Source organism: Flintibacter sp. P01028, from assembly GCF_041925235.1.
Lineage (GTDB): Bacteria > Bacillota > Clostridia > Oscillospirales > Oscillospiraceae > Lawsonibacter > Lawsonibacter aceti.
In genome coordinates this window covers 169,235-226,295 of sequence record NZ_JBHEVC010000003.1, presented here as the reverse complement: position 1 = coordinate 226,295, position 57,061 = coordinate 169,235, and the positions used below count along the sequence as shown (strand labels likewise).

General features: G+C 58.3%; 52 protein-coding genes, 1 tRNA gene and 2 riboswitches (1 of these 55 only partly in view). Of the genes, 28 read left to right on the top strand and 25 right to left on the bottom strand.

Translation table 11 applies throughout. From position 1 onward, the window contains the following. Positions 1-2,589 carry the 5' portion of an S-layer homology domain-containing protein gene (locus ACEVJK_RS07880; RefSeq protein ID WP_374740334.1) on the bottom strand. It extends 2,127 nt beyond the left edge of the window, so 2,589 of the gene's 4,716 nt are visible here — the first part of the coding sequence; the start codon lies at positions 2,587-2,589; the stop codon falls past the left edge of the window. A gap of 318 nt (positions 2,590-2,907) precedes the next feature. Between ACEVJK_RS07880 and ACEVJK_RS07875 the strand changes: the two genes are divergently transcribed. The 3 genes from ACEVJK_RS07875 (at position 2,908) to ACEVJK_RS07865 (ending at position 5,021) form a co-directional block, all read left to right on the top strand. Continuing rightward, on the top strand, positions 2,908-3,264 hold the full coding sequence (locus tag ACEVJK_RS07875; RefSeq protein WP_240288382.1) for a TSUP family transporter: 357 nt from the start codon (positions 2,908-2,910) through the stop codon (positions 3,262-3,264). Further along, positions 3,261-3,626, top strand: a complete 366-nt coding sequence (locus tag ACEVJK_RS07870) for a sulfite exporter TauE/SafE family protein (protein WP_147571675.1) — start codon at positions 3,261-3,263, stop codon at positions 3,624-3,626. Before ACEVJK_RS07875 ends, ACEVJK_RS07870 begins: the two co-directional genes overlap by 4 nt. Positions 3,627-3,707: 81 nt before the next feature. Further along, complete coding sequence (locus ACEVJK_RS07865; protein ID WP_240288381.1) at positions 3,708-5,021, top strand: alpha-amylase family glycosyl hydrolase; 1,314 nt, start codon at positions 3,708-3,710, stop codon at positions 5,019-5,021. A 54-nt stretch (positions 5,022-5,075) separates the two neighbouring features. Here the strand turns inward: ACEVJK_RS07865 and mtnA are convergent, their stop codons facing one another. From mtnA to ACEVJK_RS07835, 6 genes are read right to left on the bottom strand one after another with little or no spacing between them, the layout of a single operon-like run. Then, a complete protein-coding gene (gene mtnA, locus ACEVJK_RS07860; protein WP_340406137.1) occupies positions 5,076-6,158 on the bottom strand; it encodes an S-methyl-5-thioribose-1-phosphate isomerase in 1,083 nt (360 codons plus the stop codon). Continuing rightward, positions 6,155-6,835 carry a class II aldolase/adducin family protein gene (locus ACEVJK_RS07855; RefSeq protein WP_186851866.1) on the bottom strand — a complete coding sequence of 227 codons (681 nt, stop codon included), beginning with the start codon at positions 6,833-6,835 and terminating at the stop codon, positions 6,155-6,157. Before ACEVJK_RS07855 ends, mtnA begins: the two co-directional genes overlap by 4 nt. Before the next feature lie 20 nt (positions 6,836-6,855). After that, entirely contained in the window at positions 6,856-7,689 is an 834-nt protein-coding gene (locus ACEVJK_RS07850; RefSeq protein WP_340406134.1) for an EFR1 family ferrodoxin, read from the bottom strand. Between the two features lie 37 nt (positions 7,690-7,726). Then, on the bottom strand, positions 7,727-8,014 hold the full coding sequence (locus ACEVJK_RS07845) for a putative quinol monooxygenase (RefSeq protein WP_340406132.1): 288 nt from the start codon (positions 8,012-8,014) through the stop codon (positions 7,727-7,729). 30 nt (positions 8,015-8,044) lie between these two features. Continuing rightward, on the bottom strand, positions 8,045-8,467 hold the full coding sequence (gene ruvX, locus ACEVJK_RS07840; RefSeq protein WP_340406130.1) for a Holliday junction resolvase RuvX: 423 nt from the start codon (positions 8,465-8,467) through the stop codon (positions 8,045-8,047). Between the two features lie 55 nt (positions 8,468-8,522). After that, positions 8,523-9,644, bottom strand: a complete 1,122-nt coding sequence (locus tag ACEVJK_RS07835) for a site-specific integrase (RefSeq protein ID WP_147571668.1) — start codon at positions 9,642-9,644, stop codon at positions 8,523-8,525. Positions 9,645-9,927: 283 nt separating this feature from the next. On the opposite strand from ACEVJK_RS07835, the gene ACEVJK_RS07830 reads away from it, so the two are divergent. Beyond that, positions 9,928-11,508, top strand: a complete 1,581-nt coding sequence (locus ACEVJK_RS07830; protein WP_374740333.1) for an FAD-dependent protein — start codon at positions 9,928-9,930, stop codon at positions 11,506-11,508. Between the two features lie 207 nt (positions 11,509-11,715). Beyond that, positions 11,716-12,282, top strand: a complete 567-nt coding sequence (locus tag ACEVJK_RS07825; protein WP_262669734.1) for a hypothetical protein — start codon at positions 11,716-11,718, stop codon at positions 12,280-12,282. 59 nt (positions 12,283-12,341) lie between these two features. On the opposite strand, the gene ACEVJK_RS07820 is transcribed toward ACEVJK_RS07825, so the two are convergent. Next, positions 12,342-13,238, bottom strand: coding sequence for a rhomboid family intramembrane serine protease (locus ACEVJK_RS07820; protein ID WP_240288368.1), 897 nt, complete (start codon positions 13,236-13,238; stop codon positions 12,342-12,344). 168 nt (positions 13,239-13,406) lie between these two features. On the opposite strand from ACEVJK_RS07820, the gene ACEVJK_RS07815 reads away from it, so the two are divergent. From ACEVJK_RS07815 to deoC, 6 genes are all read left to right on the top strand, one after another. Beyond that, positions 13,407-14,651 carry an adenosylhomocysteinase gene (locus ACEVJK_RS07815; RefSeq protein WP_147571665.1) on the top strand — a complete coding sequence of 415 codons (1,245 nt, stop codon included), beginning with the start codon at positions 13,407-13,409 and terminating at the stop codon, positions 14,649-14,651. 31 nt (positions 14,652-14,682) lie between these two features. Continuing rightward, a complete protein-coding gene (locus ACEVJK_RS07810; protein ID WP_186851872.1) occupies positions 14,683-14,844 on the top strand; it encodes a hypothetical protein in 162 nt (53 codons plus the stop codon). Positions 14,845-14,891: 47 nt separating this feature from the next. Continuing rightward, positions 14,892-15,395, top strand: coding sequence for a transcription elongation factor GreA (locus ACEVJK_RS07805; protein WP_147571664.1), 504 nt, complete (start codon positions 14,892-14,894; stop codon positions 15,393-15,395). A 213-nt stretch (positions 15,396-15,608) separates the two neighbouring features. Continuing rightward, the gene (locus ACEVJK_RS07800; protein WP_147571663.1) at positions 15,609-16,514 is read left to right on the top strand and encodes a 3-hydroxyacyl-CoA dehydrogenase family protein; all 906 of its coding nucleotides are present in this window, start codon (positions 15,609-15,611) and stop codon (positions 16,512-16,514) included. A gap of 90 nt (positions 16,515-16,604) precedes the next feature. Continuing rightward, positions 16,605-16,703, top strand: a riboswitch (SAM riboswitch). A 97-nt stretch (positions 16,704-16,800) separates the two neighbouring features. After that, positions 16,801-17,988, top strand: coding sequence for a methionine adenosyltransferase (gene metK / locus ACEVJK_RS07795; protein WP_374740332.1), 1,188 nt, complete (start codon positions 16,801-16,803; stop codon positions 17,986-17,988). 137 nt (positions 17,989-18,125) lie between these two features. Continuing rightward, entirely contained in the window at positions 18,126-18,779 is a 654-nt protein-coding gene (gene deoC / locus ACEVJK_RS07790; RefSeq protein ID WP_147571661.1) for a deoxyribose-phosphate aldolase, read from the top strand. A gap of 51 nt (positions 18,780-18,830) precedes the next feature. Here deoC and spoVAC read toward each other — a convergent pair whose 3' ends face one another. Further along, positions 18,831-19,274: a stage V sporulation protein AC gene (spoVAC, locus tag ACEVJK_RS07785; RefSeq protein WP_147571660.1), complete on the bottom strand. Its 444-nt coding sequence runs from the start codon at positions 19,272-19,274 to the stop codon at positions 18,831-18,833. Between the two features lie 117 nt (positions 19,275-19,391). Between spoVAC and ACEVJK_RS07780 the strand changes: the two genes are divergently transcribed. From ACEVJK_RS07780 to ACEVJK_RS07750, 7 genes are all read left to right on the top strand, one after another. After that, entirely contained in the window at positions 19,392-19,907 is a 516-nt protein-coding gene (locus ACEVJK_RS07780) for a DUF6512 family protein (RefSeq protein ID WP_374740331.1), read from the top strand. 75 nt (positions 19,908-19,982) lie between these two features. Then, positions 19,983-20,531 carry a 4'-phosphopantetheinyl transferase superfamily protein gene (locus ACEVJK_RS07775; protein WP_340406115.1) on the top strand — a complete coding sequence of 183 codons (549 nt, stop codon included), beginning with the start codon at positions 19,983-19,985 and terminating at the stop codon, positions 20,529-20,531. Between the two features lie 67 nt (positions 20,532-20,598). Then, positions 20,599-20,675 (top strand) — tRNA-Arg (locus tag ACEVJK_RS07770). Positions 20,676-21,210: 535 nt separating this feature from the next. Beyond that, on the top strand, positions 21,211-22,110 hold the full coding sequence (locus ACEVJK_RS07765) for a DegV family protein (protein ID WP_186851879.1): 900 nt from the start codon (positions 21,211-21,213) through the stop codon (positions 22,108-22,110). A gap of 244 nt (positions 22,111-22,354) precedes the next feature. Continuing rightward, positions 22,355-23,581 (top strand): threonine/serine exporter ThrE family protein, encoded by a 1,227-nt coding sequence (locus ACEVJK_RS07760; protein ID WP_240288354.1) that lies wholly within the window; start codon positions 22,355-22,357, stop codon positions 23,579-23,581. A gap of 21 nt (positions 23,582-23,602) precedes the next feature. Beyond that, complete coding sequence (locus ACEVJK_RS07755) at positions 23,603-24,550, top strand: GDSL-type esterase/lipase family protein (protein ID WP_374740330.1); 948 nt, start codon at positions 23,603-23,605, stop codon at positions 24,548-24,550. Then, positions 24,547-25,047, top strand: a complete 501-nt coding sequence (locus tag ACEVJK_RS07750) for a DUF4358 domain-containing protein (protein ID WP_147571655.1) — start codon at positions 24,547-24,549, stop codon at positions 25,045-25,047. Before ACEVJK_RS07755 ends, ACEVJK_RS07750 begins: the two co-directional genes overlap by 4 nt. A gap of 34 nt (positions 25,048-25,081) precedes the next feature. Here ACEVJK_RS07750 and ACEVJK_RS07745 read toward each other — a convergent pair whose 3' ends face one another. From ACEVJK_RS07745 to ACEVJK_RS07720, 6 genes are all read right to left on the bottom strand, one after another. Beyond that, entirely contained in the window at positions 25,082-25,990 is a 909-nt protein-coding gene (locus ACEVJK_RS07745) for a DUF2156 domain-containing protein (RefSeq protein WP_147571654.1), read from the bottom strand. A 30-nt stretch (positions 25,991-26,020) separates the two neighbouring features. Beyond that, positions 26,021-27,115: a metallophosphoesterase gene (locus ACEVJK_RS07740; protein WP_262669730.1), complete on the bottom strand. Its 1,095-nt coding sequence runs from the start codon at positions 27,113-27,115 to the stop codon at positions 26,021-26,023. 31 nt (positions 27,116-27,146) lie between these two features. After that, complete coding sequence (gene prmA / locus ACEVJK_RS07735; protein WP_147571652.1) at positions 27,147-28,091, bottom strand: 50S ribosomal protein L11 methyltransferase; 945 nt, start codon at positions 28,089-28,091, stop codon at positions 27,147-27,149. Between the two features lie 51 nt (positions 28,092-28,142). Then, positions 28,143-29,015, bottom strand: coding sequence for a DegV family protein (locus ACEVJK_RS07730; RefSeq protein ID WP_186851881.1), 873 nt, complete (start codon positions 29,013-29,015; stop codon positions 28,143-28,145). A 57-nt stretch (positions 29,016-29,072) separates the two neighbouring features. Further along, positions 29,073-29,609 (bottom strand): DUF1836 domain-containing protein, encoded by a 537-nt coding sequence (locus tag ACEVJK_RS07725; RefSeq protein ID WP_186851882.1) that lies wholly within the window; start codon positions 29,607-29,609, stop codon positions 29,073-29,075. A gap of 74 nt (positions 29,610-29,683) precedes the next feature. Next, a complete protein-coding gene (locus ACEVJK_RS07720; RefSeq protein WP_374740329.1) occupies positions 29,684-30,571 on the bottom strand; it encodes a hypothetical protein in 888 nt (295 codons plus the stop codon). A 182-nt stretch (positions 30,572-30,753) separates the two neighbouring features. Here ACEVJK_RS07720 and ACEVJK_RS07715 point away from each other — a divergent pair, with 182 nt between their 5' ends. Further along, positions 30,754-33,378, top strand: coding sequence for an NYN domain-containing protein (locus ACEVJK_RS07715; RefSeq protein WP_374740386.1), 2,625 nt, complete (start codon positions 30,754-30,756; stop codon positions 33,376-33,378). 36 nt (positions 33,379-33,414) lie between these two features. Then, entirely contained in the window at positions 33,415-34,470 is a 1,056-nt protein-coding gene (locus tag ACEVJK_RS07710) for an NADH:flavin oxidoreductase (protein WP_262669728.1), read from the top strand. Between the two features lie 164 nt (positions 34,471-34,634). On the opposite strand, the gene ACEVJK_RS07705 is transcribed toward ACEVJK_RS07710, so the two are convergent. After that, positions 34,635-35,696 (bottom strand): stalk domain-containing protein, encoded by a 1,062-nt coding sequence (locus tag ACEVJK_RS07705; RefSeq protein WP_186851885.1) that lies wholly within the window; start codon positions 35,694-35,696, stop codon positions 34,635-34,637. A gap of 281 nt (positions 35,697-35,977) precedes the next feature. Between ACEVJK_RS07705 and ACEVJK_RS07700 the strand changes: the two genes are divergently transcribed. Together ACEVJK_RS07700 and ACEVJK_RS07695 are read left to right on the top strand one after the other, a co-directional pair. After that, positions 35,978-37,171 (top strand): coenzyme F420-0:L-glutamate ligase, encoded by a 1,194-nt coding sequence (locus tag ACEVJK_RS07700; protein WP_147571646.1) that lies wholly within the window; start codon positions 35,978-35,980, stop codon positions 37,169-37,171. Between the two features lie 392 nt (positions 37,172-37,563). Continuing rightward, the gene (locus ACEVJK_RS07695) at positions 37,564-37,743 is read left to right on the top strand and encodes a hypothetical protein (protein ID WP_147571645.1); all 180 of its coding nucleotides are present in this window, start codon (positions 37,564-37,566) and stop codon (positions 37,741-37,743) included. 180 nt (positions 37,744-37,923) lie between these two features. Here the strand turns inward: ACEVJK_RS07695 and ACEVJK_RS07690 are convergent, their stop codons facing one another. The 3 genes from ACEVJK_RS07690 to ppdK form a co-directional block, all read right to left on the bottom strand. Then, entirely contained in the window at positions 37,924-39,294 is a 1,371-nt protein-coding gene (locus tag ACEVJK_RS07690; RefSeq protein WP_374740328.1) for an aldehyde dehydrogenase, read from the bottom strand. Then, entirely contained in the window at positions 39,228-40,505 is a 1,278-nt protein-coding gene (locus ACEVJK_RS07685; protein ID WP_374740327.1) for an iron-containing alcohol dehydrogenase, read from the bottom strand. Before ACEVJK_RS07685 ends, ACEVJK_RS07690 begins: the two co-directional genes overlap by 67 nt. Positions 40,506-40,752: 247 nt before the next feature. After that, the gene (ppdK, locus tag ACEVJK_RS07680) at positions 40,753-43,386 is read right to left on the bottom strand and encodes a pyruvate, phosphate dikinase (RefSeq protein WP_262669723.1); all 2,634 of its coding nucleotides are present in this window, start codon (positions 43,384-43,386) and stop codon (positions 40,753-40,755) included. A 573-nt stretch (positions 43,387-43,959) separates the two neighbouring features. On the opposite strand from ppdK, the gene ACEVJK_RS07675 reads away from it, so the two are divergent. Continuing rightward, a complete protein-coding gene (locus tag ACEVJK_RS07675; protein WP_186852146.1) occupies positions 43,960-44,244 on the top strand; it encodes a DUF1294 domain-containing protein in 285 nt (94 codons plus the stop codon). A 54-nt stretch (positions 44,245-44,298) separates the two neighbouring features. On the opposite strand, the gene ACEVJK_RS07670 is transcribed toward ACEVJK_RS07675, so the two are convergent. The 4 genes from ACEVJK_RS07670 to rlmB are packed head-to-tail and all read right to left on the bottom strand — an operon-like array spanning position 44,299 to position 48,142. Beyond that, on the bottom strand, positions 44,299-44,820 hold the full coding sequence (locus tag ACEVJK_RS07670; protein WP_186851889.1) for a GNAT family N-acetyltransferase: 522 nt from the start codon (positions 44,818-44,820) through the stop codon (positions 44,299-44,301). Between the two features lie 33 nt (positions 44,821-44,853). After that, complete coding sequence (locus ACEVJK_RS07665; protein WP_374740326.1) at positions 44,854-47,130, bottom strand: hypothetical protein; 2,277 nt, start codon at positions 47,128-47,130, stop codon at positions 44,854-44,856. Positions 47,131-47,158: 28 nt separating this feature from the next. Continuing rightward, positions 47,159-47,329: a hypothetical protein gene (locus tag ACEVJK_RS07660; RefSeq protein WP_186851891.1), complete on the bottom strand. Its 171-nt coding sequence runs from the start codon at positions 47,327-47,329 to the stop codon at positions 47,159-47,161. A 27-nt stretch (positions 47,330-47,356) separates the two neighbouring features. Further along, positions 47,357-48,142 carry a 23S rRNA (guanosine(2251)-2'-O)-methyltransferase RlmB gene (gene rlmB / locus ACEVJK_RS07655; RefSeq protein WP_262669719.1) on the bottom strand — a complete coding sequence of 262 codons (786 nt, stop codon included), beginning with the start codon at positions 48,140-48,142 and terminating at the stop codon, positions 47,357-47,359. Between the two features lie 271 nt (positions 48,143-48,413). Between rlmB and ftsH the strand changes: the two genes are divergently transcribed. The 3 genes from ftsH to ACEVJK_RS07640 all read left to right on the top strand — a co-directional run bounded on the left by ftsH (position 48,414) and on the right by ACEVJK_RS07640 (position 52,279). Then, on the top strand, positions 48,414-50,624 hold the full coding sequence (gene ftsH / locus ACEVJK_RS07650; protein ID WP_374740325.1) for an ATP-dependent zinc metalloprotease FtsH: 2,211 nt from the start codon (positions 48,414-48,416) through the stop codon (positions 50,622-50,624). Positions 50,625-50,695: 71 nt separating this feature from the next. Further along, positions 50,696-51,541, top strand: a complete 846-nt coding sequence (locus ACEVJK_RS07645; RefSeq protein ID WP_374740324.1) for a hypothetical protein — start codon at positions 50,696-50,698, stop codon at positions 51,539-51,541. A 51-nt stretch (positions 51,542-51,592) separates the two neighbouring features. Further along, complete coding sequence (locus tag ACEVJK_RS07640; protein WP_374740323.1) at positions 51,593-52,279, top strand: hypothetical protein; 687 nt, start codon at positions 51,593-51,595, stop codon at positions 52,277-52,279. Between the two features lie 218 nt (positions 52,280-52,497). Here ACEVJK_RS07640 and ACEVJK_RS07635 read toward each other — a convergent pair whose 3' ends face one another. Beyond that, positions 52,498-53,430 (bottom strand): lysophospholipase, encoded by a 933-nt coding sequence (locus tag ACEVJK_RS07635; RefSeq protein ID WP_374740322.1) that lies wholly within the window; start codon positions 53,428-53,430, stop codon positions 52,498-52,500. A 105-nt stretch (positions 53,431-53,535) separates the two neighbouring features. Then, a complete protein-coding gene (locus ACEVJK_RS07630; protein WP_374740321.1) occupies positions 53,536-54,216 on the bottom strand; it encodes a rubrerythrin in 681 nt (226 codons plus the stop codon). Between the two features lie 136 nt (positions 54,217-54,352). On the opposite strand from ACEVJK_RS07630, the gene ACEVJK_RS07625 reads away from it, so the two are divergent. Both ACEVJK_RS07625 and ACEVJK_RS07620 read left to right on the top strand, forming a co-directional pair. Then, positions 54,353-54,757, top strand: a complete 405-nt coding sequence (locus ACEVJK_RS07625) for a PaaI family thioesterase (protein WP_147571634.1) — start codon at positions 54,353-54,355, stop codon at positions 54,755-54,757. Between the two features lie 87 nt (positions 54,758-54,844). Beyond that, positions 54,845-55,013: riboswitch (Lysine riboswitch) on the top strand. Between the two features lie 118 nt (positions 55,014-55,131). Further along, the gene (locus tag ACEVJK_RS07620; protein WP_262669714.1) at positions 55,132-56,895 is read left to right on the top strand and encodes a Na+/H+ antiporter NhaC family protein; all 1,764 of its coding nucleotides are present in this window, start codon (positions 55,132-55,134) and stop codon (positions 56,893-56,895) included. Positions 56,896-57,061: the final 166 nt, after the last annotated feature.

Below are 57,061 nucleotides of genomic sequence, written 5' to 3'. Positions count from 1 at the left end.
GGTGATCTCGCCCTTGCGGGTGTCGTCCTCAGCGGAGAACACGGGGTCGCCGCTGGCGTTAACGGCGGACACGGTCCAGCCGCCACCGATCTTCTCCTCCACGGTCAGGGCCACGCTGCCGCCATCGGCCTTCTCGGTGATGGTGTTCCAGGCATCCTTGTCCAGGGTAACGGTGCCCACGTCGGTGACGATATCCACATCGACCTTGGCCGACTGAACGGAGGTCAGAGCGTTGTTGTCCACAGATACGGTGACCTGCTTGACGTTTTCGTCAGGAGCTCCAGCCTCGCCGGTGGCCACATTTACAGTGACAGAACCGGATTCAGGCTTCACCTGACCGTCTCCTTCGGTTCCGGTTTCTCCCTGGTTGACAGAGAAGTTGCCACCGACAGTAGCGGAGGCAGAGGTGCTGCCCGTAGGCTTCTCTACATCGGCCACCATGCCATTGGAGGCCTCTACCGTCCAGAGGCCCTCAGAAGGAGTGTTTTCCTTGGCAGTATAGCCGGTGGAAATGTAGGATTTGGGATCAGAAGAGAAGGTGCCGCCGATGATGGAAACGCGGGAAGTGTCCGCAGGATCATCAGCCACAGTCTGCACTGTGTTGACTCCAGAATCAGAGGTAAATGTACCACCGGAAACCGCAATTTTGGAAGTTTCGGTCATACCTGGATACTTTGCCGCACTGTCAAATACCAGAGTGGCACAGGGAACTACAACTCGGCTATCTCCGACCTTGCCGGTGACATTTCCGGTCGTCTTAAACTCGCCGCCGGTGACGGTGACAGTTCCTCCACGGGCAACAATGCCAGCTCCGCTGGTAATGTTAAAGGTACCACCGGAAACTGTGATCTGATCCTTCCAGGGGGCATAGATACCGCAGGCAACATAACCCGCAGTCTTAATGCTGCCGTTGAAGGTACCGCCCTTGATGTTGATCACATTGGGATCACCAGTCCGGTTCGATCCGTTACCCGCAATAACCGCATTATCAGAGGCGCTGAAAGTGCCGCCCTCAATGGTAATCGTTGCGCCAGTCGAGAGCCCAGTAAATACTGCACCCTCCACAGATTCAAACTCACCAGACTGAATCGTGGTGGTAGAATTGCTGCCGACCCCGATTGTACCTGATTTCTCAGAAATGATCTTTCCGCCGGACAGAGAATCCAGAATGGTCAGCGCACCATTGTTAAGAAGGGCGTCGCCGCTTGTAACCGTGAGTTTTTTCCCGTTCAGGTCCAACTTAATATCAGTCTTTTGGGAAATCTGAATGGTGCTGGATGAGGTGATATCCTTTACCAGCTTCACCGTATCGCCGGTCTTGGCGGCGGCGATGGCGTCGGGCAAAGTGGCGTAATATTTACCTCCAACTTCTGCCACAGAGTTTTCAGCTGTCAATGGGACAACAATAAAACTCCCGTCACTCTCTTCCACTTTACTGGAGGGATTTGTATAATCAGACAACTGCTTATTTTTGGGGTTGGTCTTAACTTCATTACTGGAGAATTTACCCTCATAAATCTCTAGCCCACCCAGGGGATTATCTACATAAACTGCGGGCTGACCGGATGCCTGGGAAACAAAGGTACCGTCATGTACAAAGACGATTGCAGACTTTTTCTCTCCGCCATCCCCACTATTACCCACAAATAGCGCCTGCTTCGTGCAGGCCGTGAAGATGCCGTCGTAGATATGGGCTTCCACCTCTCCGGATTCGCCGGCGATATAGGCCGCATAAAATGCGCTGTTTCCGCCACTGTGCGTCTCACAGGAAACGGTCGTAAAAGTGCCACCACGAATTTCTGAGTATCCGGCAGAGGTAGAGAAGGCCCCCTGAACACCAATCACTTTACCATCATAAAAATACAACTCAGGCTTTGCGGCCGATTTGTCAGTCCAGTGGCTTTGAATGGTGTACCCCCAGTTTTTATTATCACACGAACTGCAAGAGCGACCTTCAAAGGTACCACCATAAATTTTGGTGATTCCCTCATTATATACCGCCGTTGGGGAGCCGTAGTAAGCTCCATTTCTGATTGTACACTGTGAGCCGGGGCGGTTTTTAATAACTGCTCCGCCTGCATACAAATAGCTTTTATAAGTGCCATTGAGAACAGTCAGCACTCCGTAATTGTCAAATACGCCATACGTTTCTTTTGCAGAAGTGGTATCAATAGTTCCGTCCCCCTCTACAATCAGAGTCCCTTCAATTTTGAAAGGACGCCCAGTAAAATTCTCTGTAACAGTGAGAGTCTTTCCATTCAAATCAAAAGAGATTTCTTTTCCTTCTGGAATCGTAATCACTGTATCAATGGAAAAACCATCAGTTAGGATAATATCGGTTTGGACACCGTCTGGGGCAACATTAATTGCCTGTTGCAATGCCTCTGCGGTATCGATCTCGCCCACCGTTGTTTGCATAGGCTCCGATCTGTCCCCACTTCTTTCGGTCTGGGTCACAACGTCAACCGGGTCCGAAACGGTCTGCTCCGTGCTGGGTTCAGCTTCTGTTTCAACCGCAAACACTGCAGTGGGAAGAAGCGACAACAGCATACACAAAGTCATGAATCCTGCCAAAAGTTTTTTCTTCACAAAATTTCCTCCTCTACATAAAAAATAAGGAATAAACATATACTAATTTGACTGTCATCCTCCTTCGCTTGTTTTAAAAAGTGTACCTACAAAAAGTTTTGAGAGCACACCTATACAACATTAGAATATAGCATTAACAGGGAAGAAAAGCAACCATTTGACAATAATTTTCATCTTATTTCTGAATTTGTAAAGGTACACCTTTTCAAATTTATGCCTACCCGCTCCGGAAGGAGTAGTTCCCTCTTTTTATTCAAGCTGACTTTTTACATAAACCGCCCCGCTTTTGGCACACTAGGTCCAAAAGGGGGCGGTTTTTTGCGCGGTCAAACATGGAGATATCTGATTGCCGGCGGACTGGCCGGAGTCGCCAACGGCTTCTTTGGTGGCGGAGGGGGCTCGGTGTTCGTTCCGCTGCTCACCGGGTACTGCCGTCTGGACCAGCGGAGGGCTTTTGCCACCTCGGTGGCGGTCATCCTGCCCCTGTGCGCCCTGTCCGTGTGCGTCTACTTTCTGCGGGGCGGGCTGGACTTCTGGGCCGCGCTGCCATACCTGGTGGGAGGGACTGTCGGCGGCTGGGCGGGGGGAAAGTGGTTCAAAGGAGTACAGATGGTCTGGCTGAAGCGGGCCTTCGGCCTTCTGCTTATCTATGGGGGAGTGAGGAGCTTTTTATGAGCGAATGGGTTTTGCCCCTGGCAGTGGGGGCTGCCACAGGAGTGCTGTCCGGCTTCGGCGTGGGGGGAGGCACCCTCCTGCTGGTCTATATGACCGCCTTCGCCGGCGTGGACCAGCATCTGGCACAGGGCATCAACCTGCTCTATTTCCTGCCCGCTGGGCTGATGGCCCTGCCCGCCCATGTCAAAAACGGTTACATCGAGAAACCAGTGCTCCTCCCGGCCATCGGGGCAGGGCTGGTCTGCGCCGCCCTGGCGGCGTGGGCGGCCACCGCTATGGAGGTAGGGCTGCTGCGCAAATTCTTCGGAGCGTTTCTCATCGTGGTGGGGCTGATGGAGCTGTTTGGGCGTACAAAGGAGTAAAAATGCTTGCTCCCAGGCGTCGGATAGGATATGATAGGACCATATCTGCCCCTAAGGGCGGGATGGAAGGAGGGCCTGTCAATGTGGTTTGACGAAGCGGTCATCTATCAAATATATCCTCTGGGCCTGTGCGGCGCGCCGAAGGAAAACGACGGGGTGAGGACCCCCCGCATCCTGCGGCTGCTGGACTGGGTGGACCACATCAAGCGGCTGGGAGCGGACACGGTGCTGCTCAACCCGGTCTTTGACAGCGACCGCCACGGCTATGACACCCGGGACTATTTTACGGTGGACCCTCGGCTGGGGAGCGATGAAGATTTGGCCCAGGTGTGCCGGACGTTCCATCAGGCCGGCATCCGGGTGATGCTGGACGGGGTGTTCAACCATGTGGGACGGGGCTTCTGGGCGTTTCAGGAGGTACAGAAGAAAAAATGGGACAGTCCATACCGGGACTGGTTCCACCTGAGCTTTGACGGGGATACCGAGTATCATGACGGCTTCTGGTACGAGGGCTGGGAGGGCCACAACGAGCTGGTCAAGCTGAATCTGTGGAATCCGGCGGTGATAGAACACCAATTTAACGCCATCCGGTCCTGGATGGAGCGGTTCGGCATCGACGGGCTGCGGCTGGACGTGGCCTACTGCTTACCCCCGGAGTACCTGAAGCGGTTGAGAGCCTTTGCCCAAGGGCTGAAACCGGACTTTGTGCTGATGGGAGAGACGCTGCACGGGGACTATAACCGGTGGATGGGGCCGGAGCTGTGCCACTCAGTGACAAACTACGAGTGCTACAAGGGGCTGTGGTCCAGCTTCAACTCCAGGAATATGTTTGAGATCGGCCACTCCCTTGCCCGGCAGTTCGGGCCGGAGCAGTGGACCTTATATAAGGGGGCCCACCTGCTGTCCTTCCTGGATAACCACGATGTGGACCGCATCGCCTCCCGACTGACCGACCGAAATCATCTGGCCCCGGCCTATGGGCTGATGTTTGGGATGCCTGGGGTGCCGGCGGTATACTACGGCAGCGAGTGGGGGCTGGAGGGCCGGAAGGGACCGGACAGCGACGACGCGCTCCGTCCGGCATTGGAGAGGCCGGAGTGGAACCAGCTGACGGAGCATATCGCCAAACTGGCGGCGGCCAAGAGAAACAGCCCGGCTCTGTGTTATGGGAATTACCGGAATGTAGTGCTGACCAACCGCCAGATCATCTTCGAGCGGAAATGTGAACAGGAGCGGGTGCTGGTGGCGGTCAACGGGGACAGCCAGCCCTATACCGCCCATTTTGACGCCGGCTGTGGTCTGGCCTGGGATCTGATCTCCGGGGAAAAGCACGACTTCGGCGGAGGAAGCGAGCTGCCGCCGTACAGCGTCCGGTTCTGGAAGATGGAGCGGTGAGGGCCGCCCAGAAAAATAGAGAACGAAGCGGCCGCCAGATTGGCGGCCGCTTCGTTATGGGCTGTATGATGGTTCGCCTTGAGAGGGAGAAAACAGGGCTGGCAGGGAGAGGGAGTAGGGAGGGCGGCAGATGCCCCTCTCGGTGATAATGGCGGAAATCAGCGTATGGGGAGTGATGTCGAAGGCGGGGTTATAGCACTTTACCCCGGAGGGGGCCATGGGTTCCCGGTACCACAGAGAGCGGATCTCCTCCCCGTCCCGCTCCTCGATAGGGATGTGATCCCCGTCAGGGCAGCTCAGGTCGATGGTGGAAGTAGGCCCCAATACATAGAAGGGGACCCCATAGTGGCGGGCCAGGATGGCCACCCCGCTGGTGCCGATCTTATTGGCCGTGTCCCCGTTGGCAGCTACCCGGTCGCAGCCCACGAAACAGGCCTGGACCCAGCCGTTTTTCATGACGATGGAGGCCATATTATCGCAGATGAGGGTCACGTCTACCCCAGCCTGCTGAAGCTCCCAGGCGGTGAGCCGAGCTCCCTGGAGCAGAGGCCGGGTCTCGTCCGCGAATACCCGTAGAGAAATGCCGCGCTCCTGGGCCAGCAGGATAGGACCAAGGGCGGTGCCATAGCGGGAGGTAGCCAGAGGGCCGGCGTTGCAGTGGGTGAGTACCCCGTCTCCTGACTGTAAAAGGGACAAACCGTACTCCGAGATTTTGTGGCACATATCCTGGTCCTCCTGATGGATGGCCCGGCACTCCCTGCCCAGCGCCTCCGACATGTGCTCGCCAGCCGAGCCCCGGGCTGCGCGCAGCATCCGATCCACGGCCCAGGACAGGTTGACAGCGGTGGGCCTTGCCCCGGCCAGAGCGGCCCCCAGCCCCTCCAGTTCAGCCAGCAGGGCCGGGCCCTTCCACCCTCGCGCCTCCAGCTGACGGGACAGGGCATACAGGCAGTACCCGGCAAAGATTCCAATGGCAGGGGCGCCCCGGACCCGCAGGGAGCGGATGGCCTCTATCATCTCGGACAGGGAACGGACCTGCCGTTCCTCCAGGCGGTTGGGCAGCTGGGTCTGATCCAGCAGGATAACGCTGTCTTCTCCTGGGCCCAGCCGGATATGGTCTGGATAAGGCTGCGTCATGTTCTTCCACCTCCCTGTTCCTCGTGGGGAGTTCTGGACCCGGACAGCGTCCGGTAGTGCCCCTCCAGCCCTCGGATAGCCCCTACCTGCTCTGGTGACAGTTCCACCCCGCCTCCAAGTTGGTGAACGAGGGCAAAGATCTTGGCGGTCTGCTCCACCTGCTCCATCCGGTCAAAGGCATGCCAGAGGTCTCTGCCCCAGGCGATGGCCCCATGGTTGGCCAGCAGGGCCCCATTGCAGCCGGCCACATAGGGGCGCAGGCTGTCGGGGACCTGACTGGTGGAGGGGAGGGCAAAGGGGGCCACAGGCACCTCCCCCAGCCCACTAATGGTTTCGGTCAGATAGTGCTGGGCCAGGGGGCGGCGGCAGATGGAAAAGGCGGTGGCCGCCGGCGGGTGAGCATGGACCACCGCGCCTACATCGGGGCGCTCCCGGTAGACAAGCAGATGCATAGCAGATTCAGAGGAGGGGTGGAGGTGTCCTGCCAACACCCGGCCCTCCAGGTCGCATACTACCAGCATATCAGGGGTCAGCCGGCCCTTGCTTACACCGGAAGGGGTGATGAGTACCTGGTCTTCCCCAATCCGAACGGAAACATTGCCGTCGTTGCTAACCACATAGCCCCGCTGATAGAGCAGCAGGCACACCTGACACAGAGTTTCCCGGTCCTGTTCCATTCCCCAATCTCCCATGTTCTTCAGATAAAGATCTTGCTCTCCGCCCGGCGGGCAGCGTACAGGTCCTCCAGCTCATGCTGGTGGTATAGGTAGCCCTCATGGTCGAAGTACTTGGCCCCCATGGGGCACTTTTTCACACAGGCGCAGCATTTAATGCACTTGCCCACCACCTGGCTCACATCATTGGGATCGATGGCCCCCATGGGGCACAGCCGGGCGCACAGGCCGCACCGAACGCACTTGTCCAGGTCGGTGACGGGCTTGGCCTTCAGGAAGTCCTTGATGGGCTCGCCGTTCCGGTCTCGGGGGGTGTAGTAGGGGCGGATGGGGTCGCAGCCCTCCACCTGGACTGGCTCCTCGGGCAGGGCCGTCAGCCCCTTGACTTTCTCGGCGGTCTGCCGGGCCAGCTGGTCCACCAGAGCCATGTCCTCCCCGTCGGGGCGGCCGGCGCCCAGGATCTTGGAGAAGGAATGCTCGCCCACGATGGCGGCCCCAGCGATGGGCAGGAAGCCGTTGGCCGTCATCACCTGCTTGAGCTCCATCAACCCGTCGTCGAAGTTTCGATTTCCGTAGAGGACCACGGGGACGGACAGGGTGCCCTCGCCGTGGATGCTGTTCTGGACGAAGGGCAGCATCATGTTGGGGACTCGTCCGGCATAGACCGGAGTACCCAATACCACCAGTTCATCCGGACCGAACTGCAGCGCGTTTTCCCGGCCCTTGGGCTGGGTGTAGTCATGGGACTTGTACTGGGCTCCCAGTTGCCCGGCCAGGGACTTGGCAAGGTGGGTAGCTACCTTTTCTGTAGTGCCAGTGCCGCTGAAATAGACGGCCCAAACAGTTTTGATTTCCATATGTATTTCCTCCTTCACCATTTTCAACCTGAACCGCTTACGGCAGGTCGTAAGTTTCCAGAATCGTATCGGCCGCGCAGCGATCCTTGACCTCCTGGATCAGCGCCATATGAGGCTGGCCCATGTGGACCTTCTGGGCCTCCCGAGTGGTCCACTTCTCCAGCAGGAGCAGTTTGTCCGGGTCATCCACCGAGGTGAAATAGTCGTATTGCAGACAGCCCTCCTCCCCGCGCACCGCCGCCTGAGCGCCGCTGGCGGTCACTCCAGCCAGAAACTCCTCCCGCTTGCCGGGCTTCATGGTGTAGATCACATTGATACCGTACATATTTCTTTCCCCCTTATATCTGTTGAACTCCTATTGCTGAGTCATTCGTTTGAAATTCAGATAGCCCTCCAGAATCAGGGAGGCCGCCACGGCGTCCACTGTCTTTTTCCGCTTTTTGGAGTTCTGGCCTGCCGCAAAAAGGATGCGGTGGGCGTCCACGGTGGTCCTCCGCTCGTCCCACAGGACGGGCTTCAGACCGGTGACCTCCTCCACCTGGCCGGCAAAGTCCCGGTATAGCTGGGCCCTAGGGCCCTCGGTGCCGTCCATATTCCGGGGAAAGCCCATGACCAGCTCCTCCACCCGGTAGGCATCCACCAGCTTCTTCAGCTCCTCCAGCACCACCCCTCCCTTCCGGCTGTGGATAGTAGTGGTGGTCCCGGCCAAAAGTCCGGTGGGGTCAGAGATGGCCACGCCGGTGTGGGCGTCGCCGTAGTCAATGGCCATAATACGCATAGACACTCCCTCCTCTCTCTCAAATGATACCGCAAATTCAGAGGGAATACAACGGTTATTTCAGCGCGTCCGACACCCGCATCAAAGTCTCCTCGTGGGTGCGGTCGATGAGGTGGGTGTAGATGCGGCCAGTGGTGGCGGGGGTGGAGTGGCCCAGGGCTTTGCCGATATCGAAGAGGGACACGCCCTGGAAGGAGGCAATGGTGGCAAAGGAGTGGCGCAGGCCGTGGAGGGTGACCCGGGGCAGGTCATTTTTTCGCACGAAGCGGGTAAAGGCCAGGGACAGAGCGTTGGGCGAGTAGGGCAGCTCCTTGTGGTCCAGCACCACATGGCCAGGCTCCTCACGCCCGCGGAAGAGCGCGTTCTGGCGCGCCCGCTCCTGGTTCAGCAGCCGGAAGATATCTTCGGGGAGATAGAGTGTGCGGACCGAGGCGCGGTTTTTGGTCTCCTTTTGGATGATGGTGGCGCCGAAGGCGGTGCGGGCCTCTCGAATATAGATGACCCGGAGCTGAAAGTTTACATTTTCCCACTTCAGACCGCACAGCTCCTCCCGCCGCAGACCCAGGCTGCCCGCCAGCTTGACAGGCAGTTCCAGCCGGTGGCCGGGGAGGAGGGCGTAGAGCCGTTTCAGCTCCTCCGGGGTATAGAAGTCCGCCTCATAAAGCTTGGACCTGGGGGGCTCCACCCGGTCCATGGGGGAGACCAGCAGCATATCCTGCCGCACCGCCGTCCGCAGGGAGGAGGAAAGAAGGTCGTGGTGCCGCCGCATGGTGTTGGAGGAGAGGCTGTTATCCCGCTGTACCTGGGTATAGTATTGCTGGATGTCCTTAGGCGTCAGCTTCAGAAGGGGCATATCCCCCAGGGCCGGGCCCAGGTGATTGTCAATGATCTTTTGATAGGAATACACCGTGGTTTCCGCCCGATTGGGCCGCACGATGGTGTCCATCCAGTATTCCAGCCACTCGGACAGGGTGAGCTGATGCCGGGGGGTTTGGCGCTCCTGATCCCGATGGGCCAGGAAATCCCGCAGTCCCGCCCGGGCGGCGGTCAGGGTGGGAAAGGTACGGTACTGCTTGATCCGCCGGCCCTCCTCATCACGGCCCAGGTCCATACTGACGTAGTACAGATCCCGGGCGTCGTCGTATGAGATATTGCGCTCCACAGTTTTTCTTGCCATGATTTTCATTGCCTCCATTTTCTTTGTATTCTGCTGACGGTCGGCCCCCCCGGTACAAATGCGGCGATTTTTCCTCGGCACGGGGGCATAAAAAGAGAATAAATGGGAAAAACTGCTTTTTTCAACATATTTCGACAAATTCTGGGAAAAAGACGGGGATTCGCTCCTCTGGGCAGAGCGGCGGGATGCGAGCTCCAGGCGGAGGAAAAGGAGAAAAAGAGCGATCCAAAACTTCCGCTTTGCCGCCGGCTGTGATACAATACTTTGAAAAGAGGTGATTGAGATGATAAGGATCGGAGGGCTGGCCCTGCCAGTAGACGGGGACCTGGATCAGCTCAGAAAGCGCGCGGCCCGGACGCTGGGTGTGCGCCCTGGGGCACTAGGGGAGCTGGACATCGTCCGCCAGTCCATTGACGCGCGGAGGAAAGATGATGTCCACTATGTCTATACCGTGGAGCTGTCCATGGCCAACGAGGTTTCCGTGGTCCGTTCCGCCCCCGGTCGAAACATCTCTCTGACAGAGCGGAGACCCTACGCCTTCCCCAGTGTGGGACGGAAGGCGGCCCTGCCTCCGGTAGTGGTGGGCATGGGCCCGGCAGGACTCTTTGCCGCCTTGTTTCTGGCCCGCAACGGTATTCCCTCTGTCATTTTGGAGCGGGGGCGGGATGTGGACCGGAGGACCCTGGACGTGGGGGCTTTCTGGGACACTGGGATTTTGGACGAGGAGTCTAACGTACAGTTTGGCGAAGGGGGAGCCGGTACTTTCTCCGACGGGAAGCTGACCACTGGGACCCACGATCCCCGCATCTCCGCTGTGCTGGACGTGCTGGTGGAGGCGGGGGCCCCCGCCGATGTCAAGTATTCCCATAAACCCCACATCGGAACCGATATTTTGCGCCAGGTGGTGAAAAATATCCGCCGGGAGCTTATTTCCCTGGGCTGTGATGTCCGGTTTGGCCATCGGTTGACTGGACTGACCGTCAGCGGCGGAGTCCTGGCTGGCATACGGGTGGAGGGCCCGACAGGGCCCTATCGCCTGCCTGCTGACGCCCTGGTCCTGGCCCCTGGCCACTCCGCACGGGATACCTTTACCATGCTAAAGGAGGCGGGGGTGCCCATGGAGAAAAAGAATTTTGCTATTGGGGTGCGCATCGAACACGACCAGCAGGCGGTGAGCCGCCAGCAGTACGGCCCAGCCTTTTCCAAGCTGCCGCCCTCGGATTACAAACTTGCCTGCCACCTGCCCAGCGGCCGGTCGGCTTTCACCTTCTGTGTCTGCCCCGGTGGGCAGGTGGTGGCGGCCGCCTCCCGGCAGGGAGGCGTGGTCACTAATGGTATGAGCCTGCGGGCCCGGGATGGGGCCAATATCAACGGTGGACTGTTAGTGGGAGTAGGGCCGGAGGACTTTCCAGAGGCGGATGTGCTGGCTGGAGTCTGGTTCCAAGAGCGATGGGAGAAGGCGGCGTTCCAACTGGGGGGTGGAGGCTTCCGGGCCCCTGCCCAGCGAGTGGAGGATTTTCTGCACAAGCGGCCCTCACAGGGCCCTGGCGCCATTCTTCCCACATATCAGCCTGGAGTGACTTGGACTGATTTAGAGGGCTGTTTACCCAACTTTGTGTCGGATACCCTGCGGGATGCCTTGCCCCTGATGGACCGAAAGCTGCGGGGTTTCTCTGTACCAGATGGGGTGCTGACCGGGGTGGAGACACGCTCCTCCTCTCCTGTCCGCATTTTACGGGATGAGGGCTGTCAGTCCCCTCTCCATGGCCTGTACCCCTGTGGCGAGGGGGCGGGCTATGCGGGGGGCATTGTCAGTGCGGCGGTGGACGGTATTCGCGTGGCCGAAGCGGTGGCGCGGGGATGAGCCGCCCCCTCGCCGGGGCCCCATCGGGGATGGGGCGGCCGATAGGCCGTAAATTTGGAGCGAAGCGGAGAATTTCCGCAGGGCGGATATTTATTTCGCCCAAGGATAGAAAAGAAAAGGCCCCCCACAGGACTTCTTCTGTGTGGAGGGGCCGATCCAGATACCAGACAGGAGCTGGATTCTGATATTTTCAAAAGGAGAGCTTATATGGACCAGTTGGATGAATTTTTGACCCTTTTATCTGGAAGTTTTGATAACGCCCAGCAGTTCGAGGAAATGCGGCGTAAGGGGGACCTCCAATTTCCTTTTGCCCAGCATATCAATACCGTATGCAACAGCAAGATCAGGAACCTTCCGGAAAACTTTGAGGGCGTTTTCTTAGTGGAGGAGAGTTACTACACGGTAGAAGGAAAGACCCATGCCTCCCCTCACCTGTTCCTATTCACAGAGGAGGGCGATAGGGTCAAGCTGACTTCTTATGAACTGCCAGAGGGCTGCGAAAAGGAGCACTTCACCTATCAGGAGATGGATGAGATAGAGTACAGCAGCTTGAAGTGTTCAGACAAATTTAGTCCGGCCCTCTATGAGAAAAAGGGTGACATTTGGGAGGGCGGCAGTGTCAGTATGTTCACTCCTGTGCTTAAATTTACTTTGTTGGAACGCTTTTCTCCGGAGTGTTTAGCGGTATCTGAGACGATGGAAGTTAACGGAAAGCGGACATTTGGCTATGACGTGCCTATCTTGTACCGCAGGATAGAGCAGCGAACTGAATAAAATTAAGAGGGGCACCCCGTAGGGCGCCCCTCTTGATTTTTGGACAAAAATGGCTGCCATCACTGCACATGAGTGTGGTCATTGATGTGCTTCATGCAGTAGCAGTAGTAGCCATTGCACTTGGAGCAGTAGCGGAACTCCATATTGGGATCGTCCGCGTCGGTCAGACCGCAGACGGCACATTTGTGGAGATATCCCTTCCGCTCTTTTACATCCTTTTGGGCCTTCTTGAAGTTGATGGTCTGGGGGGAGGTCCTGTAGCGGATTCGCTCGCTGCCCCGGCCCAGAACAGACATCAGGTCCTCCCAGAAGAAAATGAGGTAGTTCAGGATGGCAATAACGGGAAGAAGGGCCCGCAGGGGTGTGTGGCCAGTCAGGTAGCCAAAGATGTCGTAGGTAAAGAATATGGCGTCCAGCCAGGCCAGCCACTTGACCTTCAGCGGAATGATGCCATAGAGCAGCACCTGCATATCCGGGTACAGAGTGGCAAAGGAAAAGAACATGGAGAGATTCACATAATACATCGTGGCGGTTTCAAAATAATAGCCGCTCAGGTTGGAAGTTATGGGCATCAGCAGATAGGTGACGATGCCTACTACAATGTTCAGCAGCACGCCCAGGCCATAAAAGACTGTGAATCGGGTGGAGCCCCATTGACGCTCCAGAGAGGAGCCGATCCAGTAGTAAAAATAGGTGGTAACGGCAAAGAAGAAGGGGCCCCAGAACCCTCCGCCCACGCTCAGGGGGGAAAAAATAAAGGTAACGAGGCGCCACACCTGGCCCTGAAGGATGAGCTCGGGGTAAAACCGGATGAACATGGAGACCCATCCGTTGGTCAGCATATCTGCGATATAGACAAACACATTGCCCAAAGCGATGTACTTGATTAGATCGGGAATGCCCAGATTGGGATGGTTGTAGCAGAATCGGCTCAAGCCGCGGGATATGGCTCTCATGAAGAAGCCCTCCTCCTGTTGGATGTCAGATAAAAGACATTGTAACCGTTTTTAGAAGAAATGTCTACGTCCAAAGTGTAAACAAATAGCGGAAAAGAAAAATCTCCTTTTGCCGGGAATAAAAGTGTGATAGAATAGGCCGGAGAACAAGGATATGGAGGAAATGCCATGAGCATCGTGAAAGATATGTCCCTGGCCCCATCTGGCCATCAGAAGATCCGCTGGGTGCGGGATTTCATGCCTGCCCTGTCCGGCATCGAGGAGCGGTTCCGCCGGGAAAAGCCCTTTGCCGGGCTGACCATCGCTGTTTCTGTCCATCTGGAGGCCAAGACCGCCAACCTGGGCCTGGTCCTTCGGGAGGGGGGGGCCGACGTCCATCTCACCGGCTGTAACCCCCTGTCCACCCAGGACGATGTAGCCGCCGCCATGGCGGACCTGGGCGTGGACACCTATGGAGTCTATGGGGTGGACATGGCAGGGTATGAGAATCTGTTGGTGGAAACCCTGAAGTGCCGCCCCCACCTGATCGTGGACGACGGTGGCGACCTCATCAGTCTGCTGGGGGACAGGTGCAACCAGTATGGGGAGCGGCTGATCGGCGGTTGTGAGGAGACCACCACCGGCATCCACCGACTGTACGCCCGCCAGCGGGCCGGCATTCTGCCCTGCCCCATGATGGCGGTGAACGATGCCAAGGCCAAGCACTACTACGACAACAAATACGGCACCGGCCAGTCCACCATGGACGCCATCATGCACACCACCAACCTGATGGTGGCGGGCAAAACGGTAGTGGTGGCGGGCTACGGCTGGTGCGGCAAAGGCATCGCTATGCGGGCCAAGGGCATGGGGGCCAACGTCATCGTTTGTGAAGTGGACCCCTTCAAGGCGCTGGAGGCCACCATGGAAAACTTCCGGGTGATGCCAATGGATCAGGCAGCCCGGCTGGGTGACCTGTTTATTACCGCCACCGGCTGCAAGGACATCATCGTGAAGCGCCATTTCCAGGTCATGAAGGACAACGCCCTGTTGTGTAACTCCGGTCACTTTGACTGTGAGGTGGATGTGGCGGCCCTGGGGGAGATGGCGGCGGAGCGGTTTGACCGCCGGGCCAACATCCGGGGCTACCGCCTGCCCGACGGCCGCACGCTGAATGTGCTGGCCGAGGGGCGGCTGGTCAACCTGGCCGCCGGGAACGGCCATCCGGCGGAGATCATGGATATGTCCTTTGCCGTCCAAGCCCTGTCCCTGGAGTGGCTGGCGAAGCACAGGGGAGAGCTGGAAAAGAAGGTGTACAATGTCCCGGATGAGATCGACGACCAGATCGGCCGGGTAAAGCTGGCTGCCATGGGGCTGGCCATCGACGAGCTGACCCAGGAGCAGAGGGATTATCTGGCGGGCTGGGAGGCCTGAAACGGCAGGACATGGAACAGGGGGGCTATAGGTGAAGCAGATGTTAATGGGGATCTTTCTTCTGCTCCTTGGCGTATGGTGTTATCTGTTTGGAGTTGTGGATCAGGCGGCCCTGTTCGCGGTGCTGGGCGTTCTATTGCCCATCCCCGCTGTGCTCCTGACGCTGTATGGCTTTTTCAATAAAAATAAATAGGGGCTGTCACAGAGTACCCGAATCGGGAAGAAAAGAAGGGACCTGTCATGCATAATGAATTGACCAAAATGGATATCCAAAAAATGCGGGAGGAACTGGACTACCGCCGTGTCACGCTCCGGCCACAGCTTCTGGAGGAAGTAAAGGTGGCCCGCTCCTTCGGCGATTTGAGCGAGAACTTCGAGTATAAGGCGGCCAAGCGGGAGAAAAACAAAAATGAGAGCCGCATCCGATATCTGGAAAATATGATCAAGACGGCGCGTGTTATCGAGGACCGTTCCGCTCCAGACACGGTGGGGCTGTACGACAAGGTGACCATCTATCTGGAGGAGGACGGGGAGGAAGAGAGCTGGCAGGTGGTGACTACGGTCCGCCAGGACGTGCTCAACGGGCTTATCAGTAAGGAATCTCCCATGGGGGCGGCTCTGCTGGGCAAAAAAGTGGGGGAGCGGTTTTACGTCCAGGTCAATCAAGACTACGGATACTACGCCGTGGTCAGGGCCATACAGAAGGGGACGGACGACGGTTCGGCACAGTTGAACCGCTATTAAAAAAGAGCGAAAAAATCGGAAAAACGATTGGGATGGCTGTCAGCCATCCCAATCAATATTTTTAGGACAATATTTGCATATTTTATGGCCATTTATGCTAAGACTTGCGACAGTTGCTATGCTAAGATAGGGCCCGCAAGAACCTGGACCTCCCGTAATTGGAAGGGCGGGAGTAGTCCGGAACTGAAATACGGATGAAAAAGGAGTTTTTATATGGCAATCCAGAATATTTTTGTGGTGGGGGCTGGCCTGATGGGCAGCGGCATCGCCCAGACTGCTATGACCAGCGGTTATCATGTCATCCTCAATGACCAGCGGCAGGAGACGCTGGAGCGGGCCCAGATGGGCATTGAGAGCCGGCTGAAGCACATGGTGGAAAAGGGAACCATGAGTGAGGAGGAGTTTCAGGACTGCATGGGTCGGCTGAAGATCGATACCCGTCTGTCCGCCGCGCGGGAGGCCGACCTAGTGGTGGAGGCCATCTTTGAGAACCTGGAGGCCAAGCAGGCGGTCTTTCGCCAGCTGGAGGAGATATGCCCCGACCACACCATCTTTGCCTCTAACACCTCCTCCATCTCTCTGACCGCCCTGGCCGCCGCCACCAAGCGTCCCTCCCGGGTGGTGGGGATGCACTTCTTCTCCCCAGTGCCCAAGATGAAGCTGTGCGAGGTCATCTTCGGCCTGCTCACCGCCCAGGATGTGCTGGAGGACATCAAGGAGGTGGGCGAGAAAATGGGCAAGACCCTGATTCTGGCCGATGACAAGCCCGGCTTTATCGTCAACCGGGCCCTGCTGCCCATGCTCAACGAGGCCTGTGTCATTGTGGGCTCTTTTATCGGCTCGGTGGAGGACGTGGACAACGGCATGAAGCTGGGCTGTAACCACCCAATGGGTCCCCTGGAGCTGGCGGACATGATTGGATTGGACATCCTGCTCAACGTGATGAACGTGATGGACAAGGAAATCGGCGCCAAGTATCACCCCTCCCTGCTGCTTCGTAAGATGGTCACCGCCGGCTATCTGGGCCGCAAGAGCGGGGCCGGCTTCTACCTGTATGAGAACGGCAAAAAGCTGGGGGTCAACCCAGTGCTGACCCGCCGCCACTCCTTGGAGGGCTGATAGGTCAAGGGACCAGGCCTGCGGAGAAATTTGCGGAAACCAGTTGACAACGGGAGAAAAGTTGATATAATCAATCAGTAAAACTAAATAGCCTTATCAAGAGTGGTTGAGGGACCGGCCCTATGAAACCACGGCAACCTGCCTCTGGCAAGGTGCCAAATCCGGCGGTAGAGTATCGCAAGATGAGGATGCAAGCCAAACTGCAACGCTCCGCCTGCCGCGGGGCGTTTTTTCATCCTCCCAGGCCCTTGTACTCCAAGGGGAACGAAAGAAAGGAAAGAATATTATGGCAAAGCGACTGTTTACCTCTGAATCTGTAACCGAAGGACACCCCGATAAGATCTGTGACCAAATCTCCGACGCGGTGCTGGACGCCATGCTGGAGCGGGACCCTATGTCACGGGTGGCCTGTGAAACCACCGTGACCACGGGGCTGGTCCATGTGATGGGCGAGATTACCACCAACTGCTATGTGGATATCCCCAAGATCGCTCGTCAAGTAATCAAGGACATCGGCTATGACCGGGCCAAATTTGGCTTCGACTGTGACACCTGTGCCGTCATTACCTCCATTGACGAGCAGTCTCCGGACATTGCTATGGGGGTAAACAAGGGGCTGGAGGCCAAGGAGGGCACCATGGACGACGGGCTGGATAATGGCGCCGGCGACCAAGGGATGATGTTTGGCTACGCCTGTGATGAAACGCCTGAGCTGATGCCGCTGCCCATTTCCCTGGCCCAGAAGCTGGCCATGCAGCTGACAAAGGTTCGCAAGGAGGGGAAGGCGAGCTATCTGCGTCCAGATGGCAAGAGCCAGGTCACCGTGGAGTACGACGATGACAACCGGCCCGTCCGGGTGGACGCGGTGGTGGTGTCCACCCAGCACGGCCCTGAGGTGGAGCTGGAGCAGATCCGGCGGGATATGATCGAGCTGGTCATCAAACCCATTATCCCCGCCCAGTTTATGGATGAGAACACCAAGATCTATGTCAATCCCACCGGCCGCTTTGTGGTAGGAGGACCTCAGGGGGACTCCGGACTCACCGGTAGGAAAATCATTGTAGATACTTACGGCGGCTCCGCCCCCCACGGCGGCGGCGCCTTCTCCGGCAAGGACCCCACCAAGGTGGACCGCTCCGCCGCCTATGCCGCCCGGTGGGTGGCCAAAAACGTGGTGGCTGCCGGACTGGCGCGCCGCTGCCAGATCCAGCTGGCCTACGCCATCGGGGTAGCCCGTCCTGTTTCCGTCCGGGTGGACACCTTTGGAACCGGCACTCTCTCTGACGCCCGGCTGGAGGAGGCGGTAGGGCGGGTTTTCGACCTGCGCCCCGCCGCCATCATTCGGGACCTGGACCTGCGTAGGCCCATCTACCGGCAGATAGCCGCCTATGGTCACTTTGGCCGGAGCGACTTGGATCTGCCCTGGGAGAAGCTGGACCGGGTAGAGGAGCTGAAGGCCGCCCTCGGTGTGTGAGCCGCTGACACTGGAAACGGGGAATCCTCGGATAAGGTCGAATTAAGGCTGGACAAAATCGGGTATACTGGTATAGAATGGGACGGCGAGATATTTGTCCGGACCAAGTCCGATTTTTGTAAGGGAGAACATAACCGATGGAGCATCAGGAAATTTTGAACCGGGTGGACCATACCATCCTAACCACAACTGCCACTTGGGAACAGGTGAAGGCTGTCTGTGACGAGGGGCTGGCCTATTCCACCGCCTCTGTCTGTATCCCGCCCCGCTATGTAAAGAAGGCGGCGGACTATGTGGGGAACCGGCTGAAGATCTGCACCGTCATTGGCTTCCCAAACGGCTATTCCACCCCGGAGGTAAAGGTCTTTGAAACAGAGGACGCTATCCGCAACGGCGCTGACGAGATCGATATGGTCATTAATCTGGGGCAGGCCAAATCAGGAGATTGGGAGGGCGTGCTGTCTGAAATCAAGGCGGTAAAGGCCTCCTGCAAGGGCCGCATCCTGAAGGTTATCGTGGAAGCCTGCCAGTTGACCCAGGAGGAGAAGGTAGCCGCCTGCCGGGTGGTGTCCATGTCCGGAGCCGATTTTATTAAGACGTCCACAGGATTTTCCACTGGTGGAGCCACTGTGGAGGATGTGAAGCTGTTTAAGGAACATATCAGCCCTGACATCGGCGTCAAGGCGGCGGGCGGGATCCGCACCTTTGAGCAGGCTCAGGCCATGATCGAGGCCGGTGCCGACCGCATCGGAGCCAGTGCCCTTGTGGCCCTGGCCCGCCAGGAGGGCTGAAGAGTAAAAAAGCTGTCTGTCCCATATGGGACAGACAGCTTTTTTACCGCCTCATACCAGCTGGAACAAAAGTAAGATAAGACCGTAAATGACACTGGCAGAGATACCAAAGACCAGCACGGGCCCGGCCACTACAAAGAGCTTGGCCGCTGTGCCGGTGATGAGTCCCTCGCTTTTGAATTCCAGGGCTGGGGAGACCATGGCGTTGGCAAAGCCGGTAATCGGGACCAGGGTACCGGCTCCGGCCCGTTTGGCCAGTTTGTCAAAGCAGCCCAGGCCAGTGAGCAGGGCGGCCGCAAAGATCAGGGTGACAGACACCGCCGTCCCCGCCTGGTCTTTGTCAAGCCCCCAGCTCTGATAGAGGTTGGAGAGCCCCTGCCCAATGGTACAAATGGCGCCCCCCACCAGAAAAGCCCATACCAGATTTTTTCCCATAGGAGATGGCTTGGAGCGGTCGTTTACCAGCTTGCCATAGTCCTGATTGGTCATGTCCATAAAAACACCCCGTGGAAAATAGATTTTCCCTAGTTTTACTCCAGAAAGAAAAAATATACCATCTAGAAGAATAAATCCTTCTTCTTCCGCATAAGGTGAAGCGGAGAGGTGATCCAGATGTTCTATGGCAAGCGCGCGTTGATCCTGACCTGCCTGCTGGCCATGCTGGCCGGGACTGGGCTGCATTTTCTGTATGAGTGGCTGCCTAACCCAGTGACGGCTCTGCTGTCTCCAATCAATGAGAGCCTGTGGGAGCATATCAAACTGATATACTGGCCCTATCTGGCTGCCGCCCTTTGGCTGAACCGTGGCAGGCCGGGTGGTATCAGACCGTGGCTGTTGGCGTTGCCGATCATGAGCGGACTCATGCTGCTGCTAGGCTATCTCTACCACATAGTCCTGGGGGGAGAAGCTATGGCGGTGGATATTGCAATTTTTGTGGCTGTGATGGTTTTCGGCTTCTGGTTTTCCACCCGATTTTCCGGACCTTTCCATGGCGCAAAGTGGATGGTGCCCATTCTGCTCGTGGTGGGAGTGGGCATCCTGATCGCCCTGTTTACACTGTGGCCCCCGGACCATATCCTATTCATAGATTTGTCCAAGACTGGGGCCTGGTACCAGATCCCCTGTTGATGCTGGGGTCCCCGTGAGCCCCCTTGCCTGCTTGAGAAGGACATGGTACAATGGCACAGAGGAGGCGGGTGGTCAGTGGAACTGTTTGGCATGGAGATCCAGAAGCGGCAGGATGCCTATCAGCTGTTGGCCCTGGCTCTCCGGGAGAGCCGGGGGCTGACGCGGATGCCGGAACTGGACCGGAGACCTGGCGGAAAGCCCTATTTTCCTCATGAGGAGGGGCTGGAATTCAATCTGAGCCACAGCGGGCATCTGGCCCTCTGCGCTTTGGATAACGCCCCGGTCGGAGCAGACATCCAGATGGTCAGAGAGTGGCGGCCCGGACTGCCCGCCCGGGTCTGTGGTCCGGAAGAGTTGGCCTGGCTGGAAGGGCAGTCGGACTGGTGGAGGTCCTTTTCCCTGCTATGGTCACTGAAAGAGAGCCGGGTCAAAGAGAGCGGGCAGGGATTGAGGGGGACCATCCGGTCCATCCGGGTCCCGATGATGGGAGAAGGGGAAACCCGGCAGATGGATGGCCTCTGGTTCCGGACTTACGGGGGAGCGGGCTGGGTAGCCGCAGTGTGTGGAGAGGCCCAGCCGCCGGTGAAGATATGCTGGTGGCGTCGTCTGGAAAATGAAAAATAAAACAGGGGAAAATCCTCTTTACAAATGGGGAGGATTCTGATATAATAACGGAGCGCTGTTAAGAGATGCGTCCGTAGTTCAATTGGATAGAGCGTCAGATTCCGGTTCTGAATGTTGGGGGTTCGAGTCCCTTCGGGCGTGCCACGTCGGAGCAAGCGTTGTATCGCTTGCTCCGACTTATTTTATAAGTCAGAGCGCGCTTACGCCGCTGCTCCTCCTTTCCAAATCGAACCCACTGCGTTGGGCTTCGATTAGGGGCGCCCTGTGGGCGGCGCTTTTCACTATTATAAAAATATCGGTTTTAACCGTTATTTACAAGTTAATAGCTGCATTTCAGCCTTGATATCAAGGCTGAAATGCAGCTTTTTCTATGATGAAACCTCCATGATATACTACTGGTCAGTGATATCATGGGGTTTTGCTATGTCTGAGTATATGATCGAAATTTCACAGGAGAAAGAAAAAGATACTATTTGGAGCAAGCAATTAAGGATCGCCGCTTATTGCCGGGTCAGTACCGCTTATAATGAGCAACAGCGGTTCATCATAAAAAATAAAAACTAGTTGAGATTTTTTGTAAGCGGGTGTATGATTACCCTAATACCTATCTGCTAGTAGGCCCCTTGTCACCGCCTGGCGGGGTGTGGACATGGGGAAAAGGAGGAAATAGAGGGACTGTATGAACTTTCATATTGTCAGTGACAGCTCCTGTGATTTAGGACGGGAGAGGCTCCAGCAGCTTGGTGTGGATATGGTGTCCTATTATGTGGCGCTGGGGGATGAGGTCTATTACCGGGAGGAGCGGGATATCTCCACCCACGACTTTTACCAGAAGATGGCGGACAATCCCGGAGTATTTCCTAAAACCTCTATGCCTACTTTGGAGGACTATCTGGAGGCATTTCGTCCACAGGCCCAGGCAGGGATGCCGGTACTGTGTATTTGCCTGAACGAGTCGTTCAGCGGATCGGCCCAGTGCGCTAGAAATGCCAGGACAGTACTGCTGGAGGAATACCCTCAGGCCCGAATCTATGTAATGGACTCCCAGTCAGCCACTGTGCTGCAGGGGCTGCTTGTAGAGGAAGCGGTGGTCCTTCGGGACCGGGGCAGCACGTTGGAGGAAGCCATAGATGCTCTGGAGAAGATACGGTCTACTGGCCGCATCTTTTTTACCACCAATGACCTGGAGTACCTCCGCCACGGCGGCCGCATTGGTAAGGCGGCCGCGGCTACTGGTACACTGTTGAAGGTTAAGCCCCTCATTGGCTATCAGGACCGGGAACTGGTGTCCGACGGAATTGCCCAAGGAAGAAAAAAATCCCTTCAGCGGGTGCGGGATCTGTTTTTCCGCTATGTGGACCGCAAGGAATTGGATTTGGCCGATTACAGAGTGGCCACTGGCTACGGACTGGATCGGGAGGAATATGACCTATTCACCCAGCAGATCCGCGAGGGTCTTGCGACACGGGGATTTGATATGCCTGATTTCCGCCCTTATCAGATTGGTGTGACCATCGGCGTCCATACCGGGCCAACCCCTATTGGAGTGGGGCTGATGCGCAGAGTGGTGAGGCCCTGAACCGGCGAGCCACGATTTCGATCCGGCAAATCTTATGGAGCCGCCCATGCTAGACACATGGGCGGCTTTTTCATAGCGCCCATTATTTAGAAAAGGGAGGAAGAGGGCCATTGGAGCAGCCGGAATCTGAACGCCCCGGCGAATAGGCGATACAGCATGTCCAGGTGGGCAAAAATGTAATTGGATTGTTACTTGTAATTTTGTAAAAACATGATATCCTGTTCTAGTGGAGAGGGGACATTCGATGGATTACGACAAGCTGCTCAATTTAGGCACTGAGCTGGGCTGCCGATTGATGGAGAGCGGGGCGGAGATATACCGTGTCGAGGAGTCCGTCCGCCGCCTGCTGACTGCCTACGGCGTAGAGCCACAGGTATTTGCCATCCCCAACTGCCTAATCGTCAGTGTCAACACTCCAGAGGGGCATCCATTGACTCGTATGTGCCGCATCCCTGCCCACGGAACGGATATTGAACTGCTGGAGCGGTGTAACCAGCTCTGCCGCTACCTGTGTAATCAGCCTGTCCCGGTCCTTGAGGCACAGGAGTTGGTAGCCGATCTGCCAAGGGGGCTCCGCGGCTTTTCCCCTAAAATTTTAGTATTGGCCTATGGGGCTACAGCGGCCTTCTTTGCTCTGTTTTTTGGCGGAGGGCTGTTGGAATGGCTGGCCGCAGCCTTGTGCGGTCTGGCCGCCGGTGTCTGTCTGCTCTACGGACAGCGTTTCATTGGCTCTAATACCTTTTTCCGTACGACCATCTGTGCCGCGCTCATTTCCGGACTGGCGCTTCTTTTGGTCACACTGGGGCTGGGAAAGGATCTGGAGGCCATCTCCATCGGCGCGCTGATGGTGCTGGTGCCTGGTATGGCCCTGACGAATGCTATGCGGGAAATTATGGCCGGTGATGTATTCTCCGGGCTGAACCGGACAGCAGAGGTCATTCTGGTGGCCACCGCCATCGCCTTGGGTACTGCTCTGCCCCTGCTGCTGGGTCAGGGCGCTCCAGGAGGTGGGGGCGGGCAAACAGAGGGGATCGATCTGCTGCCCTGCCTGTGGGCTATGCTGGCCTGTGTAGGCTTTGGGCTGGTGTTCAATATCCAGGGCTGGGGGGTGCTGATCTGCGGCTTTGGGGCCGGGCTGGGTTGGCTGGCCTATCTGGCGGCCATGGAGCTGTCTGCCAACGATATCCTTTCTGCGTTTCTGGCGGCTGTGGTGATTGGAGGATACTCTGAATGGATGGCTCGCCTGCGCCGCTGCCCAGTAACGGGGTACCTCCAGGTGGCACTATTGCCTCTGGTGCCGGGAGCGGGTATCTACCACGCCATGCAGTATTGTGTGAGTGGTTATACCCAGCTGTTTCTAACTACGCTGCTGCACACGTTTGGAATGGCCGCCGCCCTGTCGGTGGGGGCTATGCTTACATCTTCTGTTCTACGGGCGATCCTGCCCAGATTTGCCCCCCTGGGGCGATAGGTTGATTTTTGGAGGTACGATATGTATAGAGGTCGTAGAAAATACCGGACCTATTGGACCATATTCCTGATTTTAGCGGCGGCTGTCGTTCTGGCCCTCGCGGTAGGGATGGGGCTGTCAGCCCCAAAGGATACCGGCGGAGACGCTTCCGGGGGGCGGAACGATACTTCGACCCAGCCGGAGACGGGGAGTGGGAGCGGCGCTGCATCAGAGGTGGACGATTCCTCCGCTATACCCCCTGACAGCTCCAACCCGTCAGGCAATCTGACAGAGGAGCCAGACCAACCGGAGGAGAAGGATGAGCCGGAAGCGGGCTATGACTTTTCCCAGCCCGCTCCCCAGTCTGATCCGGTGGATAACAGCTACTTTGATGACGCGGCCTTCGTGGGAGATTCCCGTACCGATGGATTTATGATATACAGCGGTATAGGGACGGGCAAGAATCTGACCTCCAATGGCCTTTCTATCTTCAAGCTGGGGGAGAAGAAGGCTTTGACTATCAATGGGGAGAAGTATACTTTGCTGGAGGCGCTGGCACTGGAACAGTACGGCAAGGTCTACCTTTCTCTTGGCGTCAACGAGCTGGGATATTTTAACGATCAGGGCTTTTACGACAGCTATTGCAGCGCCATCGACGAGATTCGGACGCTGCAGCCCAATGCTGTGATCTATATTCAGGGGCTGATTCCGCTGAATGAGGGTGTCATCGCTCAGACTGGGGGCCGGGACTATTTGACCAACGAACACCTCCGAGTGTATAACGATTTGATGAAGAAGGCGGCGGAGGAGAAGCAGGTGGTATTTCTGGATCTGTACTCTGAGTTCGTCGATGAAAACGGGGAGCTGCCCGCGGATGCCAGCAAGGACGGCATTCATCTAAGTAAGGCTTACTGTCAGAAGTGGCTGGCCTATTTGCAGACCCACACTGTGGACTATGACACCCTATATCCGAAGGAGGAAGCGCGATGAAAAAATTTTTGACCGCCGCCCTAGCCCTGGTCTTGCTACTGACCCTGGCTGCCTGCGGCGGCAGGGAGGGCAAGGAGGACCCCTCTGGCAGCCCCGCCCTCTACGGCGTTAGCGAGGTCCAGAGTGTGGTGGATGCCGGCGCCTTCTCCGAGTCCCTGGAGGAGGTAGACGCCGACACCGCCTTCGCTCTGTATAAGCTGGCCGACTACGGCCTGGAGCGGGAGAATATGTACGATGCCTCCGTGATCCGCTCCGCCGGCGCTACCTGCGAGGAGATGGCGGTGCTTTGTTTTGACAGCGAGGAGCAGGCTTCCAAGGCGGTGGAGGCCCTGGAAGATTATGTGGCCGGTCAGATCACCGCTAACGAGGACTACCGCCCCGCCGAGATCCCCAAGCTGGAGAACGCGCTGGTGAAGCAGCTTCAACACACCGTCCTGCTGCTGGTGGCCAACGACTATGAGGCCGCCGCCATCGACGCTTACCATTCCAAATCGTGAAAAAACACCGGGTCCAATCTGGACCCGGTGTTTTTTACTTTTGGCAGAAGGCGCAGGGCTCCTCCACCGTGACGGTGTACTTCTCCAACAGGGCGATGGGGTGATAGGACAGCTTGCTGGTGCGAAGGCCCAGATCACCGGCGTCATCCTCGCGGTTGATGAAGGCGATGCCTTCCGTAGCGAAATGCTGGGCGAACTGGGCGACCAGCATCTGGTAGCAGCCCTCGTAATCCCGGTCCGCCTTCTCAATGTGGGTAAAGAGGGTGTCGCCAATGATCTCTCCCAGGGAGAACCCGGCGATTTGTCCATCCACCAGCAGCATACCGCCCAGCAGGTCATAGGTCTGGTAATTGTCCAGCACTTCATGAGTCTTGGCGATATCCTCATGGAAGGAGGCCGCAGATTTGTCTACCCGGCTGGCATAGCGGTCCAGAAAGCCCTTGACCGATGGGATATCCTCTGGGGCGATGGGGCGGAACAGCCAGCTGCCATAGGTCTTGAGAAATTTGTTTACATGGTTGCGCTGGCCACTGAGCTTTTTCCCCCGAAAATATTTCAGATCCTCCGCACGGTACAGATAGTCAAAATTGTCCCGCTCTGTGGCGGCGGTGCTGGCAGGGAAAAAGTCCTGAAGGCGCTCCAGCTCATCCTTGGAAACCGGATAAAACTGGATAGGCATTTCCCGTCGGCAGCAGTAGTCGGCAATCTGACGGTAGTGTTCCGTCCGGCCGCCGCCCAGGGGCAGGGTAAAGGTGGGGCCCAGTCCAGGGTAGTCCACTTTGAAATAGAGGGAGCCGTCATAGATAGCCCACTCGGTCTTGTACATATCCCGCCAGATAAAGACGGTGCCAGGGGTGGTGTCGCAGATACGGCTTCCGCTGTATCCGAAAAATGGGCGCAGTCTGGGGAAGTCTTCCAGCTGCAGGGGGTGGAAATCCAACATAGATCCAAATCCTTGTCTATTTATTTCTTTTTACAGTATATCCGATAACCGGCCATAATACCAGCCAGTACGTCCTTCTTTTTTGCACAAATATCCCTGTGAGGTGGAAGCTACAACGGTCAGCCGGTCGCCAGGGGATACAGGAAGCGCGTAGTCGGTGGAGTCCTCGCACCACAGGCCATTGGGTCCACGGCGGAGGTAACGGTTCAGGATGGGCAACACCCGGCCTGTTTCCAGGTGGCGGCATAGGGAGGTGTCCTCTCCCTTCTCCAGCAGTTCCAGGCCGCTTCGGCCCCAGCGGACGTTGACTGAGTCGGAGGAGGGGGACTGCCCATCCAGAGCAACGGCGACGGGCAGTCCATCAAAGGCGTCCCAGCTGAATTCCTCCGAGTCCTCAGAGGGGAGGATCAGGGCATTGAGCTGGCCGTCCAGCTTCAGCACACAGCCGCCGTCGATAGAGGCGATTTTCCGATCCCGGAGCAGGATGGGGGCGGCGGAGGGAATGTTGGGGTCGTATAGCGTCACTGGCCAGTGGCCCACAATGACCCACTTGGGAAAAGACCGGCCCTGTCCCAGAAAATCGTCGTTTTTCATGCACCGCCAGCGGTCCAACTCCTCCATCCTTTCCAGGGAGGGAATACCCCCGTGGACAAAGACCAGATGCTCGGTTTCCAGAATGGTGGGCAGCGAAGCCAGCCAGGCCCGCTCCCGTGGAAAAGCCCGCCGCAGGTCCTCACGCAGCCGGGGCAGATCCTCCAGCTGTTCAAAGCCGCCCTCCCGAGCCATCTGCCGGAGAGTGGATTCGGGGTGCTGGGGCAGATAGACGGAAAAAAAGTGCTCATCCAGCTCGTCTGTTTCAAAGAAGCGGTGGACCAGACCGTCGCAGTTGCCGCACAGGGGATAGACGGTGTGAGTCCGTGGCAGCTCCATAAGATGGCGCAGCAGAGCCAGACTGTCCTGCCCTTTTTCCAGCATATCCCCCACCAACACCAGGATATCCTCAGGGGACAGCCTGATTTGGTCCATTAGAGCCTGAAAAAAGGGCAGGTTGCCGTGAATATCGCTGACAGCGATGACCCTTCTATTGGAGGGAAATTGGGGACGAATGACAATGGCGCGGTCCATAGGAGGGGCTCCTTTCTGCGGAGGTTGGGGTTTAGCCCAGTTTAGACTCCAGAGCCACCCAGCCGTTTTTCTCCCGGCGGCGAGTGACGGTCAGTCCATTTTTTACAAGGGCCTCTTCCACCTCGTGGGCACGGGTGTCGATGATGCCGGAGCACAGGAACACCCCGTCCTCTTCCAACAGGCGGGGGACTTGGGCGGATAGGGGGATAATGACGTCGGCTACGATATTGGCCAGCACCAGATGGTACCGCTGCCGGGCCAACTCGCCGGCCAGGGAGCGGTCAGAGAGGACATCCCCGGCCCGGACGGTATACCGGTCCTTCCCGATGCCGTTGAGGGCGGCATTTTCATAGGCCACGTCCACCGCCTTGGGATCAATGTCCACGGCGACTGCGGTGCTGGCCCCCAGGCACAGAGCGGCGATGGAGAGGATGCCGCTGCCGCAGCCCAGGTCCAGCACTGGCCGTCCGGGGGCGGTGTGCTCCTCCACTCCCTCCAGGCATAACTGGGTGGAGGCGTGGGACCCGGTTCCAAAGGTGAGGCCGGGGTTGAGATACAGCGGGCTGCGGCCTTGGGGGATAGGCTCCTCCCGTTCCCACTGGGGAACCACATACAGCCGCTGGCCAATCGCAAGAGGCCTGTAGTATTTCTGCCAGCTATATGCCCAGTCGTCGTCCGTAAGGGGGGTGACAGTATACTCTTGATCTAGTCCACGGGTATAGCGGGCCAGTTGCTCCCGGCCGTCGGTGTCATCCGTGACATAGAATTTGATCCGGGTGACTCCCTTCATCCGGTCCAGCAGCTCCTGGTCCACATAGTCCCAGTATTGCCGGTTCTGCTCCAGAAACTGGAGAAAATCTCCTTCATCCTCGATGACCAGTCCATCCATACCAGCGGCAGTCAGTTTGGCGGACACCTGGTCCAGTTGGTCGGGGGTGGTATTGACGGTGATCTCCAGCCATTTGATATCGGCCATGTTGATCCTCCTGAATGTTCATTTTTCACCGCTCTGCGGCGTAGGGTGTGGTCAGCGCTCAGAACCTACATAAAACAGAGCCACCACGCCCGGACCAGTGTGGGCGCCGATCACAGGGCCCACATAGTTGATATAGATGGTCTGGACCCCAAAGCGGTCCCGCACCATCTGAGCCACCATTTCGGCGTCCTCCAAACAGTCGCCGTGGCTAATGAACACGGTCTGGTCGGCGGGGTCAACAGCGGTCAGCTCCATCTTATCCACCAGGGCCTTCAATGCGGCGGCACGGCCACGGGTCTTGCCGATGTTGATGAGATGACCCTCGTCGTCCACATGGATAATGGGCTTGATTTGAAGCATGGAGCCCACGACGGCGGTGGTGGCGGAGATACGGCCGCCCCGCTTCAGAAAGTGGAGGTCGTTCACCGTCACCTGGTGGCAGATAGATAGCTTATGGCTCACCACCCAGTCCCGGACCTCCTCGATGGAGCGGCCCTTCCGCTGTTCCTGAACGGCCAGCCACACCAACATGCCCTGTCCCAGGGAGGCACACAGGGTATCCACAGTATACACCTTGCGCTCAGGGTATTTTTCCCGCAATTCATCCACCGCGATGGCCGAGGAACTGAAGGTGGTGGACAGACCGGAGGAGAAAGCCAGGATTAGGATATCCTGTCCCGCCTGGAGTAAGGGCTCAATGAGCTCCGTATACTGGGCTACGTTGACCGCGGAAGTGGTGGCGGTATGGCCGTTCCGCAGCAGCTCGTAAAACTGGTGGGGGTCCATCTCCCGGTTGTCGGGGTAGTTATGGTAGATCTTTTCGTCCATCTCAAAGCTGAGCGGCAGGACCTGAACGCCCAGATCTCGAACCATATCGGCGCTGAGATCGGCAGAGGAGTCAGTAAGGATAACAAAGTCTGACATAATAAACACGCTCCTTGGGAAGAGGATAAGAAATGGGGAGAAGATGTCTTCAACAGGTCATTTCTTGGGCTTTTTGTGTTCCGCCGGTCCGAAGGACTGGAGGATATCCAGGATCCGGGCACAGGCCAGCTGGTTGGCATAGCTCCGCAGGGCCAGGTCTAGAGCGATGCGGGGCAGATCCTCTCGCTGGGCATCGGCGTCAAAGCTCTGGGCAGTATCGGTCAAAGCCCGGTCCAGAGCGGAACAGAAGTAGTTGTACAGCGCCTCTGGGTCCTGCCCTTTGGCCTTACGGCCAGCACTGATAAGAACGCCGGTATCCCGGACAGAGAGTACCTTTTTCAGGGCGCACACCGCAGTGAGGTAGCCCAGGTGGACCGGGCCGTACCGCTTGCCGTCCGCACGGGGGACCAACCCGTCCTTGATATAGTTGTTGACCATGGCGGAGGTCAGGGACTCCCCCTCGCCAAAGCGGATCAGCTGCCGGGGCATATAGGCGATGATCTGGTCCATATACAGGGCCAGGTCCGGCAACTCCTCCCAGGGGGTGGGACGCTCCCGCTCCATACGGTCCTTGAGATCCAGCAGTTCCTCCACAGAAATGGCCTCCTTTTTGATTATGATTATCATTATGCTATCATAAAGCGGAAAAAATTACAACGGAATATTTGCTACTGGCCCATGCGTCGGCGCAGCCGCTCCAGCGCCTCCTTGTACCGGGTGGAACGGAGCCCAGGGAAGGCCTTGAACAGCCGGTGCTGGCCAAAGCTGTCCCGGTCCAGCAGCTCCTGAATACTCTCCTTCCAATCCTGAAGCTGGCGGCGGTATTGCTCCCGGCGCTCCTCCAAATGATCCTGAAGGTCTTCCCTGAAATCGCCCAGGTCCTCCCGCAAGCCCTCCTGGCGCTGGGCAAGGCGGTCGGTGAGCTCCTCCAGTTCCTCCTTCCACTCGGATCCTTTCTCAGCGGCATCCAGCACTCGCTCGGCCAGGTCCTCTCCAAAATCGTTGGAGGCGTCCTTGATTTTGGCAGCCAGCTGGTCCAACTGAGAGAGGCGGCGGTTGAGCTTGGCGATGGTACGGACCGTGGCGGCCAGGTCCACCGCCATGACAGCGGCCAGAAGGGCCAGCAGCGTCCAGCCAAGTCCCCTTGGTACCAGCCGGATGACCAGTAGGACTGAGGGGTGGAGGAGCTTGACTACGAACAAGCAGGCCAGACCCCAGGCAATGGAAAACCGGAGACAAATATAGCCGTTGAGGTTGAAGGGCTGGTCAGAGTAATCCCACCAGCGCTGGTGAAATATTTTTTCCAGCACAAAGCCAGTGGCCCATTCCAGAGCGGAGGTCAAGACAACGGAACTCAGGAACAGCAGCAGGAGGTTGCTCTTCAGAGGCTCCAGAAAGGCCAGCACGATGACCACTCCAAAGCCGTAGACAGGGCACCAGGGGCCGTTGAGAAATCCCCGGTTGACAAAGCGGCCCGTGACCAGGGCGGCATAGCTGACCTCGGTACACCAGCCCAGAAAGGCGTAGACGAAAAAGATAAATAAAAATTGATACACAGGGGACCTCCTGCCAATGCTATCTATGGTAAGAACGACATAGTATACCGCATTTCTATGTAAAAGTCCAGAGAAAGTAGCCGGAAAGTGGAAAAAATGGGAAGGGAACTACCTTGACAGTGGACCGGGGACATTGTATGCTGGATAAAAATGAGAAGTGCGGAAGGCGGGACAGCCATAAAATGAGAAGGATCGTAATGGGGGTTTTGGCCCATGTGGATAGCGGCAAGACCACACTCTCCGAGGGGCTGCTGTATCTGAGCGGTGCCCTGCGGAAGCTGGGGCGGGTAGATCATCAGGACGCCTTTCTGGATACAGATACTCAGGAGCGGGAGAGAGGCATCACCATCTTCTCCAAGCAGGCGGAGTTCTCCTATGGGGGAACAGCCTTCACCCTGCTGGACACCCCAGGGCATGTGGATTTCTCCGCGGAGATGGAGCGATCTCTCCAGGTGCTGGACTGCGCCGTTTTGGTGGTCAGCGGCACTGACGGCATCCAGGGCCATACCCGCACGCTGTGGAAGCTGTTGGACAAGCACAAAATACCCACGTTTCTATTTATAAACAAGATGGACCTGGCGGGCAGCGACCGAGACGCCCTGCTGGCCCAGCTCCAGGCCAGACTGGACAGCGGCTGCCTGGATTTCTCTCGGGGGATCGGATCAATTCAAGAGGATCTAGCCGCCTGCGACGAGGCGCTATTGGAACACTATCTGGAGGGAATGGAAGTCACAGAGGAGGATGTGGCCGATCTGGTGACCCGTCGGCTCATCTTTCCCTGCTTCTTTGGCTCCGCGCTCAAGCTGGAGGGGGTGGGGGAGCTGCTGGACGGCCTGGCTACTTACGCCTCTGCTCCCCAGTATGGTCCGGAGTTTGGGGCGCGGGTGTTCAAGATCGCCAGGGACGGCAGCGACCGGCTGACCTATGTGAAGGTCACCGGCGGCACGCTCCGGGTCCGGACCGCTTTGGGAGGAGAGGGCTGGCAGGAGAAGGTCAACCAGATCCGGATCTACTCCGGACCCAAATATCAGACTGTGGACGAGGCGCCAGCTGGCACGGTGTGCGCCCTGACCGGCCTGACCCATACCCGGCCTGGGGATGGGCTTGGAGGGGAAGCCGGGCGGTGGGAGCCGGAGCTGGAGCCACCTCTCACCTACCAGGTGATCCTGCCCCATGGGTGTGATGTCCACGCCATACTGCGGAACCTTCGGCAGTTAGAGGAGGAGGACCCCCAGCTCCGGGTGGTGTGGAACGAGGCTCTGGGAGAGATACATCTCCGACTTATGGGCGAGATACAGCTGGAGGTGATGACCCGTCTGATCCGGGAGCGGTTCGGGGTGGAGGTGTCCTTCGGAGCTGGATCCATCGTTTACCGGGAGACGATCTCTGGCCCAGTGGAGGGGGTAGGCCACTTCGAGCCCCTGCGCCACTATGCCGAGGTACACCTGCTGCTGGAGCCGGGAGAGCGGGGAAGCGGGCTGCGCTTTGCCTCCTCCTGCTCGGCGGACCAACTGGACCTGAACTGGCAGCGGTTGATTCTCACTCATCTCGAAGAGAAGGAACACCTGGGAGTGCTCACCGGCTCCCCCATAACGGACATGAAGATCACACTGGTGGCCGGCCGGGCCCATCTGAAACACACCGAGGGGGGCGACTTCCGCCAGGCCACCTACCGAGCGGTGCGCCAGGGGCTGATGCAGGCGGAGAGTATTCTGCTGGAGCCCCATTACGAATTCCAACTGGAGCTGCCCCCGGACTGTGTGGGCCGGGCCATGACCGACCTCCAGGCCATGGGGGGCATTGTGGACGCCCCAGAACAGGAGGGAGAGCTGGTCCTCCTCTCCGGTCACGGGCCGGTGGCTGGCCTGCGGAACTACTGGCGGGAGGTGGCCTCCTACACCCGAGGCCGTGGCCGCTTAAACTGTGCGCTTCGGGGCTATGAACCCTGTGCTGACCAGGAGAGCATCGTTGCCCAATTTAGCTACGACCCGGAGCGGGATGTGGAAAATACCCCCGACTCTGTGTTCTGTTCCCATGGGGCAGGCGTCAACGTGAAATGGAGCGAGGTACGGGACCATATGCACGTGGACAGCGGCCTGCGCCTAGGGCTGGAGCGCCCACGGCAGGCTGAGGCCCCTCCCGTCGGCAGACAGCGGACCTACTCTAGCGGAAGTCTGGAGCAGGACAAGGAACTCCAGGCCATTTTCGAGCGGACCTATGGCAAGGTGGAGCTGCGGGCCTTCCAACCCCAGAAAAAGCCGGCGCGGACCAGCCTCAGCGACGAGAAGTACGCCATCCGTGCCCAAAAGACTGGGCCGGAGTACCTGCTTGTGGACGGATACAACATCATTTTCGCCTGGGAGGAGCTGAAGCGGATAGCGCAGCAGGACGTGGCTGCCGCCCGTTCTACGCTGGCTGATATCCTGTCCAACTACCAGGGCTTTCGAAACTGTGTGGTCATTTTGGTCTTTGATGCCTATAAAGTGAAGGGGAACCCAGGCTCGGTGGAAAAGGTCAACGGTATCTATGTGGTGTACACCAAGGAGGCGGAAACTGCCGACGCCTATATTGAAAAAACGACCTATGACCTGGGGAGAGACCATCGGGTGCGGGTGGCCACCTCCGACGGGCTGGAGCAGATGATCATTCTGGGCCACGGGGCTCTGCGCCTGTCCGCCAGAGCCTTCAAGGCGGAGGTGGAGGAGAGCCAGGGGCAGATTGCCAAGCTGGTGGCCCAGCACAACCAGGGAAACCGGGAGTGGAACAAGCTGGGGCGCACTGCCCGTATTACTGGGAAAGACCTGTAAGCCCACAGGAATATTTGGATGGATGGTGAGGAGTGTATGCATTACAAACTGTTTGAAACGGCCCGGCTTGGGCCTCTCCACTTAAAAAATAGGACGGTCCGTTCAGCGACCAATGAGCACCTCTCGACCCTGGATGGGCAGATCACGCCAGCCTGGGTCCAGGTGCAGAGGGAGTTAGCCGAGCGAGAAGTAGGTCTTATTATTACTGGCCATATGACGGTAGACCGCTCTCAGCGCGCCGACGAGGGACAGGTGGTGTTGGACCGGCGGATTGACCACAGCCTGTTGCGCCAGGCCGCGGAGGAGGTACACCGGGCTGGCGGCCGGATTGTGGCCCAGATCAGTCACAGCGGACTGAAGGGAATGGAGAGAGTCAACGGATGCCGTCCAAAGGGACCGGATGATTTTACGGAGGAAGAGCTGGACCAACTGGTAGAGCAGTTCATTGACGGAGCACGGATATGTCAGGCGGCCGGACTGGACGGGGTGCAGGTCCACCATGCCCACGGCTATCTCCTGTCCAATTTTCTGAACCCCCAGGAGAATCACCGGACAGACAGCTATGGCGGCTGCCTGGAGAATCGCTTCCGCCTGCCGGCAAGAATTCTGGCTGGCGTGCGCGCGGCCTGTGGGCCGGAGTTCGCGCTGCTGGTCAAGGTGGACTCCAATGGATGCGGAGATTTGCGTGCTCTTCTGCGGCTCTGCCAGGGGGCCGGCGTAGACGGAATAGAGATCAGCGGACTTGATTTTGCCACCCGGGCAGGGGAGAAAAAGCCATTCTTTCTCCATGAGATCATGGAGGCCAGAGAGGGCGTTGAGGTGCCGCTGATTCCAGTAGGAGGAGTTTTCTCCCGTAAGACAGCGGAACAGGTGCTGGAAGCCGGGTTCCCCTTTGTGTCATTTAGCCGAAGCCTGATCTGCCAGCCTGATTTTATCTCCCGTATGAAGGAAAATCCAGAGGCGGAGAGCCGCTGCTTTGCCTGTAATGGGTGTTATAAAATTTATCGCCAGCGCCCTGTACGCTGCGTACAGCACACACAGCCGCTCAAACAACTGGAAATAGTATTCGGGCCGTACCACCAAAAGGACTAGGCAAATAAAATCTTATGTTAATAAACCTGGCATCACCCCGTGTGTGTACCTGTGTTTGGAGTCTCACTTGTCAGCCCCCAGCGGGCCGGACGTTGGAAAAGGGAGCCGCTTCACCAGGAAGCGGCTCCCTTTTTGTATGATCTATTTCTTGATTCAGGCTCAAATCACTCAATGATAAGATTGGTGCCCTCCAGGGTGACAGTCCTGCCCAGCATCTTGAAGATCTCGGCGGGCGCCCAGGTGGTGCCAGGGGCGACCACATAGGGGGCCTTGCCATAGTCCAGGGGGCCGGTGGCGCCTACGGCCCCTTCAATCTTAGTAACGCCGGTGATGATCTGCCGGTCCAGGTACAGGCTGACCCGGAACTGGTCGCTCTCCACGGTGACCAAAGCGCCCTCGTCTGTATTGGGGGTGTAAGTCACGTCCAGGCCCAGAGCCTGGGCGACGGCGGCCACGGGAACCATAGCCACGCCGCTCTCATAGCGGCCTACCATGTTGGGTACTTTGCCGTCCAACTCCATAGTCAGCTGGGCGCCCTCCTCAGGCTTGGGCAGATCCTCGGCCTTAGCGGGCAGGAGCATGATATGGCTGGCGCCACTCTGACCGGGGTAGGAGGTGAGTACGATATCGTACCAGGCCATGATGCGGTCACCGGCCTGGATATCAGCCAGGGCGGGGGCGTCCCCCTCGTAGGCGGACAAGCCGGCATCTACGGATACGGAGAGAATGAGTCCTCCATTGTCCACAGAGAACTTCACAGAGCCATCCTCCTGGGACACCACATTATTTACGACGTGGTAGTGGGGCGCACCCATATCTTGGGGCACGTTAACGACCACGGCGAAGGCGGCGGACTGGGGAGGGAGAGAGCGGGTGGAGACGTGGCTGTGGTACACATACAGTCTGTCGCCCACCTTCACCGTGGAGGGATCAGCGGCGGTTTTATTTCCAGCGTCTACCCATACGGTGTCTGGGGAGAGATTCATCACATACTGTCCATGGGCCTCAGACTCCATAGTCAAGCGGGAAATGGTTCCGTCCTCCTCCGTGGAGATGGCGGACACGGTTCCGTAGTAAAGCGCGCTGTCTGTCATGGCGATGTCCTCCACAGGGGCGGAGATTGGAATGATATCAGACTGGCCTGCCGGCTGTGCGGCCAGCGCGTGGGCGCCCATCAACCAGACGACGGCACCGCTCAGTACGACGGCGGTTAGCTTCTTGTTCATTATAATCGCTCCTTTTCCTTTTTGTGGGGCGTTCCTGTCCCTTTGCTTTTAATAGACGTATTAGGGAGAGAAAAGTTCCCGCACAGTCCAAAAAATTTTTTGGCCGTCCATTTGCACAGAGGGGCGGCGCCTTTGTCCGTGAAACTTTGGATGCCAAAGAAGCCCAGGGAGAGCTATTTTTTATTTACTTTTTGAACATTTCTTGCTATACTAAAAAATTGGGGGCAGATGTTCCCCATCTGATGAAATGATACACATGAAACGATAAGGAGTGTTCCAACATGAGTCGTATGGTCGGTACCGTTTCCCGCGGCCTGCGGGCCCCTATCATCCGCAGCGGTGATGACCTGGTGGAGATCGTCACCAATTCCGTGCTGGAGGCGGCCGCTGACGACGGATTCGCCATCCGGGACCGTGACGTGGTTGCCATGACTGAGGCTATCGTGGCCCGCTCCCAGGGCAACTATGCCTCGGTGGACAATATTGCCGGCGATGTGAAGGCCAAGCTGGGCGGCCAGACTGTGGGCGTTGTCTTCCCCATTCTCAGCCGCAACCGCTTTGCCATCTGCCTAAGGGGCATCGCCAAGGGGGCCAAGAAGATCGTCCTGATGCTCAGTTATCCCTCGGACGAGGTGGGCAACCACTTGGTCAGTTTGGATGCCTTGGATGAGCGCGGCGTGGACCCCTATAAGGATGTCCTGTCTCTGGAGAAATACCGGGAACTGTTCGGCTATGAGAAGCACCCCTTCACCGGCGTGGACTATGTGGAATACTATCAGCAGCTGATTCGGGAGAGCGGCGCTGAGGTGGAGGTAATCTTTGCCAACGATCCGCGAGCTATCTTGGGATACACCAAGAATGTGCTGTGCTGTGACATCCACACTCGTCAGCGCACCAAGCGTCTGCTAAAGCAGGGCGGGGCGGAGAAGGTCTTTGGCCTGGACGAGATTATGACTGCCCCAGTTGACGGCAGCGGCTATAACGCCAAGTACGGCCTGCTGGGCTCCAACAAGGCTACGGAGGACCAGGTCAAGCTATTCCCCCGGGAGTGCCAGGATCTGGTGGAGGCCATTCAGAAGAAGCTGCTGGAAAAGACTGGGAAGCATGTGGAGGTCATGGTGTACGGAGACGGCGCCTTCAAGGATCCGGTGGGCAAGATCTGGGAGCTGGCCGACCCGGTAGTATCTCCCGCCTATACCGCCGGTCTGGAGGGGACCCCCAACGAGCTGAAGCTGAAGTATCTGGCGGATAACGACTTTGCTGACCTGTCCGGCGATGCCCTGAAGGAGGCCATTAAGGAACGCATTCACAAGAAGGACGGCGACCTGGTGGGCCAGATGGTGTCTGAGGGCACCACCCCCCGCCGCCTGACGGATCTGATTGGCTCCCTGTGCGACCTGACCTCCGGCTCCGGCGACAAGGGAACTCCTATCGTCTATATTCAGGGCTATTTTGACAACTATACCACGGAGTAAAATTGAGCAGTAAAAAAGCCCCGCCAGTCATGACTGGCGGGGCTTTTTTACTGCTGGATAAGTTCTTGGCGCAAAGTCAAATAATCATCTTCCAATGCGGTGAATCTGGATGACAGTTTGTCGCAGTGTTTGGAAAAGTCGATGGCCTGAGGAGAGCTTAGTCCATAGTCATCCGCCATTTTTCCAGTCCCTTTTGGGCAAGCCTGAGTTCGGAGCCGACACTCGAGAGCTTTTTGCCCAGGCGGACAAGTTGTTGCAACTTTTCGACGATACTCAACCCCTTTCACATTTTTTCAACATTATAAAGTGATATCACTTAGCTGTCAATAGACCGTATATATTTGTGTGTTATTACACTATTATATATTCGAAAATAGAAAGGGGCGGGCAATATGGCCACTATCAAACGAGTGTTTACGTTGCGTATGTCGGACGATGTATTTGATAGGATCGGGGTCCTGGCTACGGCTGAACACCGCTCTATGACGAATTATATTGAATATGTACTGCTGAAGCACCTTGACGAATACGAAAAAGAAAATGGCCCAATCGAGCGCGGAAAGAACATGTAACCCCTTCGAATGATTCGACCATAATAAAAAACACCCATCTGAGTAAAATTAGATGGGTGTTTTTGTTATCAGATTTCATCCGCAATGGCCTTTGTCCTGCTGGCGGCTTCGGACCCGCAGGAGCAAAACCACAAATGCGGGCCGCCCTGGGCCATAAGAGGCCTCGGAAAGAGGACGGTTTCAGCGCAGAAAGAGGCGAAGCAGCTTCTCCTGAAGGGCGGTATATGGTGCATAGCGCACCGGCAGGTCCATCCAGGTGGACTTCTTCACAACGCTTTTCTGGTGGGAGAAGGTATCAAAGCTCAGTTTGCCGTGGTAGCTGCCCATGCCGCTGTCACCCACACCTCCAAAGCCCATCCGGCTGGTAGCCAGATGGATAATGGTGTCGTTGACGCAGCCCCCGCCAAAGGGGACTTGGCGGAGGAACCGCTCCTGGGCGGCCCGATCCTCGGAAAACAGATATAGGGCCAGGGGATGGGGGCGGCTGTTGATGAACTCCACCGCCCGGTCCAGGGTGTCATAGGTGAGGACAGGGAGCAGGGGGCCGAAAATCTCCTCCTGCATTACCGGGTCCTCCGGGGACACACCGTCCAAGATAGTGGGCTGTATTTTCAAGGCGTCCGGGTCCCCCCGGCCGCCATAGACCACCTTGGCCGGGTCAATGAGGCCCATCACCCGGTCATAGTGCTTGCGGTTTATCATCCGCACATAGCCCTGATTGTCCAGGGGATCCTGCTCATACATGGCGGTCATCCACTTTTTGACATGGGATAGAAATTGGTCCTTCACCCGGCCATCGATGAGCAGATAGTCAGGGGCCACGCAGGTCTGGCCGCAGTTGAGCAGCTTGCCGAATACCAGCCGCTTGGCAGCCAGGTCCAGCTTGGCGGTGGCGTCCACCACGCAGGGGCTTTTGCCCCCCAACTCCAGGGTGACGGGGGTGAGGTGGCGGGCCGCCTTGGACATGACCTCCCGCCCCACGGCCACCCCGCCGGTAAAAAAGATATAGTCAAATTTTTGGTCCAGCAGGGCCTGGTTTTCCGCCCGGCCTCCCTCTACCACACAGACGAATTCCGGGGGAAAGCACTCCGCCAGGATGGCGCGGATGAGGTTGGAGGTGGCGGGGGAGTAGGCTGAGGGCTTCACCACACAGCAGTTGCCCGCGGCGATGGCCCCGATGAGGGGCTCCAGGGTCAGCATAAAGGGGTAGTTCCAGGGGGACATGATAAGGACCACTCCATAGGGCTCGGCCACCGTGAAGCTTTTGGCGTGGAACTGGGCTAAGGGGGTGGCTGCCTTTCGGTCCCGCATCCAGCGGGCCAGGTGCTTCCTTACATAGTTCAGCTCGGCCAGGGTCATCCCCACCTCACACATATAGCTCTCGGTGGCAGACTTGTTCAGGTCGGCCGCCAGGGCGCTATTGATGTCCGCCTCATGGGCCAGAATGGCCTGACGCAGCTTGTCCAAAGCCCGCCGGCGGACAGCTAGGCTAAACGTCTGGCCAGTTTGGAAATGGGCCCGCTGGTCCTGGACGAGGGTTTGGATATCCATGGGGACGCCTCCTTTGCCATCAGCTTTTGATACATGACCTCCAACTCCTGACGATCCATGAGCCGGGGTACGGGATAGAGGGGATTGCACTCCTGGTCCGCATGGCGGGCCATAGCGGGGATATCTTCGGCCCGGAGCTCGGCAATCGTCTCCGGGATGCCCATGGTCCGATTGGCCTCTTTGATCCAGGCGATGAAGGCCAGGGCGCTCTGCTGGGCAGAGTCCCCCTCCTGGGCTAGCCCAGCCGCTTTGGCCAGCTTACCCAGTTTTTCCCAGCAGGCGGGGCCGTATTCCTCCAGAAAATAGGGCAGGATGACGGCGTTAGCCAGCCCGTGGGGGATGCCGTACTGGCCTCCCAGGGAGTGGGCCAGCCCGTGGACATAGCCCACATAGGATCGGGTAAAGGACACACCAGCGCAGTAGGCGGCCCGGAGCATGGCCCGGCGGGCCTCCAAATCCGTGCCATCGGCAAAGGCCCGGGGCAGATTGTGGACGATGAGGCGGGCGGCCTCCTCGGACATAGCTTGGGTCAGCTTGGTAGTGGTCTGGCCGATGTAGGACTCAATGGCATGGGTCAGGGCGTCCATTCCTGTGGTAGCGGTAATAAAGGGGGGCAGGCCCAGGGTGATCTTCGGGTCCAGCACCGCGTAGTCGGGGATGAGGGCAAAGTCGTTGATGGGGTACTTGTGCTTTTTCTCCGGGTCAGTAATGACAGCGGCCAGGGTGGCCTCGCTTCCCGTACCGGCGGTGGTGGGAACAGCAATCGTCAAAGGGGTGGGCACAAGCACCCGCAGCAGGCCCTTCATTCTCCGCACCGGCTTATGGGGCCGAGCGATCCGGGCCCCCACGCCCTTGGCGCAGTCCATGACCGAGCCACCGCCCACGGCGATGATGGCCTGGGCTCCGCTGTCCAGATAGAGCTGCCGGCCCTCCTCCACATTTTGGATAGTGGGGTTGGGCACAGTGCCGTCATAGACAGCGCAGATGATGCCTTCCTCGGCCAAGGACTTCTCCAGAGGGGCCGTAAGGCCCAGGGAGCGGACGGAACGGTCGGTGACCAACAGGACGGAGCCCACCCCACTCCATTTGAGTAGCGGAGGGATGGAGTCCAGTCCGTCCAACTGTTTGGGCTCCCGGTAGGGGAGAAAGGGGAGCGCCAGCCGGAAGGCCAGCTGAAAAGCGCGGCAGGTAAGCTTTTTCAGAGGATGCATAGTGATATCAAATCCTACTTCTTCAAAATTGAACGGACTGATGATACCACTGTTCCGGGGGAGCGTCAATCAATTTAATTAAAAAAATTGAAATAATTTTTGGTGAACAGGCTACCGGGAAAGGAAACGGACAGGGGAGAACCTTGCCGGGAATAAGGCGGAACCAAAGAAACAGGCACACCGTCCACTGGACGGTGTGCCTGTTATTCTTATTGGAGAGAACCGGATTCAGAAACCAGGGGAGGAATCAGGCGCGGGGATTCTTAATCGCGGCCTGGGCAGCGGCCAGACGGGCGATGGGCACCCGGAAGGGGGAGCAGGACACATAGTCCAGCCCGGTGTTGTGGCAGAACTCCACAGAGGAGGGGTCGCCGCCGTGCTCGCCGCAGATGCCCAGCTTCAGGTCGGGGCGGGTCTGACGGCCCAGCTTGGAGGCCATCTCCACCAAGCGGCCTACGCCGTTCTGGTCCAGGCGGGCGAAGGGGTCGCTCTCATAGATCTTGCTGGAGTAGTAGGACTCCAGGAACTTGCCGGCGTCGTCACGGGAGAAGCCGAAGGTCATCTGGGTCAGGTCGTTGGTGCCGAAGGAGAAGAACTGGGCCTCTTTGGCGATTTCGTCGGCAGTGAGGGCGGCACGGGGAATCTCGATCATAGTGCCCACCAGGTACTTCATGTCGGAGCCGGCGTCAGCGATCAGCTGGTCGGCCACCTTGACCACCACGTTCTTGACGAAGGCCAGCTCCTTGACCTCGCCTACCAGGGGGATCATGATCTCGGGGACCATCTTCCAGTCGGGGTGCTTGGCCTGGACATTGAGGGCGGCCTTGATGACAGCCCGGGTCTGCATGGCGGCGATCTCAGGATAGGTGACCGCCAGACGGCAGCCGCGGTGGCCCATCATGGGGTTGAACTCGTGCAGGCTGGCGATGATGGCCTTGATGTCGGCCACGCTCTTGCCCATATCCTGGGCCAACTGGGCGATATCGGCCTCCTCGGTAGGAACAAACTCGTGCAGCGGGGGATCCAGGAAACGGATGGTCATGGGACGGCCCTCCAGAGCCTCGTACATGGCCTCAAAGTCGCCCTGCTGCATGGGCTCAAGCTTGGCCAGAGCCTTCTCACGCTGCTCCACGGTATCGGAGCAGATCATCTCCCGAATGGCGGGGATACGGTCGGCTTCAAAGAACATATGCTCGGTGCGGCACAGGCCGATGCCCTCGGCGCCGAACTTGACGGCCTGGGCGGTATCACGGGGGTTGTCGGCGTTGGTGCGGACCTTCAACTGGCGGAACTTATCAGCCCAAGCCATGATACGGCCAAACTCGCCGGAAATAGAAGCGTCCACAGTGGGGATGGCCTCACCGTAGATGTTGCCGGTGGAGCCGTCCAGGCTGATCCAGTCGCCCTCACGGTAGGTGCGGCCGTCCAGCTCAAACTGCTTGTTGGCCTCGTCCATCTTGATGGCGCCGCAGCCAGACACGCAGCAGGTGCCCATGCCGCGGGCTACCACGGCGGCGTGAGAAGTCATACCACCACGGACAGTGAGGATGCCCTGGGAGGCGACCATGCCCTCGATATCCTCGGGGCTGGTCTCCAGACGGACCAGACACACCTTCTCACCCCGCTCGGCCCAAGCCTTGGCGTCGTCAGCGGTAAAGACGATCTTGCCGCAGGCGGCGCCGGGGGAGGCGGGCAGGGCGGTGGCCACGGGGGCGGCCTTCTTCAGAGCGGCGGGGTCGAACTGGGGATGGAGCAGGGTGTCCAGGTTGCGGGGGTCGATCATGGCAACAGCCTCCTGCTCGCTGATCATACCCTCATCCACCAGATCGCAGGCGATCTTCAGAGCGGCGGCGGCGGTGCGCTTGCCGTTACGAGTCTGAAGCATATAGAGCTTGCCGTTTTCTACGGTGAACTCCATGTCCTGCATATCCCGGTAATGGTTCTCCAGGCGCTGGCACACGTCCTGGAACTGGGCAAAGGCCTCGGGGAACTTGTCGGCCATCTCCTGGATGGGCATGGGGGTGCGAACGCCGGCCACAACGTCCTCGCCCTGGGCGTTGGTCAGGAACTCGCCCATCAGCTTCTTCTCGCCGGTGGCGGGGTTACGGGTAAAGGCAACGCCGGTACCGCAGTCGTCGCCCATGTTGCCGAAGGCCATGGACTGGACGTTGACGGCGGTGCCCCAGCTGCCGGGGATATCGTTCATGCGGCGGTACACGATGGCACGGGGATTGTTCCAGGAGCGGAAGACGGCCTTGATGGCGCCCATCAGCTGCTCCTTGGGGTCGCTGGGGAAGTCGGAGCCGATCTTGGACTTGTACTCGGCCTTGAACTGGCTGGCCAGCTCCTTCAGGTCGTCAGCGGTGAGCTCCACGTCCTGAGTGACGCCCCGCTGTTCCTTCATCTTGTCAATGAGCTCCTCAAAATACTTCTTACCCACTTCCATGACAACGTCGGAATACATCTGGATGAAGCGGCGATAGCAGTCCCAAGCCCAGCGGGGGTTATTGGACTTCTTGGCAATGACATCCACCACGTCCTCGTTCAGACCAAGGTTCAGGATGGTGTCCATCATACCGGGCATGGAGGCCCGGGCGCCGGAACGGACAGAAACCAGCAGGGGGTTGTCCAGATCGCCGAACTTCTTGCCGGTGATCTCCTCCATCTTGACGATATACTCCATGATCTGAGCCTGGATCTCGTCGTTGATCTTTTCGCCGTCCTCATAGTACTGGGTGCAGGCCTCGGTGGTGATGGTGAAGCCCTGGGGCACAGGCATACCAAGGCTGGTCATCTCGGCCAGGTTGGCGCCCTTGCCGCCCAACAGCTCCTTCATCTTGCCGTTGCCTTCGGAGAAGAGGTACACGAATTTCGTTGCCATTTGTAAACTTCATTCCTTTCTTCTTACGCGACGACGATCTGCTGCCGCCCGGACCTAGCCCGAACAGAACTGGCGCAACGCCGCCACCATTTCCTCCCAGATATCTTTTCCATGGGAGCGTACAATAATTTTGCTGACGAATCATTATACCATTTGCAGGAAATATTGCAACAGCTTTTTTGCTGAAAAAACATTAAAATGAGAAAAAAGAGCTAAAAGGACAAAAAAATATTTAGTTTTCTGTAAAACGGAATAAAAAGGATGGACATGATGACGAAGTAAACAAATAGAGAAAAATAAAATGGGAAAACATGGGTAAAGGGGAGGGGAATTAAAGCAAAGAAAATTAACACAAGAAGAATGGATGAAAAAGGATGATTAAGGTCTAGCTAAAAAGTAAAACAAGAGAAAAAATCTTGACCAAAGGGAAAATAATTCCCCGTGGGACAGTTCTGGCAGGGAGGAGGTCCAAAAGAGCTGGGGAGCCGCGGGAGAGCGGGTTGCAAAGGGAGAGAAAAAGAGGTACACTGTACCCCGATATAAGCCGACATGGCGAAAGAGAGGGGGAGAGCGATGGCCCCGGAGCTTGTACAGCTTGTGATCCTGTACCTGATGGCAGTCAACCTGGCTGCCTTCTTTCTGATGGGGGTGGACAAGAGAAGGGCGGTAGGGAAAAAATGGCGTATCTCGGAAAAGACTCTGTTTTTGCCCGCCGTGCTGGGCGGCGCCCTGGGCGGGCTGCTGGGGATGCGCTTTTTCCACCATAAGACGAGGCACTGGTATTTCCGCTGGGGATTCCCTCTGCTGCTGGTGGTCCAGCTTTTGCTGGTGGTCCTGGCCTTGCGGCAGGCGGCCTAATAAAGAGCGGCGGGGACACCCTTGGGTGTCCCCGCCGCTCTGTTCTATCTCCGATTACAGCTTCTTCTCGTAGCAGTTCAGGATCTCATGGATAAATCCCTGGAAGAAAAACTCGGCGGCCCCAGCCAGCCGGTAGCCCAGACGGGCATACATGAGATTGGCAGGGGTGTTGCCCTCCGGGGTATCTAACCGGATGACAGATTTTCCCTGGCGGCGGCTCTCCTCCTCACAGAAGGCGACCAGTTCCCGGCCCTTGCCCCGGCCAGACCAGTCCGGGTGGACCATCAGGGTGTGGATCACGGCCACCTGGTCCGGCGGGGCCTGAAACTGCCAGGGGATCTGGGCATACTCCGGAAGCTGGATGCCGTTGAGGATAAAGGTGCCGTAATACTTCCCATCCTCCCCGGCCAGCCAGAGGGTGTGCTCCTCCATGGCACGGCGGGCGTGGTCCAGAGTGGGATACTTGCCCCGCTGCCAGTTGGTGAAGGATACGGGGCGGGCCTCCTCCAGAGTCAGGATGGCGTCATAGATGGCGTCGACGGCGTCCAGGTCGTCAGCACAGGCCAGTCGGATCAAAAGGATCACCTCATTCGTTCAGATCAGGTCCCATCAGTAGCGGTGGACCCACCCGGACAGGAACCATACCGGGAACAGCCAGGTGAGCATGAAAACGAGCAGATTCAGAGGGGAAAGGGAGGAATAGGCGGATACAGAGGTGAGATAGGCGGCCAGCAGCAGACCCAGCAGGGAGCCGGCACAGCAGAGAATGGCGCCCAGCCGGGTTGCCCACCGCAGTCGCTTGGCGGCCGTCACAGCCTCGGCAAAGGGAAACAGCCCCTCCCGGCACAACAGAGCGGTGAGGACATCGCTGTGGGGCTGCTCCGGATCGGACAGCTCCCGCCGCCGTTCCACCGGAGGAAAGTCCATTTTGTCCGCCGCCAGCTTGAAACGCTGGTGAAGCATGGCGGGGATCAGATTAAAATCACGGGTGGCCAGCACAGGGCCGATCTTCTCACGCATCAGCTCCTCCAGAGCGGGGAAAATGGTGTCGTGGAGGGAATAGCTCAAGGCAAAGATACCGGCCAGCTCCCCGTTGATGGCACAGAACACGGCGCTCTTTACGTTTAACCCCTGAGGGAGGGGAATATCCATCAGATTCATAAAGGCTGCGGAACCTACCAGCACTTGGTCTCCGCGGATATTGGCGGACAGGCCGCCCCCCTCGTAGCAGCACAGGTGGTCGGCATTCCGCATCAGGCCTCCCAGAGCGCGGAGATGGTCGTGGAACAGCTTGGTCAGGCCGCTGCCGGAGTCCCGGATGAGAGTGGCTGTATAGGCCACCACCCGCTCCATAGGGAAGTTGCCCAACACCTTCACTCCGTTGAGTTCTACATAGCCGGGGGGGAACAGATCGGTATCCGTGATGAGAACTCGGTCCCCCCTCCGGGAGCGGGAGATGCCTGGCCAGCCAGCCAGGGCGGCACCGCTTTGGGCCAGACGCCGGGCCAGCTTGTGGAAGGAGCGGCCGTAGATCAAGCTTCCTCCAAAGGCGGAGGTGGCGGTAAAGGTGGCGGACAGACACCATAACAGATGCTCAGGCTGGCCGATCCCCACCGAGGTCAACAGAGAAAGCAGCAGGCAGCCCAGCAGCAGCAGGGGGCAGAAGCGGCGAAAAATACGCTGGGCTCCATCGTCAGCCTGGATCTGGCTGCCAAATCCCTCCTGGGTGCCGGACCATTTGGTATAGGTGTCCAGGCCGTTCCATTTCCCCTCGTCCAGGGTGACCCGATAGGGAGTGGCGGAGGCGGCCGCGGTTCGGCAGGAGAGCCGCAGGCCGCACCGCTTGTGATAGGCTCCGTGGAGCAGGAAGAACAGGCCGGCCAGGGCCACCGCGCTGTATGGCAGCTGATTTCCACGAGAGGGGTGGAGAGCCAGCACAGCGCCGTCCGCCAGAGTGGCGGCGCAGGAGAGGGCCGCCAGAACATCCATCCCAAGCCTGCCATGGAAGGCCCGACCAATGGCGGACACCAGCGCGTCACCGGCCAGCAGTACGCCCGCAGCCAGCAGGCCTACGGCGATCCAACGCTGGATGGACAGGTCGTCCAGAGGGGGGAGCCATACAAGTCCCAGGGCGGGTACCAGCAGTTGGACCAGGGAGAGGGCAAAGAGGAGGAACACAGCCAGTACCCGCAGCCGGGCCCCGCCCAATCCCTTGTGATAGCTCCGGGCCAGCTCCTGGGGGTCCGTGTCCGGGGGAGGGGGGTCCTGGGGCCTGGGACGGCGGGACCGGGGGACCTCCTCCGGCTCCTCCTCCCGGTCCGTGCCTGGAATCAGCTTCTCCAGGCGGCGGACCTCGGAGTGGTCGATGGCCTCGTCCTCCTCAAACATATGGTCCGCATAGTCGTCGGCCTTTTTGCCCAGGTCCTTGAGAAAAGCGGATAGGACGCTCTCCTCCTCCGGAAAAGGAATCACTTCTTTGTCAGCTGCCGGGCCGTCCAACTGCTCCTCTGGCTCCTCACTGGGGAGAGAAGCCTCGTCGGGAGGCAGCTCCTCCTCGTCAGGCAGCTCCTCCTCGTCAGGCAGCTCCTCCTCATCAGGCAGCTCCTCCTCATCAGGAGGCTGCTGTACCTGGCCCCCGGGAAAGGCAACTACCTTCCCCTCACGCCGGGAGGTGCGGGGAGCCTCCGGCCAGGGAAGGTCAGGTCCCTCCGGCTCCCGCTCCTTTTTGGGGGGAACAGGGACCGCACCCCGGCCCGGAAACTTGCCGGACCCGTATTCCGCCAAAATATCTTCCAGAGAGAAACCGCCTGTGTCCGTGTCCCCGATGAGGGAGCGGATCTCCGCCAGGTCGTCCTCGTTTCGTTTTTTATCGTCGCGGTCGCTCATGGGAGGCTCCTTGAAATTTGAAATTCAGTCACTGGTTACGATGGATGGCGCTCAAGAGGAATCCACCCATGGTGGCAATAGCAAATACTACGGCGCCCGCACCCGGGATGGCCAGCAGGCTCCCGACGAGGTACCCGACGACAGCCATTGCGATGGTGCAAATAGCGGCCTCCAACCCGTTAAAAGGCTTAATTGGCATCATAGAAAATTCCTCCTGCAAGTCTGACTAATTGCCTGTTCGCTGGCGGACAGCCTCATACAGCAGGACCGCGGCGGCGGCGGAGGCGTTCAGGGAATTGATCTTGCCGAACATAGGGATGGAAACGGTGAAGTCACAGCTCTCTCCCACCAGGCGGCCCATCCCCTCCCCCTCGCTGCCGATGACGATGGCGGCAGGGCCCTTCAGGTCGGCATGGTACAGGGAGGTGGACCCATCCATGGCGGTGCCGAATACCCAGACTCCCGCCTCCTTCAGTTCCTTCAGCACAGTGGGCAGATTGGCCACCCGGGCGACAGGAACGTGGGCCACAGCCCCGGCTGAGGTCTTAGCGACCACGGCGGTCAGACCGGCAGACCGGCGCTTGGGGATGATGACTCCGTGGGCGCCGGCGGCGTCGGCGGTACGGATGACCGCCCCCAGGTTGTGGGGGTCGGATAGCTCGTCACATACTACGATAAGGGGGGGCTCGTCCTTATCCCGGGCGGCGGCTAGGATGTCGTCCACAGAGGCGTACTCCCGAACGGCGGCCTGGGCGATGACTCCCTGGTGGGAGTGGGTTCGGCTCATATTGTCCAGCTTCCGCCGGTCGGCGTCTACCACTACGATGCCCTTCTCCCGGGCGGCGGAGGCGATATGCCCCAGGGCCGAGTCACGCTCGCCCTTGAGTAGAAATATTTTGTCGATGGCCACGTCGGCTCTCAGGGCCTCGATGACCGCGTTGCGGCCCTCAATGATGCCGTCGTTCTCCGTTTCCACAGGGGCGGAGCGGCGCAGAGGCGGTCTATTATTCATGGGGCAGTTCCCTCCGATGTCAAAATTTCCAACGATAAAAAACAGTATATCATATTTAGGCGAAAGGGGGAAGTCAAAAATACAGGACGTGGAAAAAACCGATCGGGGATCGAGGGGCGCCGCGGTCCGGGCAGACTCCCTTACCTTTTACAGAAAGTTTACACCCGCTTTTCTTGTTTTTAAAGTGCGGATGTGGTATGATACCATTTAGTCCTAAATGTGATTTGGACAGAAAAGAGAAAATCAAGCAGAAAATTGGAGGTATTCTCCTTTGAAACCAGATAAGGGAAACAACAAAAAGAACACGTTGGGCCTCATCAGCATTATTATGTGGGCCCTGGTACTGACCATGCTGTTCAAAAGCTGCACCTCATCCTATGCCAACGCCAACCAAGTCCAGGTGGATTACTCCATCTTCCGCCAGTGGGTGGTGGCAGAGCTGGTGGAGTCCGTGCGGATGGAGAGCGGCGAGTACGTCATCACCCTGAAGGAAGGAATGGAGGAAGAGGCTGAGGCCTATCTGCCCCAGGAAGAGGAGCGGGACCAGGGAATCTTTGCTGGAATGCAGATCCCCCTCCGGGGCCAGAACCAGGAGAAGGAATATGTCACAACCCCGCCCCCAGTATCCGACCTGAGCATCTACGACCTGCTGGATGAGCACGGGGTGACCAACTACGGCAGCGACCCGGTAGACAGCTCTGCCTATATTCTGTCCCTGCTCATCTCCACACTGCTTCCCATCCTGCTGTTGGTGGGCGCTATGATGTTCCTGTTCCGCGGGGTAGGCGGCAAGGGAGGAATGGGCGGCCTGGGCGGCGTGGGCAAGGCCAACGCCAAGGTGTATGTGGAGAAGAAGACCGGTGTTACCTTCCGGGATGTGGCCGGCCAGGATGAGGCCAAGGAGTCCCTCCAGGAGATCATCGATATTCTCCACAACCCCGGTAAGTACACTGAGATCGGCGCCAAGCTGCCCAAGGGCGCCCTGCTGGTGGGCCCTCCGGGTACTGGTAAGACCCTGCTGGCCAAGGCCGTGGCCGGCGAGGCCGGCGTCCCCTTCTTCTCTATCAGCGGCTCCGACTTTGTAGAGATGTTCGTGGGCGTGGGCGCCAGCCGTGTCCGTGACTTGTTCAAAGAGGCCAGCAAGATGGCCCCCTGTATCATCTTCATCGATGAGATTGACACCATCGGCAAGTCCCGCGACAACCGCATGGGGGGCAACGACGAGCGGGAGCAGACACTGAACCAGCTGCTGGCCGAGCTGGATGGCTTTGACCCCGGCAAGGGCGTCATCGTCCTGGGAGCTACCAACCGGCCCGAGGTGCTGGACAAGGCTTTGCTCCGCCCCGGCCGTTTCGACCGGCGCATCACCATCGACCGGCCTAATCTGGCCGGACGTCTGGCCACCCTCCAGGTCCACACGCGAAACATCCGTCTGAGCGAGGACGTGGACCTGAAGAAGATCGCCTTAGCTACCGCCGGCACTGTGGGCGCTGACCTGGCTAACTTGGTCAACGAGGCGGCCCTCCGGGCTGTCCGCCACGGCCGCCGCATGGTGACCCAGGAGGACCTGCTGGCCTCCTTCGAGTTTGTCATCGCCGGCAGTGAGAAGAAAAATTCTGTGCTCACCCAATTCGAGCGCAAGCTGGTGGCTTACCACGAGGTGGGCCACGCCATGGTGGCCTATAAGCAGAAGAACGCCGAGCCGGTGCAGAAGATCACCATTGTCCCCCACACCGAGGGCTCTCTGGGCTATACCCTCTTGATGCCCGAGGAGGACAAGACCAACCTGCGGACCAAGGAAGAGCTTATGGCCAAGATATCTGTTTCCATGGGCGGCCGGGCCGCTGAACAGGTGGTGATGGATACCATGACCAACGGCGCCTCTCAGGATATCCAGGAGGCTACCAATATCGCCCGGAACATGGTGGCCATGTTCGGTATGAGCGAGGAGTTCGGCATGATGGCCCTGGGCTCGGTCCGTAACCAGTATCTGGACGGGGGCTACGGCCTGGACTGCGCCCAGGATACCGCGGCTGTGATGGATAAGGCGGTCAAGGCAATTTTGGACGTTTGCTACGAGGACGCTGTAAAGGTTATCCAGGAGAACCTGGAGGATATGCACAAGGTAGTGTCCTATCTGCTGGAGAAAGAGACCATCACTGGCGGCGAGATGGTGGCCATTATCGAGGGCCGGGATCCCGCTCTGGTGGAGGACGCCTACGCCTCTACCCGCAAGAGCGAAAAGGCGTTCCGCCCCTCCGTACCGGATGTGATCGAGGCGCCGGCCAAGCACATCCATATCGTCAGCGAGGAGGTCAAGCCTCCCGCTCTGGACGAAGGGGAGGCCAGCGGCCGTCAGCCTGAGGGGGAGGGCACAGAGGAGCGAAAGGACTCTGAACCTACCGCTCCCGCTGGTCAGGGACCGGCGGAAGAACAGGAGCACGCCCCGTCTCAGGACGAGGATACCAAGGACCAGACCTGATGAACGGGACGCCTCGGAGAGCGTAAGCTCTCCGAGGCGTCTTACCTCTTTTGTATCAAGGGGGCAGGACCGTGAAATTTGTAGAGGACCGGCGACCCACATTGGCATCCTGGCCAAAGCGTATCTATCAGTGGTCGGAGCTGCCCCAGCTTTTCCGCCCGGCTTTGGAGGAATGGCGGGGAGAAGGGCTGCCTCCCGGCAACGTGACCTATATTCCCCAAGTACGGCAGGGAGTAGGGGAGGAGGAGCACGCCGTGTCCTGGTGGCGTGGCCAGGTCCTCCTACAGACCCTGTGGCGGGGAGGGGTAACCCGGCTGCTCATCCCCCAGGGGGCGGCTGCCATCCGCTATGAGGTCCAGCTGTTGAAATGTATCCTGACCATCTACTTAAAGAATGGCGATCAAGCCTCTTTCTCCTACAACAAGGTGAAGGAGGACCAACTGCGGCCGGTGCTGTCCCTGCTGCTGGGGCGGCCCTCCGGTCTGGCCTTTCCCACCGAGCACCCAGAGCCTGAGCGGCTGGGCTGGCTGCTGGAGGAGAGCTATGGGATGTACCACACCGCCTTGCTGTGCTACCGGCTGGGGGAGCGGCTGGAGGACTGCCTGTACCTTCGGAGAAAGACGGGCGGCCTGCTCTGGCTGATCCAGAGGACCCCGGACCCGGAGTATTTTCTGGGAGTCATGAACCGGGGCCTGGCTGCTATCAGCCACGACAGCTATTCCACCTGTGTCCTGTATGCCCCCTGGGAGAGCATGGACGGCGCGGAGCTGGTGCCGGAGAGGCGGGGATACTCCCTCCAGGTGCAAGCTGCGGGAGGGAAAATGACTATCCCGGTCCAAGGGGGACAGATAGAGAAGGTCCGAAATTTTTTGGACCACTTATCTCGGGAAAATGACCAGATATCCCAATTTCATTGACCGCATAGCCCGCCTTCTGCTATCATTTTCGAAAAAGGGGGAGGGAACCTTATGGAAGGATTGGGACAGAAACGGCTGGGTGTAGGCCTGACCCTCTTGCTTCTGGTGGGGCCCCTGATTGTGTTTGTCCTCCTTTCTCTTGGTTTTCCACCAGTCATCGGCAATCTGATGGCCGCCCGCGCGATGAAGGAATATGCGGCCCAGGTCCATCCGGAGTGGAGGGCGCAGGGCCACTGGGCGGGTTATGATTTGGTGGGCGGCGGCTACTATCTCTCCTTCTCCGACGGCGGCGAGAAGCGGAGTCTGGGATATGGCGGGCTGGTCGTAGAGGATAAGGAACGGGAAGAGGCCCTGCGGAAGAAACTGGACATCGACAGTGTCATCCGCCGGACAGGGCTCTGGGTCCCGGACCAGAATATTACCATGTGGTCAGCCAGATGGAGCCCCCAGATGCCGGACGAGGCCGTCATATCCGTCGATGTGCAGTTCTATGGCGGTGTGGATGAGCCCATCCCCGATGAGGCAGTCATGCGGGAGAGAATGGCCGACCAGGCCATGTTGGCATATGAGGTCCTGGCTGCCCATTGTCCCATACACAGATTCTCTGTCCGATACCACCACAGGGGAACGGAGGGGAAACAGGGGGGGATGCTTTGGAACAGGATTACAGTGGACCTGCCCCAGGGAGAGACCGTGACCAGAGACCACATCCTGACAGGCGAGCTGGCGACAAACTGAAGGTGGAGGGATTAGGGTGGCGCCTTGTGCCCCTCTAAACCACCCGTTGTATCTCACCATCCATGATTGTCGCGGTTCCGATGAGAGCAGTATTCCTCTTCAAAGGGGAAAGACAGTAAAAGAGCGGCCGTACAGCCGCTCTTTTACTGTCGTATTTTTCTGGGCTCCCTGTACGCCAAAGGACACAAAGAGGCAAAACACTGGGGAAAAACCGGGCTCTAGTCAAAGAGCCGCTGTTCCAGCCAGACCAGCAGGTCCTCCATGACCTCCTGGCGGTTGAGCTCGTTGAACATCTCATGGCGGCCTCCGGGGTACAGCTTGACAGTCACATCCCGGCACCCGGCGGAGCGGAACATCGCCTCCACCTTCCGTACCCCCCTGCCCATGGAGCCCACGGGGTCCTGGTCACCGGACAGAAAATAGATGGGGGTGTCTACGTCCATTTTGGATAGATTTTTTTTGCTGGCGATGAACTGCAGTCCTTCCATCATATCCCGGAACATGGATACCGTGGGCTGAAAGGCGCACAGGGGGTCGTTTAAGTTGGCGTCTACCATGTCACGGTCCCTGCTGAGCCAGTCGGCGCGGGTTCGGGCGGGCTGAAATTTCTTGTTGTAGGCGCCCAGAGAAAGCTCATAGATCAGTGGGCTGACATAGTCCGGGCCCTTGAGGGCGGCCAGCCCCCCGGCGAGAAGCCGACCGAAGGCCACTAAGGGCGCCTTTTCCTGGCCGGTGCCGGAGAGAACCGCTCCATCCACCGTTCCCGGCCAGCGAATCAGATAGGTCCGAGTGAGGAAGGAGCCCATGGAGTGGCCCAGCAGCACATGGGGCAGACCGGGGAACTTTTCCCCCTCTATCTCCCGTAGGCGGCGCGCATCTTGGGTGACCAGGTCCCATCCCCCGCGGGGGGCGAAGTAACCGTATCGACCGTCGTTCACTGTGAGGCCGTGGCCCAGGTGGTCCTCGCCGCACACAACAAAGCCGTAGGCGGTGAGGAATTGGGCCAGATGCTGGTATCGCCCGATATGTTCTGCCACCCCATGGACAATCTGAATCACAGCGATAGGGCTGCTTTGGGGGAACCACTCCTGGGCGTGTATAGTATGGATGCCGTCAGAGGAAGGATAGGAGAACTCCTTGGTCTGGGTCATAGAACCGCGCTCCTTTCATCGGTATGTGGAGGATGGCGGAGGCGCGTGCGGTCTGGCCCTACCGCCCACCTTCCTGTCCAGTTTACCCCAAAGCTGAGAAAACAGTCAACCCATCTGTTCCAGCAGTGAGCGAATGGTGGCGGCATGGAGGACCCCGTCTTGGGCAAGTTCCTGGTATAATTCCTTGAGACAGGCATCCGAGGTGGTCTCAGCGGCCTGCTGATTGGCCCGCTCCCATCGCTGCTCCCAGACAAACTGATCCCGTAGGGCCAGGGGGAGAGAGGCGTTAATGACCACAGAGGGAGTCGGTGGGTGGTAACGCTGACCGGTGATGAGAAAGTAGGCGGCAGAGAGCTGGCGCAGGGCCCGCCGGTGGTCGGCAGCCAGACAGCTCAGTGACCTGGAGCAGCTTCCGCCCCTGCGGACCAGGGCCTGGGCGATGAAGACCCCTTCTTTGACCAGGTCCATGAGAGAGGCGAGCGTCTGTTCCTCCCCCTGGGACTGGCTGCCGAGGCAGAAGGGGGGGTCCTCCTCCGCTTTGCTGCGGGACGGGGGAGGGGGCGTAGGAGAAGCGGCGGGCTGTACCGGGGTCTCGGCTGGGACCGGCGCGGCCTCGCACTGGTCTTGGGGGGCGGTTTCGGCGGGGGCGATCTCATCTACTTCCGCCCGCCCTATGGCGATGGGGCTCTGCGCTTGATCGGGCATCACACGGCGCCATACCCGGTCAAACGCCTCCTGGTCCACGCCCTGGGGAGTCAGGGCGGCAGGGTTCGAGTTTTTTTCCATGGCGATTCCTCCTTGGGTATGAGTTCTTACCAATCTATGCGTTTGGGGGAAAATCGGTGAAATTTTTCCCGTCAGCCTTGCCCCACAGATGTTTTTGTGATACACTTCCCCTGACAACGAGCAAAGGAGCGGTTCCATGACTGACCAGGAGAGGACCGATTTTATATTCCGCACAGTCAATACGCCGCACCAGTTTTCCTATGAGAACGGCATCACCGTGACCCATGTGGAGCCCGGTTATGCCAAGGGGGAGCTGGTGGTGGGACCTAACAGCATCAATCCCCATAAAAATGTCCACGGAGGGGCAATGGCCACCCTGGCCGATACGGTGGGGGGATGCTGCGCCTGTTCCAGGGGCGGCGTCTGCGTCACCGCGGGAAGCACTATGGAATTTTTGCGCCCCGCCTCTGGAAAGAAGATATTCTGTGTAGCCACGCCCAAGAAGATGGGCCGCACCCTGTCTGTGATCCAGGTGGTGCTCACCAACGACCAGGATGTAGTGGTGGCCACCGGCACTTTCACCTTTTTTATGATGGATTGATAGAAAATTGAAAAAGAAGGGGCTTTTTTTCGAAAGAGGCTTGACAATAGTGAAGGGCCGTGGTAGGATACTTGCAATTCCAAATGAATAGTGGATAGAGGCGCGGTACTCATGCGTACTGTGGGACAGGGTCAGGCAGCCGTCCCCAGGAGAGGGTGTACCGCCGAAGGCTGGCTTCTCTGCCTGGAGAGGCGAACCTGGGCCGCAGGAGAATATCCTGCGGACTGTCACGAACAAGTGGAGCGCTATCCGAAGGTCCCTGGGGTCCGCCTGGGGACGTCCGGCTTTGCCATGGGCGCTTGACGTGCCTGTGGCTTTTTTGTTTGCGCGGGGGGCTGCGGCCCCGGAGAGAGAATCATGTGGAGGGAAAAGAAATGAGAACGAGAAGATCCTGGCCTGTGCGCCTGATCATCATGGTGATGATGGTGCTGGCCCTAGCGACCACCAGCTTTGCCGTGCTGGCGGACGACCCCACCGAGGTATCGGGCACCAAGATGATCGAGTGTCCCGACTGCGGCCTTACGGGCGGGTGTTCCGTATGCCTGGGCACTGACGCTGAATGTGAGGCCTGCGGCGGCACCTTTGTGTGTCCCACCTGTGGGGGTGAGGGGTATATCCAGTCCCCCAGCAGCTCCTACAACACCGCCCTGTCCCTGCTGCCCCCGGTCATCGCCATCGCCCTGGCCCTGATTACCAAGGAGGTGTACTCCTCCCTGTTCATTGGAATCCTGGTGGGCGGCCTGCTGTACTCCAATTTCTCCTTTGAGGGGACGCTGAATCACGTGTTCAGCGGCGGTATCGTGGCCTCCCTGTCAGACAGCTACAATGTGGGCATTCTCATCTTCCTGGTCATTCTGGGCACTATGGTGTGTCTCATGAATAAGGCAGGCGGCTCGGCCGCCTTCGGCCGGTGGGCCAAGAAGAACATCAAGTCCCGGGTCGGTGCCCAACTGGCATCCATCCTGTTGGGCTGCCTGATCTTCATTGACGACTACTTCAACTGCTTAACCGTGGGCAGCGTCATGCGGCCCATCACCGACAAGCACAACGTGTCCCGGGCCAAGCTGGCCTATATCATCGATGCCACCGCCGCGCCGGTATGTATCATCGCGCCCATCTCCTCCTGGGCAGCCGCCGTGTCCGGCTTTGCCGAGGACGGCCAGGGCCTCAATCTGTTTATTCGGGCTATCCCCTATAACTTCTATGCCCTGCTCACCATTGTGATGATGCTGGGCCTGGTGCTGATGAAGGTAGACTTCGGCCCCATGGCCAAATTCGAGAAGAACGCCGTAGAGAACGGCGACCTGTTCTCCGGCTCCAACCCCTATGCCATGATGGATGAGGAGATCGACGACACCAAGGGTACCGTCATGGATCTGGTGCTGCCCATCGTGGTGCTGGTGGTGTGCTGCGTCATCGGCATGATCTACTCCGGCGGATTCTTCTCCGGGGAGAATTTTGTGGACGCCTTCTCCAACTCTGATGCCTCTATCGGCCTGATGCTGGGCTCCGCCTTTGGCCTGCTGTTCGCCCTGATTTACTTCTTCGTCCGCCGCTCCATGACCTTCAAGGAGATGATGGGCTGTATTCCTGAGGGCTTCAAGGCCATGGTGCCCGCCATCCTCATTCTCACCTTTGCCTGGACCCTGAAGAGCATGACCGATTCACTGGGTGCCAAGTACTTTGTCCGTGACTTCGTCCGCAGCGCCCAGGGCCTGCAGATGCTGCTGCCCGTCATCGTATTCGTGGTGGGCTGTCTGCTGGCCTTTGCCACCGGCACCAGCTGGGGTACCTTCGGCATCCTGATCCCCATTGTCCAGAACGTATTTTCCATGGACAACCCTCTGGCCATCATCTGCATCTCCGCCTGTATGGCCGGCGCGGTGTGCGGAGACCACTGCTCCCCCATCTCCGACACCACCATCATGGCCTCCGCCGGTGCCCAGTGTGACCATGTCAACCATGTGTCCACCCAGTTGCCTTATGCAATCTCCTGCGCGGTTATTGCCGGCATTTCCTATGTGGTAGCCGGTGCGTTGGCTTACTTCGGCCTACCCGGTATCATCGCTCTGCCGGTTGGCATCGTCCTAATGCTGGGCTTCCTGTTTTTCGTAAAGAATGCTCGGAGGAGCGCCTGAGGTAAAACGGCGGGATATCCAGACCGAAAGCAGAAATAAAATAAACAAAGACGGAGCAGAAGCGTCGCTTCTGCTCCGTCTTTGTTTAGATGCGGCAGGAGAAGAAAGATTCTCAATGATTTCAAATCCTGCTGGGGACGTTGTGCGTTCCCGATTTTGCCTTTCC

Excerpts from the sequence above, each read along its gene's own strand:
- ACEVJK_RS07830 (WP_374740333.1), top strand. The coding sequence starts at position 9,928 with ATGATAAGGATCGGAGGGCTGGCCCTGCCAGTAGACGGGGACCTGGAT.
- ACEVJK_RS07665 (WP_374740326.1), bottom strand. The coding sequence starts at position 47,130 with ATGAGCGACCGCGACGATAAAAAACGAAACGAGGACGACCTGGCGGAG.
- ACEVJK_RS07660 (WP_186851891.1), bottom strand. The coding sequence starts at position 47,329 with ATGCCAATTAAGCCTTTTAACGGGTTGGAGGCCGCTATTTGCACCATC.
- mtnA (WP_340406137.1), bottom strand. The coding sequence starts at position 6,158 with ATGACGCAGCCTTATCCAGACCATATCCGGCTGGGCCCAGGAGAAGAC.
- ppdK (WP_262669723.1), bottom strand. The coding sequence starts at position 43,386 with ATGGCAACGAAATTCGTGTACCTCTTCTCCGAAGGCAACGGCAAGATG.
- ACEVJK_RS07800 (WP_147571663.1), top strand. The coding sequence starts at position 15,609 with ATGGCAATCCAGAATATTTTTGTGGTGGGGGCTGGCCTGATGGGCAGC.
- ruvX (WP_340406130.1), bottom strand. The coding sequence starts at position 8,467 with ATGCGTATTATGGCCATTGACTACGGCGACGCCCACACCGGCGTGGCC.
- ACEVJK_RS07815 (WP_147571665.1), top strand. The coding sequence starts at position 13,407 with ATGAGCATCGTGAAAGATATGTCCCTGGCCCCATCTGGCCATCAGAAG.
- metK (WP_374740332.1), top strand. The coding sequence starts at position 16,801 with ATGGCAAAGCGACTGTTTACCTCTGAATCTGTAACCGAAGGACACCCC.
- ACEVJK_RS07755 (WP_374740330.1), top strand. The coding sequence starts at position 23,603 with ATGTATAGAGGTCGTAGAAAATACCGGACCTATTGGACCATATTCCTG.
- ACEVJK_RS07635 (WP_374740322.1), bottom strand. The coding sequence starts at position 53,430 with ATGACCCAGACCAAGGAGTTCTCCTATCCTTCCTCTGACGGCATCCAT.
- rlmB (WP_262669719.1), bottom strand. The coding sequence starts at position 48,142 with ATGAATAATAGACCGCCTCTGCGCCGCTCCGCCCCTGTGGAAACGGAG.
- ACEVJK_RS07780 (WP_374740331.1), top strand. The coding sequence starts at position 19,392 with ATGTTCTATGGCAAGCGCGCGTTGATCCTGACCTGCCTGCTGGCCATG.
- ACEVJK_RS07730 (WP_186851881.1), bottom strand. The coding sequence starts at position 29,015 with ATGTCAGACTTTGTTATCCTTACTGACTCCTCTGCCGATCTCAGCGCC.
- ACEVJK_RS07685 (WP_374740327.1), bottom strand. The coding sequence starts at position 40,505 with ATGCATCCTCTGAAAAAGCTTACCTGCCGCGCTTTTCAGCTGGCCTTC.
- ACEVJK_RS07825 (WP_262669734.1), top strand. The coding sequence starts at position 11,716 with ATGGACCAGTTGGATGAATTTTTGACCCTTTTATCTGGAAGTTTTGAT.
- deoC (WP_147571661.1), top strand. The coding sequence starts at position 18,126 with ATGGAGCATCAGGAAATTTTGAACCGGGTGGACCATACCATCCTAACC.
- ACEVJK_RS07640 (WP_374740323.1), top strand. The coding sequence starts at position 51,593 with ATGGAAGGATTGGGACAGAAACGGCTGGGTGTAGGCCTGACCCTCTTG.
- ACEVJK_RS07700 (WP_147571646.1), top strand. The coding sequence starts at position 35,978 with ATGAGTCGTATGGTCGGTACCGTTTCCCGCGGCCTGCGGGCCCCTATC.
- ACEVJK_RS07865 (WP_240288381.1), top strand. The coding sequence starts at position 3,708 with ATGTGGTTTGACGAAGCGGTCATCTATCAAATATATCCTCTGGGCCTG.
- ACEVJK_RS07760 (WP_240288354.1), top strand. The coding sequence starts at position 22,355 with ATGGATTACGACAAGCTGCTCAATTTAGGCACTGAGCTGGGCTGCCGA.
- ACEVJK_RS07850 (WP_340406134.1), bottom strand. The coding sequence starts at position 7,689 with ATGGAAATCAAAACTGTTTGGGCCGTCTATTTCAGCGGCACTGGCACT.
- ACEVJK_RS07835 (WP_147571668.1), bottom strand. The coding sequence starts at position 9,644 with ATGGCAAGAAAAACTGTGGAGCGCAATATCTCATACGACGACGCCCGG.
- ACEVJK_RS07750 (WP_147571655.1), top strand. The coding sequence starts at position 24,547 with ATGAAAAAATTTTTGACCGCCGCCCTAGCCCTGGTCTTGCTACTGACC.
- ACEVJK_RS07675 (WP_186852146.1), top strand. The coding sequence starts at position 43,960 with ATGGCCCCGGAGCTTGTACAGCTTGTGATCCTGTACCTGATGGCAGTC.
- ACEVJK_RS07855 (WP_186851866.1), bottom strand. The coding sequence starts at position 6,835 with ATGGAACAGGACCGGGAAACTCTGTGTCAGGTGTGCCTGCTGCTCTAT.
- ACEVJK_RS07845 (WP_340406132.1), bottom strand. The coding sequence starts at position 8,014 with ATGTACGGTATCAATGTGATCTACACCATGAAGCCCGGCAAGCGGGAG.
- ACEVJK_RS07740 (WP_262669730.1), bottom strand. The coding sequence starts at position 27,115 with ATGGACCGCGCCATTGTCATTCGTCCCCAATTTCCCTCCAATAGAAGG.
- spoVAC (WP_147571660.1), bottom strand. The coding sequence starts at position 19,274 with ATGGACATGACCAATCAGGACTATGGCAAGCTGGTAAACGACCGCTCC.
- ACEVJK_RS07695 (WP_147571645.1), top strand. The coding sequence starts at position 37,564 with ATGGCCACTATCAAACGAGTGTTTACGTTGCGTATGTCGGACGATGTA.
- ACEVJK_RS07820 (WP_240288368.1), bottom strand. The coding sequence starts at position 13,238 with ATGAGAGCCATATCCCGCGGCTTGAGCCGATTCTGCTACAACCATCCC.
- ACEVJK_RS07705 (WP_186851885.1), bottom strand. The coding sequence starts at position 35,696 with ATGAACAAGAAGCTAACCGCCGTCGTACTGAGCGGTGCCGTCGTCTGG.
- ACEVJK_RS07625 (WP_147571634.1), top strand. The coding sequence starts at position 54,353 with ATGACTGACCAGGAGAGGACCGATTTTATATTCCGCACAGTCAATACG.
- ACEVJK_RS07690 (WP_374740328.1), bottom strand. The coding sequence starts at position 39,294 with ATGGATATCCAAACCCTCGTCCAGGACCAGCGGGCCCATTTCCAAACT.
- ACEVJK_RS07715 (WP_374740386.1), top strand. The coding sequence starts at position 30,754 with ATGAGAAGGATCGTAATGGGGGTTTTGGCCCATGTGGATAGCGGCAAG.
- ACEVJK_RS07870 (WP_147571675.1), top strand. The coding sequence starts at position 3,261 with ATGAGCGAATGGGTTTTGCCCCTGGCAGTGGGGGCTGCCACAGGAGTG.
- ACEVJK_RS07620 (WP_262669714.1), top strand. The coding sequence starts at position 55,132 with ATGAGAACGAGAAGATCCTGGCCTGTGCGCCTGATCATCATGGTGATG.
- ACEVJK_RS07765 (WP_186851879.1), top strand. The coding sequence starts at position 21,211 with ATGAACTTTCATATTGTCAGTGACAGCTCCTGTGATTTAGGACGGGAG.
- prmA (WP_147571652.1), bottom strand. The coding sequence starts at position 28,091 with ATGGCCGATATCAAATGGCTGGAGATCACCGTCAATACCACCCCCGAC.
- ACEVJK_RS07630 (WP_374740321.1), bottom strand. The coding sequence starts at position 54,216 with ATGGAAAAAAACTCGAACCCTGCCGCCCTGACTCCCCAGGGCGTGGAC.
- ACEVJK_RS07710 (WP_262669728.1), top strand. The coding sequence starts at position 33,415 with ATGCATTACAAACTGTTTGAAACGGCCCGGCTTGGGCCTCTCCACTTA.
- ACEVJK_RS07805 (WP_147571664.1), top strand. The coding sequence starts at position 14,892 with ATGCATAATGAATTGACCAAAATGGATATCCAAAAAATGCGGGAGGAA.
- ACEVJK_RS07745 (WP_147571654.1), bottom strand. The coding sequence starts at position 25,990 with ATGTTGGATTTCCACCCCCTGCAGCTGGAAGACTTCCCCAGACTGCGC.